The 41,436-nt window shown below is 36.8% G+C and carries 36 protein-coding genes, 1 pseudogene and 1 other annotated feature (1 of these 38 cut by a window edge); of the genes and pseudogenes, 1 reads left to right on the forward strand and 36 read right to left on the reverse strand.

The window, feature by feature from the left end; translation table 11 throughout:
* A protein-coding gene (locus ADJ83_RS22435) for an Rqc2 family fibronectin-binding protein (protein ID WP_031534356.1) crosses the window boundary here: on the forward strand, nt 1-1,048 show its 3' portion. The gene continues 665 nt to the left of window position 1, outside the view; only the last 1,048 of its 1,713 coding nucleotides appear in the window; its start codon lies off the left edge, out of view; it ends in the stop codon at nt 1,046-1,048.
* A gap of 280 nt (nt 1,049-1,328) precedes the next feature.
* Here the strand turns inward: ADJ83_RS22435 and pyrE are convergent, their stop codons facing one another.
* From pyrE to ADJ83_RS22615, 36 genes and pseudogenes are all read right to left on the reverse strand, one after another.
* Nucleotides 1,329-1,946, reverse strand: a complete 618-nt coding sequence (pyrE, locus tag ADJ83_RS22440; protein ID WP_031534354.1) for an orotate phosphoribosyltransferase — start codon at nt 1,944-1,946, stop codon at nt 1,329-1,331.
* Entirely contained in the window at nt 1,943-2,659 is a 717-nt protein-coding gene (gene pyrF, locus ADJ83_RS22445) for an orotidine-5'-phosphate decarboxylase (protein ID WP_031534352.1), read from the reverse strand. Before pyrF ends, pyrE begins: the two co-directional genes overlap by 4 nt.
* The gene (locus ADJ83_RS22450; protein WP_031534350.1) at nt 2,631-3,572 is read right to left on the reverse strand and encodes a dihydroorotate dehydrogenase; all 942 of its coding nucleotides are present in this window, start codon (nt 3,570-3,572) and stop codon (nt 2,631-2,633) included. Before ADJ83_RS22450 ends, pyrF begins: the two co-directional genes overlap by 29 nt.
* Nucleotides 3,569-4,348, reverse strand: coding sequence for a dihydroorotate dehydrogenase electron transfer subunit (locus ADJ83_RS22455; protein ID WP_031534348.1), 780 nt, complete (start codon nt 4,346-4,348; stop codon nt 3,569-3,571). Before ADJ83_RS22455 ends, ADJ83_RS22450 begins: the two co-directional genes overlap by 4 nt.
* Nucleotides 4,345-7,557, reverse strand: coding sequence for a carbamoyl-phosphate synthase large subunit (gene carB, locus ADJ83_RS22460; protein WP_031534346.1), 3,213 nt, complete (start codon nt 7,555-7,557; stop codon nt 4,345-4,347). Before carB ends, ADJ83_RS22455 begins: the two co-directional genes overlap by 4 nt.
* Nucleotides 7,544-8,641 carry a carbamoyl phosphate synthase small subunit gene (locus tag ADJ83_RS22465; RefSeq protein ID WP_031534344.1) on the reverse strand — a complete coding sequence of 366 codons (1,098 nt, stop codon included), beginning with the start codon at nt 8,639-8,641 and terminating at the stop codon, nt 7,544-7,546. Before ADJ83_RS22465 ends, carB begins: the two co-directional genes overlap by 14 nt.
* Complete coding sequence (locus tag ADJ83_RS22470) at nt 8,638-9,924, reverse strand: dihydroorotase (RefSeq protein WP_031534342.1); 1,287 nt, start codon at nt 9,922-9,924, stop codon at nt 8,638-8,640. Before ADJ83_RS22470 ends, ADJ83_RS22465 begins: the two co-directional genes overlap by 4 nt.
* A complete protein-coding gene (locus ADJ83_RS22475) occupies nt 9,890-10,828 on the reverse strand; it encodes an aspartate carbamoyltransferase catalytic subunit (protein WP_031534340.1) in 939 nt (312 codons plus the stop codon). Before ADJ83_RS22475 ends, ADJ83_RS22470 begins: the two co-directional genes overlap by 35 nt.
* A 265-nt stretch (nt 10,829-11,093) precedes the next feature.
* Entirely contained in the window at nt 11,094-12,419 is a 1,326-nt protein-coding gene (locus ADJ83_RS22480) for a solute carrier family 23 protein (RefSeq protein WP_031534338.1), read from the reverse strand.
* Nucleotides 12,420-12,598: 179 nt separating this feature from the next.
* Nucleotides 12,599-13,141: a bifunctional pyr operon transcriptional regulator/uracil phosphoribosyltransferase PyrR gene (pyrR, locus tag ADJ83_RS22485; RefSeq protein WP_031534336.1), complete on the reverse strand. Its 543-nt coding sequence runs from the start codon at nt 13,139-13,141 to the stop codon at nt 12,599-12,601.
* A gap of 197 nt (nt 13,142-13,338) precedes the next feature.
* Nucleotides 13,339-14,250, reverse strand: coding sequence for an RluA family pseudouridine synthase (locus ADJ83_RS22490; protein ID WP_031534334.1), 912 nt, complete (start codon nt 14,248-14,250; stop codon nt 13,339-13,341).
* Nucleotides 14,219-14,752 carry a signal peptidase II gene (gene lspA / locus ADJ83_RS22495; protein ID WP_081836525.1) on the reverse strand — a complete coding sequence of 178 codons (534 nt, stop codon included), beginning with the start codon at nt 14,750-14,752 and terminating at the stop codon, nt 14,219-14,221. Before lspA ends, ADJ83_RS22490 begins: the two co-directional genes overlap by 32 nt.
* Before the next feature lie 92 nt (nt 14,753-14,844).
* Nucleotides 14,845-15,126, reverse strand: a complete 282-nt coding sequence (locus ADJ83_RS22500; protein WP_031534331.1) for a hypothetical protein — start codon at nt 15,124-15,126, stop codon at nt 14,845-14,847.
* Nucleotides 15,127-15,453: 327 nt separating this feature from the next.
* Nucleotides 15,454-18,213 carry an isoleucine--tRNA ligase gene (gene ileS, locus ADJ83_RS22505; RefSeq protein WP_031534330.1) on the reverse strand — a complete coding sequence of 920 codons (2,760 nt, stop codon included), beginning with the start codon at nt 18,211-18,213 and terminating at the stop codon, nt 15,454-15,456.
* Between the two features lie 125 nt (nt 18,214-18,338).
* Nucleotides 18,339-18,568 (reverse strand) — a binding site (T-box leader).
* A gap of 58 nt (nt 18,569-18,626) precedes the next feature.
* Nucleotides 18,627-19,124, reverse strand: a complete 498-nt coding sequence (locus ADJ83_RS22510) for a DivIVA domain-containing protein (protein ID WP_016201026.1) — start codon at nt 19,122-19,124, stop codon at nt 18,627-18,629.
* A gap of 203 nt (nt 19,125-19,327) precedes the next feature.
* Nucleotides 19,328-20,094 (reverse strand): annotated as a pseudogene (locus tag ADJ83_RS22515) (RNA-binding protein).
* 54 nt (nt 20,095-20,148) lie between these two features.
* On the reverse strand, nt 20,149-20,412 hold the full coding sequence (locus tag ADJ83_RS22520) for a YggT family protein (protein WP_031534325.1): 264 nt from the start codon (nt 20,410-20,412) through the stop codon (nt 20,149-20,151).
* A gap of 6 nt (nt 20,413-20,418) precedes the next feature.
* The gene (locus tag ADJ83_RS22525; RefSeq protein ID WP_031534324.1) at nt 20,419-20,910 is read right to left on the reverse strand and encodes a cell division protein SepF; all 492 of its coding nucleotides are present in this window, start codon (nt 20,908-20,910) and stop codon (nt 20,419-20,421) included.
* A gap of 12 nt (nt 20,911-20,922) precedes the next feature.
* Nucleotides 20,923-21,600, reverse strand: coding sequence for a YggS family pyridoxal phosphate-dependent enzyme (locus ADJ83_RS22530; protein ID WP_031534322.1), 678 nt, complete (start codon nt 21,598-21,600; stop codon nt 20,923-20,925).
* Entirely contained in the window at nt 21,584-22,426 is an 843-nt protein-coding gene (gene pgeF, locus ADJ83_RS22535) for a peptidoglycan editing factor PgeF (RefSeq protein ID WP_031534319.1), read from the reverse strand. Before pgeF ends, ADJ83_RS22530 begins: the two co-directional genes overlap by 17 nt.
* A gap of 337 nt (nt 22,427-22,763) precedes the next feature.
* Entirely contained in the window at nt 22,764-23,543 is a 780-nt protein-coding gene (gene sigG / locus ADJ83_RS22540) for an RNA polymerase sporulation sigma factor SigG (RefSeq protein ID WP_031534317.1), read from the reverse strand.
* A 150-nt stretch (nt 23,544-23,693) separates the two neighbouring features.
* Complete coding sequence (gene sigE / locus ADJ83_RS22545) at nt 23,694-24,413, reverse strand: RNA polymerase sporulation sigma factor SigE (protein WP_016201019.1); 720 nt, start codon at nt 24,411-24,413, stop codon at nt 23,694-23,696.
* Nucleotides 24,414-24,458: 45 nt separating this feature from the next.
* A complete protein-coding gene (gene spoIIGA / locus ADJ83_RS22550) occupies nt 24,459-25,391 on the reverse strand; it encodes a sigma-E processing peptidase SpoIIGA (protein ID WP_031534315.1) in 933 nt (310 codons plus the stop codon).
* Between the two features lie 478 nt (nt 25,392-25,869).
* Nucleotides 25,870-27,036, reverse strand: a complete 1,167-nt coding sequence (ftsZ, locus tag ADJ83_RS22555; RefSeq protein ID WP_031534313.1) for a cell division protein FtsZ — start codon at nt 27,034-27,036, stop codon at nt 25,870-25,872.
* A 173-nt stretch (nt 27,037-27,209) separates the two neighbouring features.
* Nucleotides 27,210-28,493 carry a cell division protein FtsA gene (gene ftsA / locus ADJ83_RS22560; protein ID WP_031534311.1) on the reverse strand — a complete coding sequence of 428 codons (1,284 nt, stop codon included), beginning with the start codon at nt 28,491-28,493 and terminating at the stop codon, nt 27,210-27,212.
* 344 nt (nt 28,494-28,837) lie between these two features.
* Nucleotides 28,838-29,203 carry a small basic family protein gene (locus ADJ83_RS22565; RefSeq protein ID WP_031534310.1) on the reverse strand — a complete coding sequence of 122 codons (366 nt, stop codon included), beginning with the start codon at nt 29,201-29,203 and terminating at the stop codon, nt 28,838-28,840.
* Complete coding sequence (locus tag ADJ83_RS22570) at nt 29,203-29,910, reverse strand: DUF881 domain-containing protein (RefSeq protein ID WP_031534308.1); 708 nt, start codon at nt 29,908-29,910, stop codon at nt 29,203-29,205. The genes ADJ83_RS22565 and ADJ83_RS22570 overlap by 1 nt, the downstream gene beginning before the upstream one ends.
* 55 nt (nt 29,911-29,965) lie before the next feature.
* Nucleotides 29,966-30,664: a DUF881 domain-containing protein gene (locus ADJ83_RS22575; protein ID WP_031534306.1), complete on the reverse strand. Its 699-nt coding sequence runs from the start codon at nt 30,662-30,664 to the stop codon at nt 29,966-29,968.
* Complete coding sequence (locus ADJ83_RS22580) at nt 30,654-31,433, reverse strand: cell division protein FtsQ/DivIB (protein WP_031534303.1); 780 nt, start codon at nt 31,431-31,433, stop codon at nt 30,654-30,656. The genes ADJ83_RS22575 and ADJ83_RS22580 overlap by 11 nt, the downstream gene beginning before the upstream one ends.
* 117 nt (nt 31,434-31,550) lie before the next feature.
* Nucleotides 31,551-32,654 (reverse strand): undecaprenyldiphospho-muramoylpentapeptide beta-N-acetylglucosaminyltransferase, encoded by a 1,104-nt coding sequence (gene murG, locus ADJ83_RS22585; RefSeq protein ID WP_031534301.1) that lies wholly within the window; start codon nt 32,652-32,654, stop codon nt 31,551-31,553.
* 498 nt (nt 32,655-33,152) lie between these two features.
* A complete protein-coding gene (gene spoVE / locus ADJ83_RS22590) occupies nt 33,153-34,253 on the reverse strand; it encodes a stage V sporulation protein E (RefSeq protein WP_031534299.1) in 1,101 nt (366 codons plus the stop codon).
* Nucleotides 34,254-34,562: 309 nt separating this feature from the next.
* Nucleotides 34,563-35,915, reverse strand: a complete 1,353-nt coding sequence (gene murD, locus ADJ83_RS22595) for a UDP-N-acetylmuramoyl-L-alanine--D-glutamate ligase (protein ID WP_031534298.1) — start codon at nt 35,913-35,915, stop codon at nt 34,563-34,565.
* Entirely contained in the window at nt 35,915-36,889 is a 975-nt protein-coding gene (gene mraY / locus ADJ83_RS22600) for a phospho-N-acetylmuramoyl-pentapeptide-transferase (RefSeq protein ID WP_031534297.1), read from the reverse strand. The genes murD and mraY overlap by 1 nt, the downstream gene beginning before the upstream one ends.
* A gap of 1 nt (nt 36,890) precedes the next feature.
* Complete coding sequence (locus ADJ83_RS22605) at nt 36,891-37,331, reverse strand: hypothetical protein (protein WP_048719127.1); 441 nt, start codon at nt 37,329-37,331, stop codon at nt 36,891-36,893.
* Nucleotides 37,315-38,796: a UDP-N-acetylmuramoyl-L-alanyl-D-glutamate--2,6-diaminopimelate ligase gene (locus ADJ83_RS22610; protein ID WP_031534293.1), complete on the reverse strand. Its 1,482-nt coding sequence runs from the start codon at nt 38,794-38,796 to the stop codon at nt 37,315-37,317. The genes ADJ83_RS22605 and ADJ83_RS22610 overlap by 17 nt, the downstream gene beginning before the upstream one ends.
* A 326-nt stretch (nt 38,797-39,122) precedes the next feature.
* The gene (locus ADJ83_RS22615) at nt 39,123-41,033 is read right to left on the reverse strand and encodes a stage V sporulation protein D (RefSeq protein ID WP_031534292.1); all 1,911 of its coding nucleotides are present in this window, start codon (nt 41,031-41,033) and stop codon (nt 39,123-39,125) included.
* Nucleotides 41,034-41,436 lie beyond the last annotated feature (403 nt).

The following is a 41,436-nucleotide window of genomic DNA, read 5'->3' on the forward strand; positions in this document are numbered from 1 at the left end:
ACTGCCAAAGGCTTTTCTTGCTATAATGGATCCAATAAAAAAAGGCAGCTATGCTCCTTCTATTATGGATACTCCCGAAAAAGAATATTTTTACTTTCTGCCAATAGAGCATGTGAAAGGTGAAATTAAAGCTTTCCCTACTTTAAGCAAAATGCTTGATCGATATTATTTCGGAAAAGCAGAACGGGATCGAGTAAAGCAACAAAGCAATGATTTAGAGCGTTTCATTGTGAATGAACGGGATAAAAATAGCAAAAAGATTAAAAAGCTAGAACGTTCATTAATGGAAGCAGAGAACGCAGAGGAATATCAATTGCTTGGCGAACTCTTAACAGCAAATTTATATGCAGTTAAAAAAGGCATGTCAGAGGTAGAAGTTCTAAATTACTACGAAGAAGATGGGGTAATGATTAAGATTCCCCTTAATCCAAGACTATCTCCTTCTGAAAATGCGCAAAAATATTTTACGAAATATCAAAAGGCGAAAAACTCTATTGACATTATTAAGGAACAAATTCAACTAGCAGAACAAGAATACGAGTATTTTGAAACATTATACCAGCAAATTCTTGCTGCCTCACCGAAGGATATTCAAGAAATTCGTGAAGAGCTAGTAGAAGAAGGATACTTAAGAGAAAGGCAAAAAAAACAAACGAAAAAACAACAAAATGTAAAGCCAGTACTAGATTATTATTTATCTGATGATCAAACAGAGATTATCGTTGGCAAAAACAATAAACAAAATGATTATTTAACCAATCGTGTAGCTGCCAGGGATGAGATTTGGCTGCATACGAAGGATATCCCTGGATCCCATGTCGTTATCCGGAGCAAGGAACCTTCGGAGGAAACAATTCTACAAGCTGCCAAATTAGCCGCTTATTTCAGTAAAGCTCGCCAATCAAGTTCTGTTCCAGTGGATTATACCCTAGTCCGTCATGTGAAAAAGCCAAGTGGCGCAAAACCCGGTTTTGTTATCTATGATAATCAGCAAACAGTTTATGTAACCCCAGATGAGGAAACTGTGATTCGGTTAAAAGCGAAATAAAAAGCAAATCGCGAGAGGCAATGCTGCCTCTCGCGATTTGTTTTATTGGTTACACTGGTTTTAGTTTATGCATAAGGAAAATTCAGCTTGAAGGGTTGGCTTTTTGAGACTCTCATGCCTTTGATGAAGACCAGTTTTGTGTCTCCTCCTCTTCTTTTTTGTTTTCATCCACCTTATGAACACCATTTACCAACTAGTTATTTTCATTTATAGACTTTTATCCAAGCCCCAAAAAAACGACACTTTAGTTAACTAAAATGTCGTTATAAACATCATCCACTTACCACTTCTCTGGATTTTCCTTCCAAGCATTCAAGCTCGCTAAATCTCTTTCTTCAATATAGCCATTTTTCTGTGCTACTTCTAATAAGCTCGTATAATCTGTTAATGAGTATGCTGTAATTTCAGCCTCAGCAAGCAATTCTTTCCCCTTTGGCAATTCGTATGTAAAAATCGCAACAACCCCAAGTACATCACTGCCTGCTTCTCTTAAACTATTAACTGCTGTAATGACACTTCCCCCTGTTGAGATAAGATCTTCCACCACTACTACTTTTTGCCCTTTATCTACCTTGCCTTCAATCTGATTCCCTTTTCCGTGGGCTTTTGCTTTGGAACGTACATAGGCCATCGGCAAATCAAGAAGGTCACTTACCCAAGCTGCATGAGGAATACCTGCTGTTGCTGTCCCTGCCACAACTTCTGTTTCTGGAAATTTATCTTTGATTAAACTAGCTAATCCTGTTGCGATATTTTTACGCACCTTCGGATAGGACAAGGTTAAGCGATTATCACAATAGATTGGCGACTTTAATCCTGAAGACCAAGTAAACGGATCATTTGGCTGTAAAAAAACTGCTTTAATATCTAGTAATTGTTCGGCAATTTCATGTTTCATAACGTGATGCCCTCCCACTCGGATTTAAATAATGAATAGCTTTCATATGGATTTGCTGCTCTTGTAATCGAGCGACCAACAACAATTGCTGATACCCCATTTTCTCTCGCAATCTTAGGTGTTGCTACCCGAACTTGATCCTGTACTTCATCTGTTTTTAAACGAATGCCAGGCGTTACAGTTAAAAAGGTATCCCCTAATCTTTTACGAATTGCGAAAGCTTCTAAAGTGGAGCACACGACTCCATCCAGTCCAGCCTCTTTTGTTATCGTTGCATAGTGTAATACCGATTCATGTAAAGGAACTTGAATTAATTGCTCTTTTTGCATGCTCGCTTCAGAAGTACTTGTTAACTGAGTCACACCAATACATTTCGCTCGTTTCATGCCAGATGGTGTACCTGCTTCAAGCCCCTCCACTGCACGAGCCATCATGTCGATTCCACCAGCTGCATGAACATTCACTAAATCAACGCCTAAGCTAGCAATATTTTTCATCGCACTTCCAACTGTATTTGGAATATCATGTAGCTTTAAGTCTAGGAAAATTTGGTGATTTTGTTCCTTTAATTCCTGAATGATGCTTGGTCCTTCTTTATAAAATAGTTCCATACCTACTTTTAAAAACAACGATTCTCCGTTAAATCCTTTTAAAAAAGAATGTACCTCGTCCTTACTTGCAAAATCAAGCGCGATGATAAGCGAATTGTTCATGCTTTCCCCAGCTCCTTCCCGTTACTTCTGAAATATGTTCAAATCCGTATTTGTCTAATAGCTCAGGTAATTCATCTATTATTTTCGGGCAAATAAATGGATTTACGAAGTTTGCTGTACCAACTGCTACTGCACTTGCGCCTGCATAGAAAAACTCTAATACATCTTCAGCAGTGGATACTCCCCCCATTCCGATAATCGGTAGGTTTACTGCTTGACTTACTTCATAAATCATTCGGATTGCTACAGGCTTTACTGCAGGACCAGATAATCCTCCTGTTTTGTTGGCTAGGATTGGCTTGCCTGTTTTTAAATCAAGACGCATGCCAACAAGGGTGTTAATCATGGTAATCCCATCTGCTCCTCCAGCTTCTACCGCTTTTGCCATCTCGACAATATTCGTTACATTTGGTGAGAGCTTTACATATACAGGAACTTCTGACACTTCCTTCACCTTTTTCGTTAATTCCTTAGCAACTTCTGGAATTGTTCCAAAAGCAATGCCTCCTGTTTTTACATTCGGACAAGAAATGTTTAATTCTAGTGCCTTAACATTCGATGCTTTTGATATCTCTTTTGCAACAGCAACATAGTCCTCTTCCACCGATCCAGCAACATTTGCAATAATTGGTACATCGAATTGGCTAAGCCAAGGTAATTCTTCGCCAACCACTTTTTTTAGTCCAGGGTTTTGAAGACCAATGGCATTTAGCATCCCAGAAGTAGTCTCAGCTACTCTTGGTGTTGGGTTACCAAAGCGTGGTTCTACCGTAGTTGCTTTTATCATGAGGGCACCGAGCTTGCTTAAATCATATAAGTTACTGTATTCCCGTCCAAATCCAAAACAGCCAGAAGCAGGCATGATTGGGTTTTTAAGCTCTAATCCAGGAAGCTTTACTTGAAGTCGGTTCATAGGACAACCTCCCCTGTTCTAAATACTGGTCCATCTGTACATACCTTTTTATAGCTGAATCCTGTCGGATCATCTGCTGTGTGACATACACATGCAAAGCATGCACCAATCCCACATCCCATTCTTTCTTCTAGAGAAATAAACACCTTTTTAGTAGGAAATGTTTTTTCTAGATTTTTAAGCATTGGCGTTGGTCCACAGGAGTACAATACGTCAAACTCCAGATTTTCTTGAAAAATAACGTCTGTGACAAAGCCTTGTGTACCATGACTACCATCTACTGTAGCGATATACGTATCCCCAAATGAGGCAAACTTTTCTTCATAAAATGCAACGGATTCTGTTTGAAAGCCTAATACAGCAACAACCTTTACCCCTTTTGCAACTAGTCGATTTGCTAATTCATATAAAGGTGGCACACCAATTCCTCCGCCTACTAATAAGGCTGTTTGCCCTGACTTGCTTGCTTCAACGGGGAATCCATTTCCTAATGGACCAAGAATATCAACTGCTTCCCCAGCTGTTTTTTGGGCAAGAAGCTTTGTGCCCGCTCCTTCAGCGCGGTAAATCATCGTAAATGTTTTACTTTCCTGATCAATCCGGCAAATACTAATGGGACGTCTTAATAAAGGTGTAGCATTATCACTTACTTTTATATGAACAAATTGACCTGGCTCGTTCATTTCAGAGACAAGCTCACCTGTTAAGGTGAGCTCCATAATATTTTCAGCTATTTCTTTCTGTTCGACTACTGTACAGATTTCGTTTTTGATCATACTAACACTGCCTCCGGTTGCGTTTTGCTTGGCTCCATTGCATCTGTAGAGAATGTCATCGATTCTACTACTCGAAGGATAGCCTCTGCTGTATCTAATGAAGTTAAGCATGGAATGCCATTTTCAACGGATTCACGTCTAATTCGGAATCCATCTCTTGCTGGCTGGCTTCCTTTGGAGAAAGTATTAATGACAAATTGTGCTTCCCCATTGCGGATTACATCTATTAATGTATGTCCTTCTCCACCGATTTTACCGACTACTTTTACTGGAATGTTATTGCTTTCAAGGTACTCTGCTGTTCCACTTGTTGCCATCAAGCTATAGCCGATATTCGTAAATCTTTTTGCAAGCTGTAAAGCCTCTTCCTTATCTTTATCCCCAATTGTCAAAAGAACCGTTCCAAATGTTTTTATCTTCATTCCTGAAGCAATTAAACCTTTATACAGTGCTTTTTCTAGAGTAATGTCTTTCCCCATTACTTCTCCCGTTGATTTCATCTCAGGGCCTAATGTGATATCGACTCTACGTAATTTTGCAAAAGAGAATACTGGGACCTTCACATACACACCAGACTTCTCTGCTACTAAGCCCGATTGATATCCCTGCTCTTTTAAGGAAGTACCCAAAATTACTTTTGTAGCGATTTTCGCCATTGGCACATTCGTAATTTTGCTTAAGAAAGGTACTGTTCTACTAGAGCGTGGATTTACCTCTAGTACGAATACTTCACCTTTGGAAACAACATATTGGATATTTAGTAAACCTACGATTTTTAAACCTTTTGCAAGTCTCGTTGTATAATCTACTAACGTTTGCTTAATTTCAGCAGACAAGCTTTGTGGTGGATAGACAGCGATCGAATCGCCTGAGTGTACTCCTGCACGTTCGATATGCTCCATAATTCCTGGAATGACAACATCAGTTCCATCACAGATTGCATCCACTTCAATTTCTTTCCCTGTTAAATAACGGTCAATTAAGATTGGTTGTCCTGGACTTGCCTTAACCGCGTTTTCCATATATGGAATCAGCTCTTCTTCTTTATATACGATTTGCATTGCTCTTCCACCAAGTACGTAAGATGGTCTTACAAGTACTGGGTAACCAATTGATTTTGCTACAACAATTGCTTCTTCAACTGTTAATGCTGTTTTTCCGTCTGGCTGTGGAATTCCTAATTCTTGCAGACTTTGTTCAAACTTATCACGGTCCTCTGCGCGATCTAAGTCTTCAAGAGATGTTCCTAAAATTTTGACCCCACGCTCTGCTAGTGGGCCAGCTAGGTTAATGGCTGTTTGCCCACCAAACTGAACTACAACTCCTTCAGGTTTCTCTAAATCGATGATATGCATTACATCTTCAATCGTCAGTGGTTCAAAGTAAAGTTTATCTGAAATACTAAAGTCTGTTGAAACCGTCTCTGGATTGTTATTAATAATAATTGCTTCATATCCAGCTTCTTTAATCGCCCATACAGAATGAACGGTTGCATAGTCAAACTCTATTCCTTGGCCAATGCGAATTGGTCCAGATCCAAGCACAACAATGCTTTTCTTCTCTGTTACAATCGATTCATTTTCCTCTTCATATGTTCCATAATAGTACGGTGTTTCAGATTCAAACTCAGCAGCACAAGTATCAACCATTTTATAAACGGGCACAATGCCTTTTTCTTTTCTCCAGTTATATACTTCAAGCTCTGTTGTATTCCAAAGATTTGCAAGTTGAATATCAGCAAATCCCTTTTCTTTCGCTTCTTTTACATATTCCTCATCAAATGGATGATTGATTAACTCTTTTTCGAACTTTATGATGCCTTCAAGTTTGAAAAGGAAGAATAGGTCAATCTTGCTCCACTCATGAATCGTTTCAATACTCACGCCACGATTAAGTGCTTCTGCTATATAAAATAATCTTTCGTCTCCGGCAACTCTTATTCGCTTTTCGAGTAATTCGTCGCTTGTTTCATCTGCTGCATTTAAGGAGAAATGATATACTTTTGCTTCAAGAGAGCGAATCGCTTTTAGTAAAGATTCTTCAAAAGTACGACCAATTGCCATTACTTCTCCCGTTGCTTTCATTTGTGTTCCTAAGTTACGTTTTGCTGATTCAAACTTATCGAAAGGAAAGCGTGGAATCTTACTTACTACATAATCAAGTGCTGGTTCAAAGCTTGCATAAGTTTTTCCTGTAACAGGATTCATCATCTCATCTAATGTTAAACCTACTGCGATTTTTGCCGCTAGCTTTGCAATCGGATAGCCAGTTGCTTTACTTGCAAGGGCAGATGAGCGACTCACTCTTGGGTTAACTTCAATAATATAATATTGGAAGCTATCTGGGTCTAATGCTAGCTGTACGTTACAGCCACCTTCAATTTTTAGTGCACGGATAATTTTTAAAGATGTATTTCTTAATAATTGATATTCACGGTCACTTAACGTCTGACTTGGTGCGACAACGATACTGTCACCTGTATGAATCCCAACTGGATCGATATTTTCCATGTTACATACTACAATCGCGTTATCATTGCTATCACGCATTACTTCATATTCGATTTCTTTAAAGCCTGCGATACTTTTCTCTAATAAACATTGCGTTACTGGGCTATTTTTCAAACCACTTGTTACAATTTCTTCCAACTCCTGATCATTATGGCAAATACCGCCGCCTGTTCCACCTAGTGTGAAAGCAGGACGAACGATTACTGGATATCCGATTCTCTCTACAAATGCTCTTGCTTCCTCCATATTATGGATGATATCACTATCTGGAACAGGTTCTCCTAATTCATTCATCAAGTTACGGAAAAGATCTCTATCTTCCGCTTGCTGAATCGCGGAGAGCTTCGTTCCAAGTACTTCTACTCCGCATTCTTCTAACACGCCTGCCTCTGATAGCTCGACTGCAAGATTTAAGCCAGTTTGCCCTCCTAATGTTGGCAAGATAGCATCTGGTCTTTCTTTGCGAATAATTCTGCTGACAAATTCAAGTGTTAATGGTTCAATGTACACTTTATCGGCCATTTCTGTATCTGTCATAATCGTTGCAGGGTTAGAATTTACAAGAATAACACGATAGCCTTCTTCCTTTAAAGCGATACATGCTTGCGCTCCTGCATAGTCAAATTCTGCTGCCTGCCCAATGATGATTGGTCCTGATCCGATTACTAATATACTTTTAATACTTTTAAGCTTTGACATATGCGGCACCTTCCTGTTTGTGAGATTGTATCATTTCCATAAAACGATCGAATAAATAGTTAGCATCCTCTGGTCCTGGTGAAGCTTCTGGATGGTATTGCACGGTAAATGCTGGGTATTCTTTATGCTGCAAGCCTTCGATTGTTCCATCATTTAAAGCAATATGTGTAACTTCTAAGTTTGTGTGATTAATAGATTCTTCTTCTACTGTATAGCCATGGTTTTGAGAAGTCAGAGAAACCTTCCCTGTTAATAAATCCTTTACTGGGTGGTTTGATCCTCTATGACCAAACTTCATTTTCTCTGTGTTTGCCCCACTTGCAAGTGCGAACAATTGATGACCTAAGCAGATTCCAAACAGCGGCACTTGCCCAATAATTCCTTTAATTGCTTCAATAGACTCGGGCACATCCTTTGGATCCCCAGGTCCGTTCGATAGCATCACGCCATCTGGACTTAAATTTAGAATATCTTCTGCCGTTGTATTATATGGAACGACGATTACATCACAATCTCGTTTATTTAATTCTCGTAAAATTCCATGCTTCATTCCATAGTCTACTAACACAACGCGACTTCCACGGCCAGGACTTGGATAAGGTTTTCTTGTAGAAACTTGCTTTACTTGATCTGTACTTAACGTAATCCCTTTTAATTTTGCAATTACTTCCTCTGCATTTTCCTCGATGCTGCAAATCGCACCCTTTAAAGTTCCATATTGGCGGATAATGCGCGTTAATTTTCTTGTATCAATTCCCGCTATTCCTGGGATATTCTTTTGTTTGAAATATTTGTCTAATGAAAGCTCGTTACGCCAGTTTGAAGGAAAATCACACACTTCTTTTACAATAAATCCATGAATGGCTGGCGTTATCGATTCAAAATCATCTCGATTGATGCCATAATTTCCTACTAACGGATACGTAAGTGTGACAATTTGTCCACAGTAGGATGGATCGGATAGAATTTCCTGATAGCCTGTCATTCCTGTGTTAAATACTACTTCACCAAATTTTTCTGAATCGGCACCGAAGCCTTTTCCGATAAATACCGTGCCATCTTCAAGAATTAATTGTTTTTTCATGCGTGTACACTTTCCTTTCTCCAAGCAATCTTTCCACCAACAATTGTTGCAGCCGGCCAGCCCTGACATTCCCAACCAGCAAACGGGGTATTTCTTCCTTTTGATAAAAATGTTTCTGGGTCAATTTTATTTGTATCTTCTAAATCAAGAATGACGATATCTGCAGTTTTTCCTGCTTCTAAAGTTCCAGCATCCAATTTAAAGCTTTGAGCTGGTTTTATTGTTAGATAATCTATTAATTGTTGTAATGTCATCACCCCTGTTTTTACAAAGTTCGTATAAAGAAGAGGAAATGCTGTTTCTAAACCGACAATTCCAAATGGTGCAAGCTGCATCGACTGTGCCTTTTCTTCTGCTGTATGCGGTGCATGGTCTGTTGCAATAAAATCAATTGTTCCATCTAACAATCCTTCAAGTAAGCTTTTTCGATCCTCTGTTCCTCTTAAAGGAGGATTCATTTTATAATTCGTATCAAGAGAAGGAATATCTATATCTGCTAATAGTAAGTGATGTGGCGACACCTCTGCTGTAACTCTAATTCCAGCTTTTTTTGCATCTCTTACAACGCGCACTGATTCTTTTGTACTGATATGGCATACATGATAATGACAGCCTGTCGCTTCTGCTAAAAGAACGTCTCTTGCTATTTGGACTGATTCACAAACACTTGGAATTCCATTTAAACCTTTCGCCTTTGAAAATTCTCCTTCGTGCACACAGCCTTTATTGATAAGGCTATTATCTTCACAGTGAGCGACAATTGCCATATCTAATGCAGCCGCTTGCTTCATCGCCTCGAGCATTTGACCTGCTTCTTGGATTCCTACACCATCATCTGTAAAAGCAAATGCTCCTAATTCTTTTAGTGCTTTAAAATCAGTAAGTTCAGTCCCTAATTGTCTAATTGTAATGGATGCATACGGTAAGACATTTACATTTGCCGTATTTCGAATTCTTTCATTTAAATTATGTAAATTTTCAACTGTGTCAGGAACAGGTCTTGTGTTTGGCATATTGGCAATCGTTGTAAATCCACCTCGTGCTGCTGCCATCGTCCCTGTTGCAATCGTTTCTTTCTTTTCGCCGCCTGGCTCTCTTAAATGAACATGTAGGTCAATGAATCCTGGCGCCACAACTTTTCCAGCAGCATCAATCACTTCATCTGCATTTGAAGTTATTTCCTTTGCAATCGTCTTAATTGCTCCATTTTCAATCAAGATGTCCTTCTGTTCTAATTCCCCTGTAGTATTAAGCAACTGGCCATTTTTGATAAGTATTGACATGTTCATTTCTCCCTCCGATATTTTCTAATGATCTTTTTAGCACACTCATGCGGATAAACACACCATTTTCCATTTGCTTAAAAATTCTCGAGCGTTCGCATTCAACCAATTCATCAGCAATTTCTACATCTCTGTTTACAGGTGCAGGATGCATGATGATGCTTCCTGGCTTCATTTTTCTTTCTCTTTCTACTGTTAATCCATATAGTCTGTGGTAGCTTTCTTTGTCAAAAGCAGCTCTTTCATCTCCATGTCTTTCATGTTGGACACGTAGCAGCATGACAACATCGGATGTTTCAATCGCTGTATCAATATCTTCATAATTTGCATCTTGTAGGACTGTTTCATCAAACCATTCTCTTGGTCCAGAGAAAACGACCTCTGCCCCGAGTCGTGTTAGGGCATCTGCATTTGATCTTGCTACTCGGCTGTGGCTGATATCACCAATAATACTTACTTTTAAGCCATTGAAGCGTTGGAATTCCTGCTGTATCGTCAGAAGGTCTAGTAGAGATTGTGTAGGATGATGACCACAGCCATCTCCTGCATTAATGACTGGTATGTTTACCTTCCCTACTAATTCATCAAAGTAATGATCCTTTTCATGTCTTATAACAATAGCATTTACTCCTACTGATTCCAGCGTTCGAACAGTATCATATAATGTTTCTCCTTTAACAACACTTGAGGTTGTCGTTTCAAATGGGATTACCTCAAGTCCTAACTTTCTCTCCGCTACTTCAAAGCTGCATTTTGTTCTTGTGCTAGCTTCGAAAAAAAGGTTTGCCACAAAGCTTTGATTTGCCGGTCTCCAAGTTTCTCCATTAGCAAATCTTTGTGCATCTCTTAAGATTTCTTTAATCTCTGTAACGGTTAACTCAGTCGTAGTTAATAAGTTTTCCATGATACTACCTCCCGTTATTTGCTGCTTTTAACTTAGCCCGCAGGCTAAAATACACTTCGCTTTCCGTGGGGCGAGCGGTGTCTACGTGTATTTTAGACTGCTCAGTAATTCTCTAATCCCCTAAAAAAAACCACCCTAACAACTCGTTAGGGCGGCAAAAATCATGATTTTCCATAGATTTAGGCAAAGTGAACCTAGCACATACAATCTATGCATCATTTTTGACACCCTTATAAGTCTCTCTGTACTTGTTTAAAAGGTGTTATTATTTAGTTTCGTCTACTGCGATTGGTTCTTCGAATAAATCGTCCTTTGCTTTTTCTCTACCTGGCAATACTAAATTTAAGATAATGCCTAGGATTGCGGCAAAAGCCATTCCTTCTAGTTTAAAATTTTCTCCCATATGAATGGAGAAGCCTCCAATTCCTGTTACAAGGATAACGGATGCAATCACTAAATTGCGATTTTTATTAAAATCAATCTTTGCTTCTACAATAATTCTTAATCCAGAGGAAGCGATAATTCCGAATAGAAGGATGGAAACTCCCCCCATTACCGGCGTGGGGATGGATTGAATTAATGCTGCGATTTTTCCAATAAATCCAAACCCTATTGCAAGTACTGCAGCTCCTGCTAATACATAAACGCTGTATACTCTTGTGATTGCTAATACTCCAATATTTTCGCCATATGTTGTTTTTGCAGGACCTCCCATTAAAGCGGAAAGAATAGTTGCTGTTCCATCTCCCAAAATACTTCTATGCAATCCAGGATCTTTAATATAATCTTTACCAACAACTTTACTTAACACTAGCTGATGACCGATATGCTCTGTTAATGTAACAATTGCGACCGGTACAAAAATAGTTAGTAGCGCAAGATTAATTGTTACAGGATAATCTACAAACGGGAAGATAAAATCTGGCATTGCAAACCATTTTGCATCTAGCACTTCTTGGAAGTTAACAACACCTACTAGCAAGGCATATACGTAACCTACAACGATTCCTGCTAAGATTGGGATAAAGCTAAATACTCCCTTGCCAAACATGGTGAAAAGTATTGTTGCTAGTAAGGTTACTAGCGCAACAGAGATATAAAGCAAACTATATTCTTGATTCTCACTGCCATTATTTACATACATTGCTTGCCCTACTGCTGTGGAAGCTAATGCTAGCCCGATAACCATGATTACTGGTCCAACAACAATCGGCGGTAGGATATTCATAATCCAACGATAACCAGCTTTTTTGATGATTAAGGAAACGATGCCGTATACAATCCCGGCTATAAATGTTCCAATCATGGCTGCCCCTATACCTCCACCAGGCATTGTCTTTGCTGCAATTACCGGTGCGATAAAGGCGAAGGATGATCCTAAGTAGGCCGGAACCTTAAATTGCGTAATGATTAAGAATGCGAGTGTACCTACACCACTTGAGACTAAAGCAACCGCAGGGCTCATTTCTATTAAGAATGGTACTAACACTGTTGCACCAAACATAGCGAATAAATGCTGTAAGCTTAACGTTACCCACTGAAGGGCACTTGGTTTATCTTTAATTCCTAATAAGGGTTTTGATTCGTTCATTGCTGTCTCCTCTTTCTGTTTAAAAAAATTACTTGTATAATTGCTATTAATATCCCCTATTACATAAATAAAACCCCTTTTCAGCGCAGCTGAAAAGGGGTTTTATACAGGCTTAAAGAAACCTGACGAAAAAAACTCCCCTTCTCAGCCTCACAGGACTGCTATTAAAAGGGCTCTATTTAATTTTCAAAAATATTCACTTCATCATATCCATCCACTTCAGTAAGTTCTACCACAATTTTCTCCGAGCTGGAGGTAGGAATGTTTTTCCCGACATAATCTGCTCTTATTGGCAGTTCTCTATGTCCTCTGTCTACTAGGACCGCAAGCTGTATGGATGCTGGTCTTCCCATATCCATTAGTGCATCCATGCCGGCACGAACAGTTCTTCCTGTATACAAGACATCATCTACAAGGATGACCTTTAATCCTTGTATATCTTTCGGGATATCTGAGCCTTTTACTAATGGCTCCTCATTTTTCGTCTTTTTTGATAAATCATCTCGGTATAAAGTAATATCCAATTCACCAACTTCAATTGGCTTTCCTTCAATTTGAGCAATTTTCTCTGCAAGGCGATTTGCGATGTATATACCTCTTGTTCTTATTCCAACAAGAATACAATTCTCAATCCCTTTATTTTTCTCGATGATTTCATGAGCAATTCTTGTTAATGCTCGTCTTATTGCTTGATCGTCTAGTACAAGTGCCTTTTGTGACATCTCGCTCACCATCCATGCTGTGATTCAATCATATTTTCTAAAAAAAAAATCCTCTCACCCTTTTGGATGAGAGGATAGACGTATACCAATATAGCTATTGCTTAAAATAGCTAGGATCCGTTTCCTTCTCAACCTCACGGGATTGATTTAAAGGACTTATTCAACTAACGTTATCTTAATATAAAATTAAAAGCGTGTCAACGATTATTTCGTAATGTATCTAGAATATTCTCATAGTCTTTAGGAAGTGGTGCTTCAAACTCTAAATATTCCCCTGTGCGCGGATGTTCAAATCCTAGAATTCCTGCATGCAGTGCCTGACCGCCGATATCCAATGTTTTTCTTGGGCCATATTTAGGATCTCCTACAAGTGGATAGCCAATATACTTCATATGCACGCGGATTTGATGGGTGCGTCCTGTCTCTAATTGGCATTCGATAAACGTGTATCCATCCATTCTTTCTAACACATGGAAATGAGTAACAGCATGCTTGCCCTTATCTATAACCGTCATACTTTGTCTATCTTTCGTATCACGGCCAATCGGGGCCTCAACCGTTCCATAATCATGGGGGATAGAACCATGTACCAATGCTTTATATTTTCTCGTTACTGTTTTTGCTACTAATTGATTAACAAGACTCTCATGTGCAGCATCATTTTTTGCAACCATTAATAGTCCAGATGTATCTTTATCGATTCGATGAACAATTCCTGGTCTCATCACGCCATTTATACCGGAAAGATCTTTACAATGAGCCATCAAGCCATTTACTAATGTACCTGTCACATGTCCAGGAGCTGGGTGCACAACCATTCCTTTTGGTTTATTCACTACGATGACATCACTATCTTCATAATAAATATCTAAATCCATTTCCTCTGCTTCTACATCTAGTTCGATTGCTTCTGGTACTTCAATTGTAACTAAATCATTTAAAACACCTTTATACTTTGTTTTAACCGTTTGCCCATTAACTGTAACATGACCGTCTTTTATCCACGCTTGAACCTGTGTTCTCGACCAATCACTGTTAATCATTGAAACGATTTTGTCGATCCGTTCATTTACTTGCTCACTTTGAATGATATGTTCCTTTTTTTCCATGTTTCTTCTCCTTCTTTGCGTCTCTATCCTCCTTCAGCATAACTAGGATTAATAAAATAACGCCAATTACTAAAGATGAGTCTGCAATATTAAATATTGGGAAATCATAATTAAAGATATACGTATTGATAAAGTCTACTACATATTGATGGCGCGCGCGGTCAATAAAATTGCCGATTGCCCCCCCTAAAATAAGACCAAGAGAAACACCATAAAGAATTTTCCCTTTCGTACCTGTCTGAATTAAATAAATCAATCCAATTACAACGATAACAGTGATAATATAGAAGAACACCATTTGATTCTCAAGCATTCCCCAAGCTGCACCACTATTACGATGGGATGTCAGATAGAAAAAATCTTTTATTACTTCGATACTTTCTCCTAGTTCCATATTTTTTACAACTAACCATTTCGTCCATTGATCAAGAATAATAATTATAGCTGCAATTATGTAATAAAACACTAAAGTTTCCTCCAATTCTCGAGTCTCCTTTAGCATTTTAGCATAAACCAGTTGAAAACGATAGCTTGGTTCATTATTTTAAATGGCTGTTTTCGTAAAGTACCCCTTTTTGAATAAAAGCTATTCTCTTAATGAATGGACTTTCTATAATAGGATTGAATGCTATTTATATCCTCTTTCGTTCGAATCGTTGGAATCATTTCCAGCAAATCAACAGGAAGTAACTCTCCTGACATTTCGCACATTCCGAAATTGCCATTTTCTAGTTTTTGCATGGTTTCTTCTACATCTTTTAATTCCTCTTCAATATATTTATTAATTTTCGAGTCTCTTTTAACCCTTAATGTCGTTGCTAATTCGATTTGTGTTATACGGAGTTCTGTATAAAGCTTTTCAATAGTTGAATTCAATTCCATTACCTCCGTTTCTTTAATTATCTTTAGCATTTCCATTGAAGAATACATAAACCGATTAAAGATTTAACAGCCATAACAACTATTAACGGAGGTGGAAGTATTTCTCTTTCTTACCTATGTATAAAAAACTCCACCAGCATCAAGATAATAGACAGACATAACTTTCTCACTATGTAATTATATATTCTTCTTTTCCTTTCCCAATAAAAGGCTTTTACAAAACTTTTTTCCTTGCATTTTTTCTTTGTTTTAAATTATCTTTTAAACACACAAAAAAACCGACAAACTATTGAAAGTTTATCGGTTTTTAAAATTTATCTCTTAATAATTTTCTTCTACTACATGTGCACATCTTTCACATAATGTTGGATGAGCTTCGACTGTGCCAATGTCTGTTGTAACAGTCCAGCATCTTTCACATGTTTCACCGTCTGCTTTTGCTACAACTATTGCAGCATTTTCTAGCTTTAGTGCCTCTTCTGGTGCATTATCATATTTCCCAGCAATTTCAAAACCTGATACGATAAATAATTGCTGTAAGTTTTCTTGAATAGAATTTAGTAGTGTATCTACTTCTTCATTCACATACAGTGTTACTTTCGCAGCAAGGGATTTACCGATGACTTTTTGGTTACGTGCTTCTTCTAATGCTTTAAGCACATCGTCACGTACAGCCAAGAATTTATTCCACTTTTCTTCTACTGCATCACTATTTTCATACACAGTAGATTCAGGGAAATCAGTCAACTGGACACTTTCTTCCTTTACAGAAGAAATATGATCCCAAACTTCGTCAGCAGTATGTGGTAAGATTGGCGCAACTAACTTTGTTAAGCTGATTAAACTTTCATAAAGAACTGTTTGAATAGCTCTTCTTTCTTTGTTATTTGTTGCTTCAATATAAAGGACATCTTTTGAGAAATCAAGATAGAATGCACTTAAATCCAATGTACAGAAATTATTAATATTATGATAAATAGTAGAGAATTCATATTTATCATAGGATTCTGTCACCGTTTTAATGAGCTTATTTAGCTTGATCATCATAAATTGATCCACTTCACGTAATTCCTCATAAGAAAGAGCATCTGTTTCTGGGTTAAAATCAGCAAGGTTTCCTAATAAGAAACGGAAAGTATTTCTGATTTTACGATATCCTTCTGTTACTTGTTTTAAAATAGCATCAGATACACGTACATCTGCTTGGAAGTCTACAGATGCTACCCATAAGCGTAAAATATCTGCACCTAATTGGTTCATTACTTTTGCAGGTATCATGACATTCCCTAATGATTTACTCATTTTGCGTCCTTCTCCATCTAATACGAATCCATGGCTTAAAACAGCCTTATAAGGCGCCTTTCCAGTTACTGCAACACTTGTAGATAGGGAAGAGTTAAACCAACCACGATATTGGTCAGAACCTTCTAGATATAAATCAGCAGGACGTTGCAGATCCTCTCTTTCTAACAATACAGCTTGATGAGAAGAACCAGAATCAAACCAAACATCCATAATATCTGTTTCTTTCGTAAATTCCCCATTTGGGCTGCCTGGATGTGTAAATCCTTCAGGCAATAATTCCTTAGCTGACTTTTCAAACCAAATATTGGAACCATTTTCTCTAAATAAATTCGAGATATGCTCAATTGTTTCATCAGTAATAATACTGTCACCATTTTCTGCATAGAATACAGGAATTGGCACACCCCAAGCACGTTGTCGAGAAATACACCAGTCCCCGCGATCACGAACCATATTATACAATCTAGTTTCGCCCCATGCAGGTACCCACTGTGTTTCTTTAATTGCATCTAATAGATCATTTCTAAAGTCTTTAATAGAAGCAAACCATTGTGCTGTCGCTCGGAAAATAACTGGTTTTTTCGTTCTCCAGTCATGTGGATAAGAGTGTGTGATAAATTGAAGCTTTAATAATGCGCCAACTTCTTCAAGCTTTTCTGTAATTGGCTTATTTGCTTTATCATAGAATAACCCTTCAAATCCAGGTGCCTCTTCTGTCATAACCCCTTTATCATCGACAGGACAAAGAACTTCTAATCCATATTTTTGACCAACTAGGAAGTCATCTTCCCCGTGTCCTGGTGCTGTATGAACACATCCAGTACCAGCATCTGTTTTTACATGCTCCCCTAGCATTACTAAAGAATCACGTCCATAAATTGGATGAGCTGCTAAAATGTTCTCGAGCTCTGCACCTTTTACTTCTTGAACAACATTCGCCTCTTCCCAACCAATCTCTGTTTTAACGCTTTCTAATAAATCTTGTGCAACAAGATACTTGCTTCCTTTTTCCTCGACGACTACATACGTCAAAGTAGGATGAACAGAAATACCTAAGTTTGCAGGAATAGTCCAAGGTGTAGTTGTCCAAATAACAATTTGTACATCACTTGCCAATACTCCTTTTCCATCCTTCACTTTGAATCCAACATATATGGATGGAGACTTTTTGTCTTTATATTCAATTTCTGCTTCTGCAAGAGCTGATTCACTTGTTGGAGACCAATAAACTGGTTTTTTGCCTTTATAGATATAGCCTTTTTTCGCCATTTCTCCAAACACTTTTATTTGTTGTGCTTCATAGGCAGGCTTTAGCGTTATATATGGGTTCTCCCAATCACCACGAACACCTAAGCGCTTAAACTGTTCTCTTTGACTGTCAATTTGTTCTAAAGCATATTCTTCACATAACTTACGGAATTCTGCAACGGTCATTTCTTTACGTTTAACGCCTTTATTCGTTAAAGCTTGTTCAATAGGAAGTCCATGTGTATCCCAACCAGGCACATATGGTGCTTGAAAGCCTGTCATGGATTTATAACGAACAATAAAGTCTTTTAAAATTTTATTCAGCGCATGTCCAATATGTATATCACCGTTTGCATATGGTGGGCCATCATGAAGAACAAACATTGGACGTCCTTTTGTACGGTCTTGAACTTTTTCGTAAATATTCATTTCTTTCCATTTCGCTTGCATATCAGGCTCGCGATTTGGTAAATTCCCTCTCATCGGAAAGGCTGTTTTTGGCATCAGCAACGTATCTTTATATTCCATTTTCTTCCTCCAGCATTATTATCTTTTTTTCATCATGTATGCAAGCAATATATTCCGTATTCTATTATAGACATTTCTGCTTTTTTAGAATCAGTATACACAGCAAAAAACCTTCTCATCCCCATGAAAGGGACGAGAAGGTTTTTAAAGGTTCCCGCGGTACCACCCTTATAGATAAAAAGAACTCTTATCCACTTAGACATTTTTTAACGGCAATGAACCGCCTTTTCTTACTTCTATTTCAGAAAAGGACTCAAGGGTGATTTTCAACTTCCAACTTATATCAGGCTTACACCGCCCCTGATTCGCTACTTTAAGTTTCACGGAAATCTACTATCCCTATCAACGCTACATGAATATCTATTTGTGAAAAATTATATTTCATCAATCCATCATTCGTCAAGACTTGGGAATTATTTTGTTGAATTTAATTCAGATGCATCTAATTCATATTCTAATAAATGATCCCAATCATCATTATTAAGCATATCTAATTGTGCTTCAATTAGCATTTTGAATCGAGTACGGAATACTTTTGATTGCTTTTTCAATTCTTCAATTTCAAGAGCAATCTTTCTAGCTTTCGATAGCGATTCATTGACAATGCGATCAGCATTTTTTTCTGCTTCTTTAATAATTAGTTTTGCCTCTTTTTGTGCATTTCGCTTAACTTCTTCGGCAGCTTCTTGTGCTACTACAATGGATTTATTTAACGTTTCTTCAATGTTATTATAGTGGCCGATACGGTCCGTTAACTCATTTAATCTTTCTTCTAGTTCTTTTTTCTCACGGATAATATTTTCATAATCTTTAATTACCTGGTCAAGAAATTCATTTACTTCATCTTCATCATAACCACGGAAGCCTTTGGCAAATTCCTTGTTATGAATATCTAACGGCGTTAATGGCATAAAGCCACCTCCCAAACTTCGATTTCTTTATGTATCATCCTAATTTCGACAGTATTACCGGATTTCCTGCATTATTTTTAAAAAATAAGAAGAAACGTGAAAAATAATGCTACTAAAAAATATTGTAACATATATAGACAATAAAAAAACTATGTTTTTTGTTTGCAGGAAAAATTATGGGACCTTATCTTCCTTCTTATTATCTATTTCAATTTACCTACCACTACCCTCCATTTATCTTTTTTCGTTTTTCCTTCAATGGATTTAATGGTAGCTCGTCCTTCTCCCCGAACAGAAAACACATCTCNCATATAAATGCAACATTTTCTATTAAAGTAAAATTCACTTTTACAAGTCCTTGTGCAATGTAAGTCTTTGCTTTTTCTCTTGAAAAATTATAGATTGCTGCAATTAGTGTGTCGAGGCGAAGGGAGGAAACAGTCGTCGTCATTTCTGTCCAATGTTCTTCTTTGAAAATTATTTTATCTAATGAAACTTCTGTTAGACTTATCTTCGCTTTCCCAATCGATTCAAGCTGAAGCCTTACATAATCCTCGACTTCTCCTGCAACAATGAATTGAATTTCCTCATCTACAACCAAAATATCACCGAATTTATTACGATTTAACCCAAGCGACATTAAGCTACCTAAAATATGGGGATGCTCAATAGTGACAAATTTCTTTGGATAATTCACTTCTAATAAAGTCAAGTTAAAATCCTTTATGTCTGCCTCGTAATATTCAGGGTATAGAAGTGCCCGTTTTCTTTCTGCCTGATCATGTCCTCCAAAAAATTGAAACTTTACCTCATGATGCTCACCAATAATCATACCGAGGACTTTTTGTTCTCTTGGATCTAAAAAATCGGTTAATTTCGGGGCATAGGTATTCTCGACATAGCTTCGCCAATTTTCTACTTGATCGATAAAGTCTCTTTCTTCAGGACGAAAATGTTGATAGATTGACATGTTTTTAGCTCCTTTTTTGCATAGAAAAAGGGCTATATTAGCCCTCTTAAATACTTATATAAACCACATTCCTAATTGCTGAATTCCCATTCCAGCAAGGTTTAAAACAAAGATAGCAACAATCGGTGAAATATCTAGCATACCAATTGGCGGAATAACTCTCCGGAAAACTTCTAAGTAGGGCTCACAGACTTTTGCAAGAAAAACACCAATAGATGTTTCGCGTGCACTTGGAATCCAAGACATTAGAATGTAAATAATTAAAGCATAGGAGTAATACTGTAATAATTTTGCTAAAACTAAAATAATAAATGTCATTCGTTGTTACCACCTCGTATTTTCGTATTCTGCATCCTGCAGGATTTGCGATATATTTCCTGATACTTCCACATTATCTGGCGTACATAAAAATATATCTGTACCAATTTTTTGAATATCTCCACCAATCGCATAAACAGTCCCACTAAGGAAATCTACTATTCGTTTACCTTGGTCCTTTTCAATCCGCTGTAGATTAACAACGACAGCCCGACGGTTTTTCAACTGATCTGCAATATCCTGTGCTTCTGCATATACCCGTGGCTCCACCAAAAATACTTTTGATGATTTTTGGATACTTTGTAGACTTACTACATTTTGGTTATTAGTTTTCGGCTGTTGAACATGTTGATTTTGCTGATTATGATAATTTTGCTTAACAGGCTGTTTATAATGTCTAGCAGGCTCGCTTGGCTCGTCTTGATAGTTAGCTTGCTCTTCTTCGTAATCTTCATCTTCTAAAAAAAAGAACGTTTTTATTTTCGATTTTATACTCATTTCACTTGCCTCCTATTTCTCGCTTCCTACTAAAGCAGTTCCAATTCTTATCATCGTTGCTCCCTCTTCGATCGCAATGGAATAATCATTCGACATGCCCATAGAAAGCTCTGTGCATGGAGCATATGGTAATTGTAATCCTTTTACATCTTCTTGAATGCTTTTTAATTTTTGAAAGCATTGACGAAGTAATAATTTATCTTCTGTAAATGGTGCCATTGTCATTAATCCAACTACTTGAACATTTGGATAGTTGGATAATTGTTTCACAAAATCAATTACTTCTTCTGGTTCCATTCCATGCTTCGATTCTTCTTTCGAAACATTAACCTGTACAAAACACTTTATGGTACGATTCGCTCTTTTATGTATTTCTTTTGCCAAAGATAGTCGATCCAAAGAGTGAATATAGTCTACATAATCTATAATACCTTTTACTTTTCTAGTCTGCAATGATCCAATAAAATGCCAAATTGGCTTGTCCTGAAGAACTTCATACTTTGCCAGTAAGCCTTCTTCACGATTTTCACCTAGATGAACAATTCCAGCATCTAACGCTTCTTGTGCTCGCTCTATTGTAACATACTTTGTCACAGCAATAAGTGTTATCTCTTCTGGATTCCGATTTACTTTTTCACACGCATGCGCAATTTCCTGCTTTATAACACTAAGATTATCTTTCACTAACATTTTCGTTTCCTTCTTCCTCTCTCCATCCAATATAACTCATCATTCTTCCTGTTTTCCCCTTATCCCTTCTATGAGAGAAAAAATAAGCGTCATCTTCATAGGTACAATAATTAGTTAGATGAATATTGCTTTCCAGCACTCCTGCTTCTAATAAAATCTGCTTATTTGCTTCTTGTAAATTCAGTCTGTATTGCCCCGGAGAAACAGTCGTATATGACTTCGCTTGAGAATGTATCACCATATCTATTTCATTGATGACTCGGTCATCCACTATATAATGACGATTTGTAATGGAAGGACCAATAACAGTAAGCACTTCATCAACAGGTATACCGTGTGAAGCAAATACATTGATCATTTCCCTAGCAATGCCTTTAACTGTCCCTTGCCAGCCTGCATGTGCAATCCCAATTGCTTTTGTAATGGGATGAATAAAATATAAAGGAACACAATCTGCAAAACATAGAGTTAATAATATATTTTTTTCTAAAGTAAAAAAACCATCTGTATCCTTTAACGCACTTTCATAATCTTTAGCACCCATACCTAAATGATCACTTGTCACTTTGGCAATATGAACTTTATGCGTTTGTTCTGCACCAACCCATCGTTCCAAAGGAAACATTAACTTTCGCGCTACCTCATTGCGGTTAGCTATAACCGTTTCCTTCTGATCATTCACATGAAACGCCATATTTAAACTAGCATAATCGCCTTTACTTTTCCCATCATTTTTTGTTGTGAAACCAGCTAATAAATTGGGGAACTGCTGCTCCCATAAATCAAGATTGAAAAACTGTTTATTTTGTAAAGTAAAAGGTTCCATTATCTAACCCCATCTTTTTGTTTTAGTTTACCATATGGACCTATAATTGGTCACAGAAAAACAGGATTTTCTTTGGAAATAAGATTGCATTTTATAAAATGGGGGTTATTTTTTCTAATCCGAGTATCTTCTAAATTAGCTATGCTAATTGGTGGCGTCTTATTTAGTTACCTAATGGATAGCAAAGTCACTATTAGTTAAACTAGCACTCAAAACTCGCATGATCCATTTCTATAATTATTTATGTATTTTATTAAAAATAGCATTTTTCCAATAGAAAAGGTTAGACAATCATTAAAGTATCATACTTTAAGAAGTCTAACCCGCTATTCCTATTTTAGCTTTGAATATTTTTATTCATTTGTTTGATAGCAGCTTTTTCCAATCTTGAGACTTGCGCTTGTGAGATGCCGATTTCATCTGCAACTTCCATTTGTGTTTTGCCTTGGAAAAATCGCTTTCGCAAAATCATTTTTTCTCGATCATTTAATCGGCGCATTCCTTCTTTTAATGCCAATTCTTCCACCCATTGTATGTCCTTATTTTTTTCGTCACTTAATTGGTCCATTACATAAATTGGATCTCCACCATCATTATATATTGGTTCAAAAAGAGACACTGGATCTTGAATAGCATCTAACGCAAAAACAATATCCTCATGGGGAATGTCTAACTCTTTGGCAATTTCCTCAGCTGTCGGTTCTTTTGATGTTTTATTCATCAACCTTTCTCTGACCTGTAGTGCCTTATAAGCAATGTCTCTCAGAGATCTGGAAACCCTAATTGGATTATTATCGCGGAGATACCTGCGAATTTCACCAATAATCATCGGGACAGCATAGGTGGAAAACTTTACGTTTTGACTTAAATCAAAATTATCGATAGATTTCATTAGACCAATACAACCCACTTGAAATAAGTCATCCACGAATTCTCCTCGATTATTAAATCGTTGAATCACACTTAATACGAGGCGGAGATTTCCATTTACGAGACTTTCTCTTGCGGATATATCTCCCTCATGCATTTGCTTGAAGAGCAATCTCATTTCTTCGTTTTTTAACACTGGAAGCTTTGATGTATCAACACCGCAAATTTCTACTTTATTTCGAGTCAATCTATTTCCCTCCTCACAGGAGCTGCTGTACAAAAAACAGTATCTCCCCGAGAAGGAAAAATATGCATGAGAAGAATTTTTGTTAAATTTCCAATTTACGCTAATTTCAGTTGAAATTATGTGGGACAAGGATTTCTAAACGAAAAATTTTTAAACCATTTTATTAAATTCTTTTTGAAGTCTCTTAATAATTCTCTTTTCTAATCTGGAAATATACGATTGAGAAATGCCTAGCATGTCTGCTACATCTTTTTGGGTTTTTTCTTCTCCTGTTCCTAAACCAAACCGTAATTCCATGATTTGTTTTTCTCTTTTAGAAAGTTGATGTAATGCTTTTACCAAGAGCTTTTTATCCACACTTGCATCTAAATCCTTCGTAATAATATCATCTTCTGTTCCCATCACATCTGATAGAAGTAGTTCATTTCCATCCCAATCAATATTCAACGGCTCATCAAATGAAACTTCTGAGCGAATTTTATTATTTCTCCGCAAATACATCAATATTTCGTTTTCAATACATCTGGAGGCATATGTGGCAAGTTTAATTTTTTTCTCTGGATTAAATGTATTAACCGCCTTAATTAATCCAATGGTGCCAATACTAATTAGGTCTTCAATATTAATACCCGTGTTTTCGAACTTCCTCGCAATATATACAACAAGACGCAAATTTCTCTCAATAAGCATCGAGCGAGCTGCTTGATCCCCTTTTGGAAGTTTTTCCAAAAGCATTTCTTCTTCTTCTTTCGTTAACGGAGGAGGCAGTGCTTCACTTCCACCAATATAAAATACTTCGTCTGTTTTCAATCCAATTTTAATTAAAAATTTGTACCAATAATAAGATAAGCGAAGCTTCCATTTCTTCATGTGCATTTCCTCCTTCTAAACGATGTTTTTCGTGAGTATAGTATATTAACTAACCTTTTCCTCCACTGATTTTTTCCCTAATAGCATTTTCGGATGAACAATACAATCAAATGCATCCTCAGCAGAGAGAACTTGGTTTGTAAACGAAATCAATCCTTTTTCAACAATAGTTACTTCCTGCTCTTTTTTCAACAGCAAAACATCTGGTTTCACTGCTATAATTAGTTGGTGATCCTTGCCGACTACTTTATATGGAATAATGCGCATCTTACTTTCCCACTCTGGAGCAATTGGCTCACTTCCATAAATAACCTGTTCTGGCTGCTCTGATAAACGAATTAATTCTGCCGGCATATCATTTCCGATATTCTTCAAGGAAACAAACATAACCGGAAGACGAGAGATTGGATCATATACTTGATTTCCGCTATCCACCAATCCCTTTACCGAAAACTCTTTTCCACCAATTTGAAAAATCACATCAATTATTTGCTCATATTGAATCTTTGTAACTTCAATCCCTTCCACATTTCTGCGTGAAAAGTACCAGGCAACAGGAAAGCCAAGAAGGACAAATAGCCAACTAATAGGATCACCAAATCCTTTTACACTTGCAAGAAGGACGGAAGAAGACAGTTGAAAATCAAACTGTATAAAATAATGGGCGCCTATCAATGTTCCTCCAATTAAAAAGGTAGCTAAGTAAAAAATCATCAACGCTTGAAGATAGGTGCGAAATCGCTTATATCCAAAAGCAGTTGCTACCATGATGATCGAAAATAGTAGCTTCGATACAGGATGACTTGTATAGGGACTAAGCGATGTGATGGATAACAAAATAATTAGGGAACCAATGAATCCTCCAAGCAAAATTCTCCAATGAATGATTTTTTTCTTTAAAAGAATTCCAGTTAAATATAGTAATAAACTGTCAAATAGAAAATTTAATAGCCATATTACATCTAGATAAATGGCCAAACATGTAACTCCTCCTCTCCTTCATCGAAGCTTTGTAAATGACTGACCTTATCCTTATTCATCTGCATTATAACTAGAAAGCTATCAAGATCCTCACAGTTCTTGCAAATGAAAAAGGGATCATCGCCAAAGCCACAAAAGAAGTAAATCTTCTCTCTATTAATCTGTTACGAAAAAGTATAACGTACTTGTTCTTGAAATTCTGTCACTTTCTGTAATCAAAAAATCAGAAATTTCCTCTATTTCTAACGGTTTTTGTCACTATATCTCCTAACTGAATATTTTTTAGTTCTAGCGAAATATTATCAGTTTTTTTAATAATTCTAAGCAATATTAAATGGAAAATGAGAAAAACGGATAATGGATGAGTGCAATTAAAAAGGGGATTTTTATAGCTAGCTTAAAAAATCTAGCCTGCAAAATAAAAAACCTCTCCATTATTGTAAAAATAACAGAAAGGTTTTTGCTACAGAAGTAATTATCTTCTGCGGTTTCTATTTCTTAAGAAGGTTGGGATATCTAAAGTATCCTCTGTTTGTTGTACGTTTGTACTTCTCGGTTGTTCTTTTTGAACATTTGGTTCTTCTCTTTTAGGTTCTCTAGTATTAGCTTGATTGCTGTTTTGGCTTGCATTATTGGCATTTGGCTTTAACCCTCCAAATCCAGGTCTGCCTTGCTGTGGTTGAGATAAGTCTTGGTTGAAGCCTGTAGCAATTACAGTAACAACTATTTCATCTTTTAAATTATCATTGATAACAGAACCAAAAATCATATTTACATCTTGATCTGAAGCTGATGCAACAATATCTGCTGCTTCTTGTACTTCATACAAGCTTAAATTCGATCCGCCAGTGATATTCATTAATACCCCTTGTGCTCCGTCAATAGAAGTCTCAAGAAGTGGAGAAGAAATTGCTTTTTTCGCTGCTTCAGCTGCACGATTTTCTCCAGAAGCAACCCCTATACCCATAAGAGCTGAACCTTTGTTTACCATAATAGTTTTTACATCAGCGAAGTCTAAGTTAATTAGACCTGGTGTTGCAATTAAGTCAGAAATACCTTGTACACCTTGACGCAATACATTATCTGCTTCTCTAAACGCTTCAAGCATTGGAGTTGATTTATCTACAATTTCAAGTAAGCGGTCATTTGGAATTACAATTAACGTATCCACTGCGTCTTTTAGTGACGTAATACCACTTGCAGCGTGGGTAGATCTTTTTCTTCCTTCAAAAGTGAATGGTCTTGTTACCACTCCGACTGTTAAAGCACCTAAGTCATGGGCGATTTGAGCGATAACTGGTGCAGCACCTGTACCAGTTCCTCCACCCATTCCAGCCGTTACAAAGACCATATCTGCTCCCTTTAAAGCCTCTTCAATTTGTTCTTTGCTTTCCTCAGCAGCCTTCTTTCCTACTTCAGGATTGGCACCTGCACCAAGGCCTCTCGTCAACTTGCCGCCAATTTGCATTTTTATTTCTGCTTTCGATAAATTTAATGCTTGTGCATCTGTATTCACAGCAATAAACTCTACCCCTTGAACACCATGTTCAATCATTCGGTTAACAGCGTTATTACCGCCGCCACCTACTCCTATTACCTTTATTACAGCTAGTGAATCTATATTTGTATCAAATTCCAACATGACAAATCCTCCTAATTCGTCGATATTCAGCAGTATCGAACTGTCCGCATCTCAAGTCTTGGTGATATGGAGTAACATACCATTTAAAAATATACCTAGACTGACCCTAAACGACTCTCAGCCTTCTCGAAGTTCTTTTTATTAATACATGTCCATCCTATTAAAGCCATTCATTAATCGAAGAAATAACCCATAAATTTCTTAAACTTTGAAGGTTCCTTCTCAACTTGTTTTTTCTCATATGCTGGTTTTTGGGTTGCTTGTTTTTGAACTTTTTCCCTATTTTCAGCAGGAACGGTGACAGGATTATGGATATTTCCACCTTGAAGTTTACTATTTTTATAGGAGAATTTAATTAACCCAACAGCAGTTGTATATTGTGGCTCTCTTACTCCAATATAATCAGGAATAGCAATTCTAACACGGCTTTGGAAAACATCTTGTGCCAATTCTAAAATTCCTTTTGTACTAGCAACGCCACCAGTTAATACGAATCCTCCTGGAAGATCGTATACCCCGTATCTCACTAGTTCGTGACCAACCAGTTCAAAGATTTCTTCTAATCTAGCTTCTATGATATCAGAAATCTCTAATTGATTAAATTGTTGATGCTGATCGCTTCCTATAATAGGAACACTAAATACCTCCTCTTCAGAAGCATGATCATAAAAGGCATATCCATACTTTATCTTGATTTTTTCTGCATCTTCTGTCGTAGTACGAAGACCAATCGATAAATCTTTTGTGATGTGGTCTCCTCCTATAGGAATTACACTAGTTGCTTTAAGAAAACCATTTTCAAATACAGCAATTGTGGTGGAACCACCGCCAATATCTATTAAAGCAACCCCTAAGTTTTTTTCATCTTTTGAAAGTGCGAAGGAGCCTGAAGCAAGTGGCTGCAAGGAAATATCCTGAATTTCAAGTCCAGCTCTTTCCACACATCTTAAGGTGTTATGTAGTATGGTTTTACTTCCTGTTATTATGGTACCTTCCATTTCCAGTCGTACACCTATCATTCCTCTTGGATCGGTAATTTCGTCTAATCCATCAACAATAAATTGCTTAGGAATAATATCAATAATTTCTTTTTCTGGGGGAATAGAGACTACTTGTGCTGCATCCTTTACCCTAATTACATCCTCAATTGTAATTTCGCGATTTTCACTAGAAACTGCAACTACCCCACGTGAAGTTTGCAGATTTACATGATTTCCCGAAACGCCAACAATTACTTGTTTTATTTCCATCCCAACCATTCTTTCGGCTTGCTCTATTGCCTGTCGAATAGAATGAACGGTTTCATCTATATCCACAATTGAACCTTTTTTTAAACCTTCTGATGGAACGATGCCTACACCAATAATATTTAAAGATTCGTTAATCATCTCGCCAATGATAACTTTTATGCTGGATGTACCGATGTCTAGACTTACATAAAGTTCATTGCTGTTCATTCTCGGGCACCTCCTTTTGCATTTTAAATAAAGTGAACAACAAATTATGTCATACAGTAGAAAAATAAAATTTCAACATTTTTATTAAGAAGTAACGTCTTCTATTTTCATCGTTTTTTGATATACATAAGATATAAGATAAATTTCATCTATAACTATTCTATTGTATACCAGGCAACACCATATTTTCACTAAGTTTTCACTTAGTGTCAATAAAATTTTAGACTTTTTTACTATAAATAGGACTAATTACTTATTCATTAAAGGAATTTCATCATTCACTTTGACATTTCTATTAATATTTAAATTATTCGCCAAAACTAATATATTCCCTTTTTTCTCTGTCAACTTTTTTCAATTTTTTCGGGAGAATTAGTATTTGATTTCTTTAAAATAATACTTCTAATTACAGCAATGTTTTGAAATAGTCTCACACCAAATGCAAAAATCGCCGCTAAGTATAAGTCTACACCAAGATGAACACCTAGAAAAGCTAAACTTGCTGCAAGGACAATATTAAAAAAGAAGCCTGTTACAAACACCTTTTCATCAAAAATATTTTGCAGATGTGCTCGAATCCCACCGAATAAGGTGTCCAATGCTGCTAGAACTGCAATCGATAAATAATTCGCATATTCTTCTGGTACTTTTATATCGGTTAATAGTCCAAAGACAAGCCCAACAATCAACCCAAATATAGGAAGCCACATTATGAATCGCCTCCTTCATTTGTATTTGCAGGCTCCATATTATGGATAGTAACAGCCTTACTGTATGCTGGAATCGTGATTGCCTTCTCTGGTTTTTCTACATTTAATAAAAGATTGGAAACAAAAAATTCATCTGCTGATTTAGAAACCTTCATGTAGTTAAACAATTTTTCTGCAGTACTAGCATCTTTCGCTATTACCTTTATTTCAATCGGCAGCTGATTAAGGGGATTTCCATCCATTTTCAACACATTATTTATTTCACGGATAACAGTTGTATTCACATAGCGATTATCATTGATCGCTATCTCCTCTGCCCCATATAAATTCAACTCATTTACCAATCGCTGTAATAATTCAGATGTCACTTCTCCAGGTTCTTCCCCTAATAGAATTTCTGTATTAACAGATGCAATTTTTAAGATGATTCCATTTCCAGTTACTTCTGTTAAACCAGCTTCCTGCTTTAATTCTTTTAGCGTATCTTTTAATACCTCTGCTTTACTTTCAGAGGTTTCATTTTCATACTCATCTAATTTTGCGTTTATCGATCGAATTTCATTAATAAGCTGCAATTCTAATTTTTTTTCATTTATTAAATCTTCTCTTAGTTCCCATGTATCTCTTGTATCCCGTACTACCGGTTCTTTTATTGTCTGAAATTGTACTGCAATCATAAATCCGACAATAAGCGTTATTCCAGTCATTGTTATAAAATTCTTATTCAAAGCGCATCATACTTTCTACTCATCATACTTACTGTTAATTTACTTTCAAAGGTTCCATTTGAATCGACCGTTTTTTTTCCAGGCTAAATCTAACATTATCATTTACTAACAAATCTTTTACACCACCATTAATATTGATTGCACCTTCTAATACATCGCTATCACCGATTGCCGTAATAACAAATGGAGCAGGGTGTTGGTAACCATCCACTTCAATTACCGGTCCATTACAGAGAATATATGAATTATGGGATAGTCTTTGCCCGTTGATACTAATTGCTTGTGCACCTGAAACATATAGCTCATTAATCACTTTAAACACATGATGTTCATGGACCAAGTAATTATTCACACGATCTTCCTTTGGATTATATTCTCCATCTTCTAAGGTAATTTGCACCCCTTCTCCTTTTACAGCAACTTTTCCTAAATAGATACGATACTTTTGGGCATCTTCTGCTAAGTTAGAATAGGTTTCTGCTTCATTCGAAAGATTCTTCTCTAATTGAACAAGTTTCTTTTGGGATTCCTTTAATTCCTTATAAAGATCGTTATTTTTTTCTTCCTGCTCTATTAATTCGTTCCGCAATTCCAAATCTCTTTCAAATTGGCTCTCACTAATTTCTTGCTTTTCGTCCTTTTTTGTATTTTGATACGAAAAGGAAATCATAAATCCAAGTACGAGAAAAACCAAGGAGAAGATAACATTTCTTCTTCTTTTATTAGTCTTCACTCTTCTTTTCCCCTTCCGAATCGAAAGCTTTGAAATAAGAACCTACTTCTAAATCAATTACTCCCTTTTTGTCTGTATTTAGCTGTGCAATAATGGATGGATAATGCTCCATTTTATCCGAAAAAGAAGATAAAGAAGCTAATACTTGATTTCCGTCATTCATATAAACGGTAACATGCCACTTATCGGTATCTTTAGGAGTATACCTTATTTCAGAAATCGCATTATACACACTTGCTGGAAGTTTACTTAATTCCTCCCCTATTTTCGTTATGACAGTGTCATTTTCGCTCTTTATATCTTTGATAATAGGAGCATCGTAGGGACTGTTTGTCATCGCTCTATCATGTAGCATATCACCATTTTCTAGAAGCGGAATAAATTCATTCTCCACTTCAAAGTAAGCAATCTTCCTATATTCTTTTACGTCAATTTGAACAGTATTTGGAATAGAGATGGAAACTTTTGCAGACTTCATTCCACCAGCATCTTTCAGTTTTGATGCTAACTGATCTTTTTTGATTGTCCAAATATTTGTTTCGGTTGTAATTCCACTCATTTTCTCTAAGTCTTCATAAGTATATAAATGATTCCCAGTAATTTCGATTTTTTTTACATGACTTAAAGGTGATTGGAAATAGATAACGCAAACGATGATAAGGAAGAATAGAAGGAGAAGGAAAATAAGTCGACGATTCGCCTTTTTTCGTCTCTGTTCTTTTAATTTTGGAATTCGATCTTCTAAAGAAACAACCTTCCCATTTTCCAAAAAATCACCCCGGTATTTTTAAATAAGGAAATAGTAAAAAACCATTCAAAGGTTGTCCACCTTTTTATTCGCAAACCGAAAATTTGCTTTCTAATCAAATTTCCGATTTGCAATTTCCTACTTTTTCTTGTTATCGATAACTTCCTTCATTACATTATATAACCTCATTGCCGCATCAGGAATCCCTAGTTTTTTGGATGCCTCCTTCATACCTTTTAACACATTAGGATTCAGCATAATGGCATCCATTTCTTCCACTAATTTTTGTCCATTCATATCCTTTTCTAGAAGTATTTTTGCTGCTCCATTGCTTGTTAGTGCAGTCGCATTTTTTTCCTGATGATTGTTCGTCACATAGGGACTCGGCACAAGAATACTTGGAATGCCGAGCGAGGTTAGCTCGCTTAGCGTTGTTGCGCCTGCTCTCGCAACAGTCAGGTCAATGCTTGTTAATACTTCTGGCATATTATGAACAAATGGCTTGATAATTACATTTTTAGGATTTCCTACTAACTCTACTTCTTTTTTTACCGCTTCATAATGCACTTCTCCGGTTACATAAAGTACTTGATATGGTTTATCCCCTAATTGGGGTAACGCTGTAATAACAGCATCGTTTATCGGTCTAGCACCTCTGCTTCCACCAACAATAAGAACAGCTGGGGTTTTCAATTGTAAGCCAACCGATAATCTTCCTTTAATGCCATCCTGATTTAACACTTCTGAAGCTCTAGGATTCCCTGTCATCACAACTTTTTCTTCTGGAAAATAAGAATCCGCTTCTTCAAAGCAAGTAGCTACTTTATCAACATATTTGCTTAAAAATTTATTCGTTAATCCTGGAACACTATTTTGTTCATGAATGATGGTTGGTATCCCAAGCTTAGCAGCTGCATAAACAACCGGACCACAAACATATCCGCCTGTTCCTATTACCACATCTGCCTTAAACTCTTTTAATATCGCCTTACTTTTTTGTACACCAGCAATAAATCTCCAAACTGTTTTTAAATTTTCTGGAGACAGTTTCCGTTTAAAGCCTGTAATATGTATTGTTTTAAAGGGAATATTTTCCCTTCTGACTAATTTATTTTCTAGTCCTTGCTCTGTTCCAACATAAAGAAACTCAGCATCTTTCACTTCTTTTTTTATTTCGCGAATCAATGCTAATGCAGGGTATATATGTCCCCCTGTTCCTCCACCACTTACAACTATCTTCATTCTTTCCACCTCAAAATACTTCTCTTCTCTACTTTGAAAAATATGTTATTTTTCTTTTCTTTTTACATTATAGCTTCAATTAATGAAAAACAGAAATAATCTTCTGCTATTTTCTAAGAATTTTTTTACTTTCCGGTCAACCCCCAACTAATAGATACCTTATTGTACTATATTTTAAACACCCTTTATGAATATCTTGAAATTGATAATGAAATGTAACACATTCCCCTTTTCCGCACCATTTTTTGTCATGATTGCAAAAAGTTTATCATATGTGCGAAAAAAATAAATTTTTGATATTCTCAGCTTTCTTATGATGTTTTTCAGGTAAACAAGCTATTTATTAGCTATGGTAAGTATTTATATTAATCCCTTATGGCTTATGTGTGCCAAGAGAATGGAATTACCTGCGAGTTCTTCCTTTTTAAAAAGGCAATAAAAAGAACCTAGTGATGGGAATAAGCACCCTACACTAGGTTTCAAAATTTTAAATAACGTTTAATACCTTGAAAATCTGCTGACATTTAAAAGAATACCAATCGCGATTAACATGAGGGTTAAAGAAGATCCTCCATAGCTTAGAAATGGAAGGGTAATCCCTGTTACAGGCATTAGTCCTGTTACAACTCCGATGTTAATCATAACTTGAATCGCAACCATAGAAATAATTCCAACCGCTACAAAACTACCAAACAAATCTTGTGCGCCTAGAGCGATTCTTATTCCTCTCCAAAGCAAGAGGGCGAATAATAATAAAATCAGCGAGCCACCAATAAATCCTAATTCTTCTGATAGAATCGCAAAAATGAAGTCTGTTTGTGGCTCCGGCAGGTAGAAAAACTTTTGCCGACTCTCCCCAAGACCTAAACCAAATAATCCACCTGGACCAATTGCATACAAGGACTGAATGATTTGAAACCCGCTTCCTAATGGATCAGACCAAGGATCAAGGAAGGAAGTAATCCTTTTAATCCGGTAAGGAGCACTCGCAACCAATCCTACAAACCCTGCAACACCAATAAGACCTAATATCACAAAGTGACGAATTCTAGCACCAGCAATAAAAATCATGACAATACTTGTACCAACCATAACCGTACCAGTACCTAAATCTGGCTGAAGCATTATCATTCCAAACGCCAGGAATACTAGCCCTAATGAAGGGAGCAAGCCTTTTTTAAATGAAGTAATATGCTTTTGATTTTCTGACAGAAACTTCCCCAGGAAAATAATCATTGCTATTTTCATAAATTCAGAGGGCTGAATAGAAAATGCACCGACTCCAATCCAGCTTTGTGAACCATTCCGAACTAAACCAACGCCAGGAATTAAAACGACTATAAGCAATACAAAACAAACAATAATAATCTGTTTAGCCCAAGAACGCCATATCCAGTAATCAAGATTCATTATAAATAGCATTGCTGCAATTCCAACGCCCGCAAAAAGCATCTGTCTTTTTGCAAAGAAGAAAGAATCACCTAAATTTCGTTCAGCCATTACCGCGCTAGCACTATACACCATGATTAACCCTATTGCCAGTAACGTAAATGTGAGAATCATTAGAATTATATCTGGAGTCGTTTTTTTTGATGGCACCATTAACACCTCGAATTGCAAGATTTGGGCTTGAAGAAAAGAAAAGCGCGTGGTATCCAAATTTCATGTGTTCTCGAAATCGATTCAAAAAAAGAAAGCTCTGTAAATTAACGGTTGAGAAGTAGCAAAAAGTTCAAAAGTCATTTCATTCCCGCATGGCATAAAATAAACTTTCTCCTTTTCTCTACTACCCTTGTTATCATTTACAGAGCTTACTTCAGGTAAGAACGTTTTATCCTGTTAGATCATTGATGTGTTTGTTCATACAAATCAAATTTTTTCTTTCAACGCCTACTTACAGACAAGCCCTTATTTAAGCATATGCACCGCATTAATAAAAATGTCTCCTCTGACCTCAAAAGTTTTGTATTGATCCCAGCTTGCACATGCTGGGGAAAGGAGAATTACATCTCCACTTTCTGATAAGTCATAAGCAACAGGTACTGCTTTGTCCACATTATCGACGCGTTTAATTGTTTTTATTCCTGCAAGTCTACCTGCCTTCTCCACTTTTTCAGCAGTTTGTCCAAAAGTAATCATGGCCTTCACATTTTTAAGCGATGGAATTAGTTCATCAAATTCATTTCCTCGATCCAAGCCACCTGCCAGTAAAATAACTGGCTCATTAAAGGCTGCAAGGGCATTTTGTGTTGCTAAAATATTGGTTGCTTTCGAGTCATTATAAAATTTTCGCCCATGTAATTCTTTAATAAATTGCAGACGATGTTTAACCCCTTTAAATGTACTTAGTACTTCAAAAATACTTTCATTTGACACTCCAGAAAGCTTAGCCGCAGCAACGGACGAAAGGATATTTTCTAAATTTAAGGCACTTAAGTATGTAATACCAGAAAGTTTCATTATTTTTTCCTCATTAAAATAGATGACATTATCTTTCACATATGCACCAAACTCTAATTCCCGTTTTGCAGAGAAAGGAATAATTGTCGCATTACTGTTTTTCGCGATATTCATTACTACCTCTTGCTCCACATTTGCAATTAAATAGTCATTTGCATCCTGATTCTTCGTGATATTCCCTTTTGCCTTTGCATATTCGTCTTTTGTTCCATGATAATCCAAATGCGCCTCATAAATATTCGTAATGATTGCAATATGTGGCTTGAATTTCTCAATACCCATTAATTGAAAAGATGATAATTCGATAACAATTTTATTATCTTCCTCTGCAACTTGAGCCACATTCGAAGCAACTGTACCAATATTTCCGGCAATGAGTGGCTTTTTCTTATCTGCTTCTAACATATCAAATAATAATGTAGTTGTTGTCGTTTTCCCATTTGATCCAGTGATGGCAAAAAACGGAGCTTCAGAAACTCTGTATGCAAGCTCTACCTCTGTAATAACGGGAATATCGCGTTCTATTGCCCCTTTAATCATTGGATTAAAATAAGGAATCCCTGGATTTTTTACAATAAGCTGGAATCCTTCTTCTAATAATTCAATGGGGTGGCTACCGCATATTACTGTTATCCCTTGCTCCAATAATCCTTGCGCCTCCGGATTCTCATCTAAAGGTTTACTATCATTTACTGTTACGAAGGCACCTAAATTATGTAGTAATTGAGCTGCGCTTACTCCACTTTTGGCAAGACCTAATACAAGTATTTTTTTATGATGATAATCGTTAATCTGTTTCATTATAACCACACCTCAATATAAATTCCTAAAGCGGCAAATAATAATCCAACCGTCCAAAATGTGACAACTACTCTCCATTCTGACCATCCAACCAATTCATAATGATGATGCAGTGGACTCATTCGGAAAATTCTTCTTCCTGTTGATTTAAAGGAAATAACTTGAAGAATAACGGAAAGCGTTTCGATAACAAATACTCCACCAATTAGTATCAGTAGAATCTCTAGTTTTGTCAAAATTGCAATGGCAGCAATCGCGCCACCTAGTGCAAGAGAACCTGTATCTCCCATAAATACTTTAGCTGGATGGGCATTAAAAACTAAGAATCCTAATACTGCTCCAACAATCGCTACAGAAAAAATACTAATTTCAAACTGAGATTGGCTCCAAGCAAGAACAGCAAATGCACCAAAAGCAACAGCAGATGTACCGGAAACTAAACCGTCCAAGCCATCTGTTAAATTAACAGCATTTGAAAATCCAACTAACCAGAAAATAATAAACAATGCATAAAACCAGCCTAATTCCAATGGTTTATCAACAAATGGAATCGAAATAGCGGTCGAGAATTCATTTTCACGTAATACAAAGTAAAAAATAAGGGAAATGATAATCTGACCTAGCAGCTTTTGTCGAGATGTCAATCCTAAGTTACGCTTCATCACTACTTTTATAAAGTCATCTAAAAACCCTAATAAACCAAAACCAACTAAAACTAATAATAATAAATATGTCTTAATTGTTGGCTCTGAGAATTTATTAATCATTACTAAAGTTGTTACAACAATAGAAAAGATAATCATTAACCCACCCATTGTTGGTGTTCCCGTTTTTTTCTGATGGGATTTCGGTCCTTCTTCCCTAATGCTTTGTCCGAATTTCAATCTTCGCAAGAAGGGAATAAAAAAGGGAGAAATCAATACGGTTATTAAAAAGCCTAAAAGAATCGTAAAAAAGATTACTTTCTCCTGCATTTTAGTTCCCTCCTTTCATTTGCGTGCTCGTTTTTAATACATGCTCTCTAATTACCGGTATATCATATGATTCCATCATGGAATGCAGACTGTTTTCTTTCAAAAAAATAAATTTTGTTGTACTTTCTTGTGTTTGCAATTGTTTCTCATAAATTTCAATCATTTTTAATATGCCTTCCTTTAAATCTTTTGTATAAAAAATAGGGAAATGATTAGGTGTATAAGATGGGAGATCCACCCCTTCTTCCCAAATCGCTCCTATTGCTCCATTCGCTATTGCAATGCTCAAATCACCAGAATTCTCCTCATAAAAAGGAATAAATAGCCCTTTCGACTGCTTCGTGTCTGCTATAAATGTCACGGTTTGAAAAAGTAAATCTTCCTTCACAAACCCTTTTGCTTTCGGTATTGCCTGAAGGATTACATTATAGGACAGTGTCATTTTTTCTCTCTCCTATCGCTTCTTTTGCAACTAAACGGTCATCAAAATCTAACACATCAGAACCAATAATTTGATATGTTTCATGTCCCTTTCCTGCAATTAAGATAACATCGCCATGCTGTGCTTGATTTACCGCTAAAGTAATAGCCTCTTTTCGATCAGGAATTATCGTATAATTTTGTTCTTCCTCCACTCCTGCTTCCATATCTTTTAATATGGCAATTGGATCTTCACTCCTAGGATTATCAGAAGTAAGAATAGCATAGCTCGCTTCCTGACAAGCAATTTTTGCCATTAAAGGGCGTTTTGTTTTGTCTCTGTCTCCCCCACAGCCTACAATGACATAAACTTTATTCTCGGCAAATTCCTTCACCGTCTGCAGGGCATTTTGTAAACTATCAGGTGTATGGGAATAATCAACAATCACTAAAAAGTCTTGCCCAGCATTCACCGTTTCAAATCTTCCTGCAACTCCTTCTACCTTTTCTAACGCTTTAATTGTTACTTCTAATGGAATATTGCTTGCAATCGCTGCACCAATGCTTGCTAACGAATTATACACATTGAATTTGCCAACCATTTTCAGTTGGACAGATTGCGTTCCAAGCGGAGTATGTAAATCAAACGATGTACCAGCAGCTGTTATTTTTATATTTTTCGCCATAATATCCGCATCTTTATCAATTCCATATGTAAGTATATGAGCAGCTGTAATGGTTTCATACTCGTTCGCTGCTGCATCATCTTTATTTAGGATAGCAAACTTCGGCTTTTCCCCTTGAAAGGCATTTCCTAATCTTGTAAACAACAGCCCTTTTGCTTTTTTATATTCCTCCATCGTACCATGATAATCTAAATGATCCTGACTTAGATTTGTAAATACAGCAATATCATAATCACAGCCAAATACTCTGCCTTCTACAAGGGCATGTGAAGATACTTCCATTACAGCTGTATCCACTTTTTGTTCCACCATTTGATGGAACACCTTCTGAAGTGTCACGGCTTCTGGAGTAGTATTTTTTGTTTCTTGAATTTCCTCACCGATTTTTGTATACATGGTACCGATGATTCCTGTTTTTTTATGCGCCTCTTTTAAAATAGCATCTATTAAATGGCTCGTTGTCGTCTTTCCATTTGTTCCTGTTATCCCAATAAGCTTGAGCTTTTGTGTTGGATTTTGATAAAACACATCTGCAAGCACACTACTAGCCCTTTTGGTATCTTTTACTACGATAACTGGAATAGGCAAGGGCAGTTTTCTTTCAGCAATGACAGCGACTGCGCCAGATTCATATGCATTCTGGGCAAAATCATGTCCATCGACTGTATATCCTTTTATACAAATAAAAAGACTGCCTTCTGTTACTTTGCGATTATCATTCTCTATTGATTTTATTTCCACATCTTCTCCAATATAAGGAGTGTATGGCTGTAAACTCTCAATAAGTTTTTTTAATTGCATCGCTTTTTGATTCCTCTTTTCTCTAGCTCTATATGTACTCTAAATCACTCATAAATATTAATTATATACTAAATAATGAAGCAACCATATAGATTATACAATTTTCTTAGCGTATTTTATTTTACATGATTAAATAAAAATTATCTATGTTGTACCTTATTGTTGGAGAATTTATATTAGAAGAATAATTTTTTAATGGAGGGTATTTTTATATTTAATTTGCTCTCCCCTTTTCCTTTTAGAAAAAGCGCATAAGGGGGTCTACCTTCATTCCTGTCTGATAAAAAGAGAAGCGGCACGAAAAATACCGGCCGCATTCTATCCAATTAATTAAATTGAAGCAATATGGTTGATCCATCCTTTACTTTTGTACCTGGTTCTGGAGATTGTTTAATAACGGTATCCCCACTACCACTTGAATCAATTTTAAGATTAATAAACAATTCACTAATGTCTTTTTTCGTATAACCAACTAAATCCGGCACTTCGATTAATGGATTTTCCGGATATTTATATATTTTATCAATCTGGTCTTCACGAGGTTCTACGCCAAGGGCTCTTAAACTATCTCCCATAATCGCCCCAACGATTGGCGCTGCAACAGCACTACCAAATTGCACCGTTCCTTTTGGATTATCTACTGCAACATAGACGACTAATTCTGGGTCATCAGCAGGTGCAAAGCCGATAAAGGAAAGGATATAGTTATTTTCTAAATATTTTCCTCCTGATGCTTTTTGGGCAGTTCCTGTTTTCCCGCCAACTCGATATCCTTCCACAAAAGCTTTACCTCCAGAACCTTTTGCAACAACGTTTTCTAATGCTCTTCTCACTTCTTTTGACGTTTCCTCTGAAATAACCTTTCTTTTTGCAACAGGCTCTTTCTCCATAATGACGTCCCCTGTAGCTGGATCAATTAACTCCTTTGCTACATATGGAGTATACAAAGTTCCGCCATTAATTGCTGCTGATAACGCTGTTACTTGCTGAATTGGCGTTACAGCAACCCCTTGCCCAAACGCTGTAGTTGCTTGCTCAACTGGCCCTACCCTATCCATGTTAAACAAGATTCCTTTTGACTCTCCTTGTAAATCAATGCCCGTTTTCTGTCCGAATCCAAAATCGCGAATATATTGAAAAAGTGTATCTTTTCCAAGACGTTCCCCTAATTCCACAAAGCCAGGGTTACAGGAATTTTGAACGACTTCTAAGAATGTTTGCGAACCGTGACCACCTCGCTTCCAGCATTTCAACTTCGCTCCACCAACTTCTGCGTAGCCTTTATCATAAAAAGTATCCTTGTCTAAATCTACTTTTCCTTCTTCAAGTGCAGCTGCCAGTGTAATAATCTTGAATGTGGATCCTGGTTCATACGAACTCCAAATAGGTAAATTTCGATTATAGACAGTAGAATCTACGTTTTGGAAGTCTGCAGGGTCAAATCCAGGGCGACTAGACATCGCCAATACCTCTCCGGTTTTCGGATTCATCGCAAGTGCAATAATCGATTCAGGAGAATACGTTTGCTCAGCAATATCCAATTCCCTTTCTACAATCGTTTGGATCCTTGTATCAATTGTAAGCACTAAATCATTTCCATTGACTGGTGCCTCATAAGCATCCGCCATATCATTCATTCTTTGTCCTTTTGCATCAGAGTAATATTGAACAGATCCTTTTTTTCCCTTTAACTCATCATCATATTCTAGTTCCAAACCAATTAGCCCCTGATTATCAATACCCGCAAACCCCAACACATGGGATAAGTAATTTCCGAACGGGTATGATCGCTTGGAATCCTCTCCAATATAGACACCATCTATATCAAGCGCTCGAACTTTTTTCGCTTTTTCATGCGTAATTTTCCTTCCTTCTTTTAAACGAACACTCATCTCCTTTTGAATAATCTGCTTATAGACAGATTCCTTATCCGCTTCCAATACTGCCGCAAGCTTATCCGCTGTGCCCGCTGGATCTTTAATTTGGCGTGGTACTATATAAACCGTTGGCGCACTGACATTTGTTGCAAGCGCTATTCCATTGCGATCCAAAATTTCTCCCCGCTGTGGCTCAAAAGCAATTTGTCGACTCCATAAATTTTTCGCTTTCGTTGTAAGCTCGTCCCCCAGAAAAAATTGAACATAAGCTAATCTTGCATCAATAATAAGAAAAATTATTATCCCAGCAACTAATGCTATCAATAATCGTTTCCGAACGGTTACGTTTGAAACCCGCATACAGATGGAACCCCCTTTTATACTAGCTCGATTAAAATATATGCTTGTACGAAAAGGAATAGAACGTAGAGTATTTGTTGGGGGATAGGGGTGTTGAGTGGGGTGGGGATGTTTTAGGATATCTTGACTTAATTAGGGGTTTGCTTTTTTTGATGAACGCTGGTTTCTTTTGCGCTTCTAGGAATTTTGGTTTTCATTTCATTGATGAACGCTACTTTCTCTTGCGCTTTCGGGATTTTTGGTTTTCATCTCATTGATGAACGCTACTTCCTCTTGCGCTTTTGGGATTTTTGGTTTTCATCTCCCTAATGAACACCACTTTCTCTATGCTTCTATCGATTTTTGGCACTCATCCCCCAAATGAACACCACTTTCTCTATGCTTCTATCGATTTTTGGCACTC

The organism is Bacillus sp. 522_BSPC (assembly GCF_001076885.1).
Classification (GTDB): domain Bacteria; phylum Bacillota; class Bacilli; order Bacillales; family Cytobacillaceae; genus Niallia; species Niallia hominis.

Excerpts from the sequence above, each read along its gene's own strand:
- ADJ83_RS22565 (WP_031534310.1), bottom strand. The coding sequence starts at position 29,203 with ATGTGGCTTCCTATATTTGGGTTGATTGTTGGGCTTGTCTTTGGACTA.
- ADJ83_RS22605 (WP_048719127.1), bottom strand. The coding sequence starts at position 37,331 with ATGACACTGTCCTATAATGTAATCCTTCAGGCAATACCGAAAGCAAAA.
- carB (WP_031534346.1), bottom strand. The coding sequence starts at position 7,557 with ATGTCAAAGCTTAAAAGTATTAAAAGTATATTAGTAATCGGATCAGGA.
- ADJ83_RS22490 (WP_031534334.1), bottom strand. The coding sequence starts at position 14,250 with ATGGAAAAAAAGGAACATATCATTCAAAGTGAGCAAGTAAATGAACGG.
- pyrE (WP_031534354.1), bottom strand. The coding sequence starts at position 1,946 with ATGAAACATGAAATTGCCGAACAATTACTAGATATTAAAGCAGTTTTT.
- ADJ83_RS22480 (WP_031534338.1), bottom strand. The coding sequence starts at position 12,419 with ATGAACGAATCAAAACCCTTATTAGGAATTAAAGATAAACCAAGTGCC.
- ADJ83_RS22570 (WP_031534308.1), bottom strand. The coding sequence starts at position 29,910 with ATGACTGGAATAACGCTTATTGTCGGATTTATGATTGCAGTACAATTT.
- ftsA (WP_031534311.1), bottom strand. The coding sequence starts at position 28,493 with ATGAACAGCAATGAACTTTATGTAAGTCTAGACATCGGTACATCCAGC.
- ADJ83_RS22525 (WP_031534324.1), bottom strand. The coding sequence starts at position 20,910 with ATGAGTATAAAATCGAAAATAAAAACGTTCTTTTTTTTAGAAGATGAA.
- ADJ83_RS22465 (WP_031534344.1), bottom strand. The coding sequence starts at position 8,641 with ATGAAAAAACAATTAATTCTTGAAGATGGCACGGTATTTATCGGAAAA.
- ADJ83_RS22610 (WP_031534293.1), bottom strand. The coding sequence starts at position 38,796 with ATGCAATTAAAAAAACTTATTGAGAGTTTACAGCCATACACTCCTTAT.
- ADJ83_RS22520 (WP_031534325.1), bottom strand. The coding sequence starts at position 20,412 with ATGACATTTATTATTTTAGTTTTAGCAAAATTATTACAGTATTACTCC.
- murD (WP_031534298.1), bottom strand. The coding sequence starts at position 35,915 with ATGAAACAGATTAACGATTATCATCATAAAAAAATACTTGTATTAGGT.
- murG (WP_031534301.1), bottom strand. The coding sequence starts at position 32,654 with ATGAAGATAGTTGTAAGTGGTGGAGGAACAGGGGGACATATATACCCT.
- ADJ83_RS22475 (WP_031534340.1), bottom strand. The coding sequence starts at position 10,828 with ATGGAAAACTTATTAACTACGACTGAGTTAACCGTTACAGAGATTAAA.
- sigE (WP_016201019.1), bottom strand. The coding sequence starts at position 24,413 with ATGAAGAAATGGAAGCTTCGCTTATCTTATTATTGGTACAAATTTTTA.
- ADJ83_RS22450 (WP_031534350.1), bottom strand. The coding sequence starts at position 3,572 with ATGAACCGACTTCAAGTAAAGCTTCCTGGATTAGAGCTTAAAAACCCA.
- lspA (WP_081836525.1), bottom strand. The coding sequence starts at position 14,752 with ATGCTAAAGGAGACTCGAGAATTGGAGGAAACTTTAGTGTTTTATTAC.
- ADJ83_RS22510 (WP_016201026.1), bottom strand. The coding sequence starts at position 19,124 with ATGCCATTAACGCCGTTAGATATTCATAACAAGGAATTTGCCAAAGGC.
- ADJ83_RS22615 (WP_031534292.1), bottom strand. The coding sequence starts at position 41,033 with ATGCGGGTTTCAAACGTAACCGTTCGGAAACGATTATTGATAGCATTA.
- ADJ83_RS22470 (WP_031534342.1), bottom strand. The coding sequence starts at position 9,924 with ATGTCAATACTTATCAAAAATGGCCAGTTGCTTAATACTACAGGGGAA.
- ileS (WP_031534330.1), bottom strand. The coding sequence starts at position 18,213 with ATGGAATATAAAGATACGTTGCTGATGCCAAAAACAGCCTTTCCGATG.
- ftsZ (WP_031534313.1), bottom strand. The coding sequence starts at position 27,036 with ATGTTGGAATTTGATACAAATATAGATTCACTAGCTGTAATAAAGGTA.
- pyrF (WP_031534352.1), bottom strand. The coding sequence starts at position 2,659 with ATGAACAATTCGCTTATCATCGCGCTTGATTTTGCAAGTAAGGACGAG.
- mraY (WP_031534297.1), bottom strand. The coding sequence starts at position 36,889 with ATGCAGGAGAAAGTAATCTTTTTTACGATTCTTTTAGGCTTTTTAATA.
- pyrR (WP_031534336.1), bottom strand. The coding sequence starts at position 13,141 with ATGTCACAAAAGGCACTTGTACTAGACGATCAAGCAATAAGACGAGCA.
- ADJ83_RS22530 (WP_031534322.1), bottom strand. The coding sequence starts at position 21,600 with ATGTTAGTGAAAGATAATCTTAGTGTTATAAAGCAGGAAATTGCGCAT.
- pgeF (WP_031534319.1), bottom strand. The coding sequence starts at position 22,426 with ATGGAACCTTTTACTTTACAAAATAAACAGTTTTTCAATCTTGATTTA.
- ADJ83_RS22455 (WP_031534348.1), bottom strand. The coding sequence starts at position 4,348 with ATGATCAAAAACGAAATCTGTACAGTAGTCGAACAGAAAGAAATAGCT.